This window comes from Aridibaculum aurantiacum (assembly GCF_017355875.1).
Taxonomy (GTDB): Bacteria; Bacteroidota; Bacteroidia; order Chitinophagales; family Chitinophagaceae; genus Segetibacter; species Segetibacter aurantiacus.
In genome coordinates this window covers 2709941-2767611 of sequence record NZ_JAFEWC010000001.1, presented here as the reverse complement: position 1 = coordinate 2767611, position 57671 = coordinate 2709941, and the positions used below count along the sequence as shown (strand labels likewise).

General features: G+C 40.4%; 45 protein-coding genes (2 of these 45 running past the window's edge). 31 read left to right on the top strand and 14 right to left on the bottom strand.

The genetic code is table 11. From position 1 onward, the window contains the following. Window positions 1-354, top strand: partial view of a MarC family protein gene (locus tag J4N22_RS11595; RefSeq protein ID WP_207494470.1) — the 3' end only. 426 nt of this gene lie to the left of the window's left edge; the window shows 354 of its 780 coding nt (coding positions 427-780); the start codon falls outside the window, past its left edge; the stop codon is at window positions 352-354. A 30-nt stretch (window positions 355-384) separates the two neighbouring features. Next, window positions 385-1722: a hypothetical protein gene (locus J4N22_RS11590; RefSeq protein ID WP_207494468.1), complete on the top strand. Its 1338-nt coding sequence runs from the start codon at window positions 385-387 to the stop codon at window positions 1720-1722. Between the two features lie 29 nt (window positions 1723-1751). On the opposite strand, the gene J4N22_RS11585 is transcribed toward J4N22_RS11590, so the two are convergent. Then, complete coding sequence (locus J4N22_RS11585; protein ID WP_207494466.1) at window positions 1752-3254, bottom strand: glycine betaine uptake BCCT transporter; 1503 nt, start codon at window positions 3252-3254, stop codon at window positions 1752-1754. A gap of 800 nt (window positions 3255-4054) precedes the next feature. Between J4N22_RS11585 and J4N22_RS11580 the strand changes: the two genes are divergently transcribed. The 5 genes from J4N22_RS11580 to J4N22_RS11560 all read left to right on the top strand — a co-directional run bounded on the left by J4N22_RS11580 (window position 4055) and on the right by J4N22_RS11560 (window position 10813). After that, window positions 4055-5515 (top strand): PKD domain-containing protein, encoded by a 1461-nt coding sequence (locus J4N22_RS11580; protein ID WP_207494464.1) that lies wholly within the window; start codon window positions 4055-4057, stop codon window positions 5513-5515. A gap of 404 nt (window positions 5516-5919) precedes the next feature. Further along, window positions 5920-7485, top strand: a complete 1566-nt coding sequence (lnt, locus tag J4N22_RS11575; RefSeq protein WP_207494462.1) for an apolipoprotein N-acyltransferase — start codon at window positions 5920-5922, stop codon at window positions 7483-7485. 5 nt (window positions 7486-7490) lie between these two features. Continuing rightward, the gene (locus J4N22_RS11570; RefSeq protein ID WP_207494460.1) at window positions 7491-9593 is read left to right on the top strand and encodes a T9SS type A sorting domain-containing protein; all 2103 of its coding nucleotides are present in this window, start codon (window positions 7491-7493) and stop codon (window positions 9591-9593) included. Between the two features lie 158 nt (window positions 9594-9751). Beyond that, the gene (locus J4N22_RS11565) at window positions 9752-10180 is read left to right on the top strand and encodes a hypothetical protein (RefSeq protein ID WP_207494452.1); all 429 of its coding nucleotides are present in this window, start codon (window positions 9752-9754) and stop codon (window positions 10178-10180) included. A gap of 189 nt (window positions 10181-10369) precedes the next feature. Next, a complete protein-coding gene (locus J4N22_RS11560) occupies window positions 10370-10813 on the top strand; it encodes a hypothetical protein (RefSeq protein ID WP_207494450.1) in 444 nt (147 codons plus the stop codon). A gap of 26 nt (window positions 10814-10839) precedes the next feature. Here the strand turns inward: J4N22_RS11560 and J4N22_RS11555 are convergent, their stop codons facing one another. From J4N22_RS11555 to J4N22_RS11545, 3 genes are all read right to left on the bottom strand, one after another. Further along, a complete protein-coding gene (locus J4N22_RS11555; protein ID WP_207494448.1) occupies window positions 10840-11691 on the bottom strand; it encodes a tetratricopeptide repeat protein in 852 nt (283 codons plus the stop codon). Between the two features lie 194 nt (window positions 11692-11885). Then, window positions 11886-13670 (bottom strand): WG repeat-containing protein, encoded by a 1785-nt coding sequence (locus J4N22_RS11550; RefSeq protein ID WP_207494446.1) that lies wholly within the window; start codon window positions 13668-13670, stop codon window positions 11886-11888. A gap of 96 nt (window positions 13671-13766) precedes the next feature. Further along, window positions 13767-15563, bottom strand: coding sequence for a T9SS type A sorting domain-containing protein (locus J4N22_RS11545; protein WP_207494444.1), 1797 nt, complete (start codon window positions 15561-15563; stop codon window positions 13767-13769). A 271-nt stretch (window positions 15564-15834) separates the two neighbouring features. On the opposite strand from J4N22_RS11545, the gene J4N22_RS11540 reads away from it, so the two are divergent. The 9 genes from J4N22_RS11540 to J4N22_RS11500 all read left to right on the top strand — a co-directional run bounded on the left by J4N22_RS11540 (window position 15835) and on the right by J4N22_RS11500 (window position 24957). Then, window positions 15835-16671 (top strand): alpha/beta fold hydrolase, encoded by an 837-nt coding sequence (locus J4N22_RS11540; RefSeq protein WP_207494442.1) that lies wholly within the window; start codon window positions 15835-15837, stop codon window positions 16669-16671. Further along, window positions 16668-17168, top strand: a complete 501-nt coding sequence (locus J4N22_RS11535) for an RNA polymerase sigma factor (protein WP_207494440.1) — start codon at window positions 16668-16670, stop codon at window positions 17166-17168. The genes J4N22_RS11540 and J4N22_RS11535 overlap by 4 nt, the downstream gene beginning before the upstream one ends. A gap of 3 nt (window positions 17169-17171) precedes the next feature. Beyond that, window positions 17172-17780: a hypothetical protein gene (locus J4N22_RS11530; RefSeq protein WP_207494438.1), complete on the top strand. Its 609-nt coding sequence runs from the start codon at window positions 17172-17174 to the stop codon at window positions 17778-17780. A 272-nt stretch (window positions 17781-18052) separates the two neighbouring features. After that, entirely contained in the window at window positions 18053-18310 is a 258-nt protein-coding gene (locus J4N22_RS11525) for a TFIIB-type zinc ribbon-containing protein (RefSeq protein WP_207494436.1), read from the top strand. 211 nt (window positions 18311-18521) lie between these two features. Beyond that, window positions 18522-19643: an MBL fold metallo-hydrolase gene (locus J4N22_RS11520; protein ID WP_207494434.1), complete on the top strand. Its 1122-nt coding sequence runs from the start codon at window positions 18522-18524 to the stop codon at window positions 19641-19643. A 223-nt stretch (window positions 19644-19866) separates the two neighbouring features. Beyond that, window positions 19867-21402: an alpha,alpha-trehalase TreF gene (gene treF, locus J4N22_RS11515; RefSeq protein ID WP_207494432.1), complete on the top strand. Its 1536-nt coding sequence runs from the start codon at window positions 19867-19869 to the stop codon at window positions 21400-21402. Window positions 21403-21551: 149 nt separating this feature from the next. Next, complete coding sequence (locus J4N22_RS11510) at window positions 21552-21788, top strand: hypothetical protein (protein ID WP_207494430.1); 237 nt, start codon at window positions 21552-21554, stop codon at window positions 21786-21788. A gap of 576 nt (window positions 21789-22364) precedes the next feature. Next, window positions 22365-23978 (top strand): serine hydrolase domain-containing protein, encoded by a 1614-nt coding sequence (locus tag J4N22_RS11505; RefSeq protein ID WP_207494428.1) that lies wholly within the window; start codon window positions 22365-22367, stop codon window positions 23976-23978. A 412-nt stretch (window positions 23979-24390) separates the two neighbouring features. Beyond that, complete coding sequence (locus J4N22_RS11500; RefSeq protein ID WP_207494426.1) at window positions 24391-24957, top strand: hypothetical protein; 567 nt, start codon at window positions 24391-24393, stop codon at window positions 24955-24957. Window positions 24958-25415: 458 nt separating this feature from the next. On the opposite strand, the gene J4N22_RS11495 is transcribed toward J4N22_RS11500, so the two are convergent. Next, a complete protein-coding gene (locus J4N22_RS11495; RefSeq protein ID WP_207494424.1) occupies window positions 25416-26708 on the bottom strand; it encodes an MgtC/SapB family protein in 1293 nt (430 codons plus the stop codon). 481 nt (window positions 26709-27189) lie between these two features. On the opposite strand from J4N22_RS11495, the gene J4N22_RS11490 reads away from it, so the two are divergent. The 3 genes from J4N22_RS11490 (at window position 27190) to J4N22_RS11480 (ending at window position 32551) form a co-directional block, all read left to right on the top strand. Continuing rightward, window positions 27190-27546, top strand: coding sequence for a hypothetical protein (locus J4N22_RS11490; protein ID WP_207494422.1), 357 nt, complete (start codon window positions 27190-27192; stop codon window positions 27544-27546). A 355-nt stretch (window positions 27547-27901) separates the two neighbouring features. After that, window positions 27902-28807 carry an AEC family transporter gene (locus tag J4N22_RS11485; RefSeq protein ID WP_207494420.1) on the top strand — a complete coding sequence of 302 codons (906 nt, stop codon included), beginning with the start codon at window positions 27902-27904 and terminating at the stop codon, window positions 28805-28807. Window positions 28808-29275: 468 nt separating this feature from the next. Further along, entirely contained in the window at window positions 29276-32551 is a 3276-nt protein-coding gene (locus J4N22_RS11480) for a right-handed parallel beta-helix repeat-containing protein (RefSeq protein ID WP_207494418.1), read from the top strand. A gap of 384 nt (window positions 32552-32935) precedes the next feature. On the opposite strand, the gene J4N22_RS11475 is transcribed toward J4N22_RS11480, so the two are convergent. The 4 genes from J4N22_RS11475 to J4N22_RS11460 all read right to left on the bottom strand — a co-directional run bounded on the left by J4N22_RS11475 (window position 32936) and on the right by J4N22_RS11460 (window position 37977). Beyond that, window positions 32936-33871: a hypothetical protein gene (locus tag J4N22_RS11475; RefSeq protein ID WP_207494416.1), complete on the bottom strand. Its 936-nt coding sequence runs from the start codon at window positions 33869-33871 to the stop codon at window positions 32936-32938. A gap of 291 nt (window positions 33872-34162) precedes the next feature. After that, window positions 34163-34456 carry a YdeI/OmpD-associated family protein gene (locus J4N22_RS11470; RefSeq protein WP_207494415.1) on the bottom strand — a complete coding sequence of 98 codons (294 nt, stop codon included), beginning with the start codon at window positions 34454-34456 and terminating at the stop codon, window positions 34163-34165. A 220-nt stretch (window positions 34457-34676) separates the two neighbouring features. Further along, window positions 34677-36608 (bottom strand): S9 family peptidase, encoded by a 1932-nt coding sequence (locus tag J4N22_RS11465; protein WP_207494413.1) that lies wholly within the window; start codon window positions 36606-36608, stop codon window positions 34677-34679. Window positions 36609-37290: 682 nt separating this feature from the next. Continuing rightward, a complete protein-coding gene (locus tag J4N22_RS11460; RefSeq protein WP_207494411.1) occupies window positions 37291-37977 on the bottom strand; it encodes a hypothetical protein in 687 nt (228 codons plus the stop codon). Between the two features lie 1020 nt (window positions 37978-38997). On the opposite strand from J4N22_RS11460, the gene J4N22_RS11455 reads away from it, so the two are divergent. The 7 genes from J4N22_RS11455 (at window position 38998) to J4N22_RS11425 (ending at window position 46259) form a co-directional block, all read left to right on the top strand. Continuing rightward, window positions 38998-40416 carry a hypothetical protein gene (locus tag J4N22_RS11455; RefSeq protein ID WP_207494409.1) on the top strand — a complete coding sequence of 473 codons (1419 nt, stop codon included), beginning with the start codon at window positions 38998-39000 and terminating at the stop codon, window positions 40414-40416. 128 nt (window positions 40417-40544) lie between these two features. Next, window positions 40545-40916: a hypothetical protein gene (locus tag J4N22_RS11450; RefSeq protein ID WP_207494408.1), complete on the top strand. Its 372-nt coding sequence runs from the start codon at window positions 40545-40547 to the stop codon at window positions 40914-40916. 10 nt (window positions 40917-40926) lie between these two features. Then, window positions 40927-42171 carry a hypothetical protein gene (locus J4N22_RS11445; RefSeq protein WP_207494406.1) on the top strand — a complete coding sequence of 415 codons (1245 nt, stop codon included), beginning with the start codon at window positions 40927-40929 and terminating at the stop codon, window positions 42169-42171. 581 nt (window positions 42172-42752) lie between these two features. After that, window positions 42753-43679, top strand: coding sequence for a hypothetical protein (locus tag J4N22_RS11440; RefSeq protein ID WP_207494404.1), 927 nt, complete (start codon window positions 42753-42755; stop codon window positions 43677-43679). Window positions 43680-44114: 435 nt separating this feature from the next. Then, entirely contained in the window at window positions 44115-45455 is a 1341-nt protein-coding gene (locus J4N22_RS11435) for a hypothetical protein (protein ID WP_207494403.1), read from the top strand. Between the two features lie 285 nt (window positions 45456-45740). After that, complete coding sequence (locus J4N22_RS11430; RefSeq protein ID WP_207494401.1) at window positions 45741-45920, top strand: hypothetical protein; 180 nt, start codon at window positions 45741-45743, stop codon at window positions 45918-45920. Between the two features lie 138 nt (window positions 45921-46058). Then, a complete protein-coding gene (locus J4N22_RS11425; protein WP_207494400.1) occupies window positions 46059-46259 on the top strand; it encodes a hypothetical protein in 201 nt (66 codons plus the stop codon). Window positions 46260-46386: 127 nt separating this feature from the next. Here the strand turns inward: J4N22_RS11425 and J4N22_RS11420 are convergent, their stop codons facing one another. Next, window positions 46387-47265 (bottom strand): hypothetical protein, encoded by an 879-nt coding sequence (locus J4N22_RS11420; RefSeq protein ID WP_207494399.1) that lies wholly within the window; start codon window positions 47263-47265, stop codon window positions 46387-46389. 283 nt (window positions 47266-47548) lie between these two features. On the opposite strand from J4N22_RS11420, the gene J4N22_RS11415 reads away from it, so the two are divergent. Further along, on the top strand, window positions 47549-48118 hold the full coding sequence (locus tag J4N22_RS11415) for an REP-associated tyrosine transposase (RefSeq protein ID WP_242692135.1): 570 nt from the start codon (window positions 47549-47551) through the stop codon (window positions 48116-48118). A 251-nt stretch (window positions 48119-48369) separates the two neighbouring features. Here the strand turns inward: J4N22_RS11415 and J4N22_RS11410 are convergent, their stop codons facing one another. Further along, entirely contained in the window at window positions 48370-48921 is a 552-nt protein-coding gene (locus J4N22_RS11410; RefSeq protein ID WP_207494398.1) for a hypothetical protein, read from the bottom strand. Then, complete coding sequence (locus J4N22_RS11405) at window positions 48918-49628, bottom strand: hypothetical protein (protein ID WP_207494397.1); 711 nt, start codon at window positions 49626-49628, stop codon at window positions 48918-48920. The genes J4N22_RS11410 and J4N22_RS11405 overlap by 4 nt, the downstream gene beginning before the upstream one ends. Before the next feature lie 785 nt (window positions 49629-50413). Here J4N22_RS11405 and J4N22_RS11400 point away from each other — a divergent pair. Then, the gene (locus J4N22_RS11400; protein WP_207494396.1) at window positions 50414-51406 is read left to right on the top strand and encodes a hypothetical protein; all 993 of its coding nucleotides are present in this window, start codon (window positions 50414-50416) and stop codon (window positions 51404-51406) included. Window positions 51407-52146: 740 nt separating this feature from the next. Then, window positions 52147-52533, top strand: a complete 387-nt coding sequence (locus J4N22_RS11395; RefSeq protein ID WP_207494395.1) for a hypothetical protein — start codon at window positions 52147-52149, stop codon at window positions 52531-52533. 275 nt (window positions 52534-52808) lie between these two features. Here the strand turns inward: J4N22_RS11395 and J4N22_RS11390 are convergent, their stop codons facing one another. Then, complete coding sequence (locus J4N22_RS11390; RefSeq protein WP_207494394.1) at window positions 52809-53036, bottom strand: hypothetical protein; 228 nt, start codon at window positions 53034-53036, stop codon at window positions 52809-52811. Between the two features lie 686 nt (window positions 53037-53722). Here J4N22_RS11390 and J4N22_RS11385 point away from each other — a divergent pair. Further along, window positions 53723-54064: a hypothetical protein gene (locus J4N22_RS11385; RefSeq protein WP_207494393.1), complete on the top strand. Its 342-nt coding sequence runs from the start codon at window positions 53723-53725 to the stop codon at window positions 54062-54064. Window positions 54065-54706: 642 nt separating this feature from the next. Then, window positions 54707-55585, top strand: coding sequence for a restriction endonuclease (locus J4N22_RS11380; RefSeq protein ID WP_207494392.1), 879 nt, complete (start codon window positions 54707-54709; stop codon window positions 55583-55585). Between the two features lie 580 nt (window positions 55586-56165). On the opposite strand, the gene J4N22_RS11375 is transcribed toward J4N22_RS11380, so the two are convergent. Next, window positions 56166-57671, bottom strand: partial view of an NACHT domain-containing protein gene (locus J4N22_RS11375; RefSeq protein WP_207494390.1) — the 3' portion only. It continues 1149 nt past the right edge of the window; the window shows 1506 of its 2655 coding nt (coding positions 1150-2655); its start codon lies beyond the right edge, outside the window; the stop codon is at window positions 56166-56168.

Here is a 57671-nt window from a genome sequence, read left to right as displayed (position 1 = left end):
TTTATTGTAAGAGGGGAGAAGGCTTTCATTCAAATGAAGGGTGACCTGCATGACCTTGCATCTGAGATCGCGCTTCCATTCATGGTGGGAGCCGGAACCATTTCGCTTACCGTATTGATGCGGGATCGCCTGGTGCTTTGGCAAGGTATTGTGGCGTTGGTGATTATCTTATTAATAACCTTTTTCGTGATCATTGGTATGAAAAAGATCAGGGATGGGATCAAGTCTGAAAAGTTCAGGTTAGCATTTGATAAGAATATGGAGGTCCTGTTACGTATCAATGGTTTTTTCCTGGGTGCTATTGGCGTAGATATGATTGTACACGGCATCAGATCATCGTTTTCGGGAATGTAAATTTTAGGTGCTAATAAAAAACTCCATTTAATGACAAAATTGAAAATGGTGTTGCTGTTAATTATCTACTGCTGCAGTGCGGCATTGGTTTTTGCACAGGTAAAACCACCATCTATCAGTCAAATGGGGACACCCGAGGATACAATTTCAAAGAATAGAAAGGAGATGTTGGAGTACACCAGTAGGATAGAGGAAAATAAAGTGAACAGGGATACTACCTATCTTCAAATCGGCGGTGCTTTGCGTTTCAACTACATCAATACAAATTATGAGCAAGGCCGTTCACCACTAGGTACTTCATTACGCAATGATTTTACTTTGGACACCTGGCGATTGAACGTCAATGCAGAATCTAAGGGCATCTTAATGTCTTTTGAATACCGTTTTTATCCAACGTTCAACACACACTTCATTCAGCATGGATGGTTTGGTTATAATCTTACCAACCATACACAAGTTCAACTAGGTGTTTCGCAAGTGCCTTTTGGAAATTTGAAGTATGCATCCCACTCATGGTGGTTCCAAACGCCATACTATGTAGGTTTAGAAGATGATTATGATATGGGAATTAAAATCAGGCATACGAGCGACCGGTGGGAAGGCGCTTTAGCCTATTACTTACTGGCTGAGCCAAGAGGAACATCAGATCCAACTTATGGTCCTTATTCAGCCGCACGTTATTCTTATGATGTAGTTCCGGTACCAGGAAACAATAACGTGGAAAGAAACCAGTTCAATGCAAGAGGAGCATATAACTTTTCAGGCACCAAGGTTGGAGCTTCATTACAGTACGGCCAGATCTTTAACCTTGTAAACAATAATGTTGGACATCAAACGGCCAGTGCTATTCACCTTGAGGGAAATTACGGGCGTTTCAACTTAAAAGCCCAGTACTTACACTACAACTATAACAATGTTCGTAACGATGCGGGCGAACTGCTGAACGTGGTGCAGATGGGCGCTTATGGTTTTGGAACATACGATGTAGCTGCTAATGCTTCTATGTATGTTGCTGGTCTTAGTTATTCTTTGCCTTTAAACTTCGGCCCTGTGTCAGATATCACATTCTATAATGATTACACTTATACCAGGAAGAATGGCCAGGGACAGCATAACAGTGGAACATACAGTTTTGCAAATACCCAACAGAATGTAATAGGTGCATTGGTGTCCGCGGGTAAGATCTATACCTACATTGATTGGGCGGCTGGTAAAAACCATCCATGGTTAACAGAGTACTTCGGTGGATCGGCTCTTGGCGCAGGTATTGGTATAGACCCATCTAAACCAGTTAGTAGTACAAATCTGCCAAATCAGAACTCTCGGTGGAATAGCAGGTTCAATATTAATATTGGCTATTATTTTTAATACAACATTTCAATAACCTGCTTATGGAATCACGTTCCAGTGTTAGGAGGCTTTTCACTGGGCACTTTTTCTTCTAATTCCTCCTGCAGCGAGCAGTATAGTGAATAACACATCAAACACATGATGATGGCAAAAGGTGCGGCTGCAACAATAGAAGCCGTCTGCAAACCTTGTAATCCACCACTGAGCAGTAGCACAGCTGCAATAGTGGATTGCATAAGACCCCAAACCACTTTTACTTTTACGGTTGGATTTTGTACACCTTTCGAGGACAACATGCCCAATACGAATGTGGCCGAGTCTGCTGAGGTAATAAAAAAGGTAATAATGAGTAGTGTGGCAATACCTGATAGTATTGCACCAATAGGCAGTTGTTGTAGTGTGGTAAATAGTGCAGAGGTAACATCGGTCTGCACAGCTTCGGTTATGTTTCCATTCCTGAATAATTCAAGATGTAAACCCGTACCACCAAAAACAGCAAACCACACAAAGCCAAACAGGCTGGGAACAAGCAGCACTCCAAGAACAAATTCTTTTATGGTTCTGCCCCTCGATACTCTTGCTATGAACATCCCAACAAATGGCGCCCAGGCAATCCACCATGCCCAGTAAAACAAAGTCCAGTCTTTGATCCAGCTTCCTGCGCTAAAGGGTGAAAGCGTTAAACTCATCTGGACAAGGTTTTGGATATAACTGCCAAGTGTTGTTGTAAATACATCGAAAAGAAATGCGGTGGGGCCGGCAAACAATACAAACACAAGCAGCGACACGGCCATCAGCAGGTTTACATTGCTCAGGATCTTTATGCCTTTATCCAGTCCTGTTGTAGCAGATAGTAGGTAGAGAATTGTTACTATAACGATGATGGTTAACTGGCTGCTGAAGTTATTTGGGAGGTTAGTAAGATGGTTAAGCCCTCCATTGATCTGTAGGGTGCCAAGACCAAGTGATGTAGCAACACCAAAAATGGTAGCAATGATAGCAAGGATATCTATTGTCTTTCCAATCGGTCCTTCTACTTTATCACCAAGCAAAGGATAAAACGTACTGCTGATAAGACCTGATTTGCCTTTTCTAAAAGTAAAGTAAGCAATAGCAAGACCAATAACGGTATAAATGGCCCATGCATGTAGCCCCCAATGGAAAAACGAGTAGCGCATGGCTAGTCGTGCAGCGTGCGGCGTTTGAGGTATAGCATCCTGCGGAGGTGCTATATAATGATTGATGGGTTCTGCCACGCCCCAGAAAACCAAACCTATACCCATGCCAGCACTAAACAACATCGCAAACCATGACCGGTTGGTGTACTGCGGCCTGTCGGTATCTGCACCCAGCCTTATAGATCCATATTTACTAAATGCAAGTACAATGGAGAAAACCAAAAATGAGAAAGTTGATAACAGGTAGAACCATCCAAACTTTTCGGTGATAATACTTAACAGGTTGCCCGACGATTCTGCCAATCCGGAAGGCGAAACTAAGCCCCATAAAACAAATAGTAGAACAATAGAGATGGCAACTTTAAATACCATGAAAACAGTTTTAGCATTTCAACTCCTGCAATAACAAGACCATCAGCCTTTTAGTTAATTGAATGATTGTATAAGGTTTAGAATTAAAACGTGGTTCATGCAGGTTGTTTATAGGTAAGAAGCAGGTATAATAGAACTGAGGCTCGAGGAACTGCGCAAACAGCAAATGGTTGATCTTGATTGACCAAGTTGGCTAACTCATTTATGACCCAGGTACAAACTGCCTGGCGTTAGCTGGTTCCACATGCTCTCAGGCTTTTTAAGCTCTGCAATTGATTATAAAAAACGGCATTTGCAAGCCTTGAAATAACTGTGAAATCCAGTAATGACGGGCATTGTATGTCTGCAAAAGCTATCGCCTTAGCTGTATCGGACGCTTTGTTGATAGAGCAGGAAATTTTCATCTAAAATACTTCTGCAATATCAAAATTGCCTCTACTTTTAGCTCGTCAACCAACCCAAACCAAAGTCTATGATGAAACTAATTCCAGTGATATTGCCAGTGCCATAACAGGTAATGCAAGCTAGCAATGGCAAGTATTTAAAATTCTATTCCGGGTGCTTATTATCATTACCTTTTTCTGCAGTTGCAGGTTATTGCATCCTTCATGGTGCAGCTAGCGTAAAGTAATACAGCATTCCACGTTATACCCTTATAGGGTTTTATAAAATTTTACTGTTCAAAACAATTACCAGCAGGTATTGCCATAGCTGTTAGCGGAGCAATGCGAGCTGCCTGGCAATACTATGTCTTGCAGGAAAATAAACAAGTAAGTAATCAACCTTAAAAAACCATAATTATGAAAAACAAATTTCTACTCTACCTGGCATTTCTATTTCTATTTACTGCAGTTAAAGCCAAAGCGCAGCAGGGTTGTGGAGGAGATGCAATAGACTATGCTTACAAGAAAAGCGTGCTATTAGGTAAAGACAGCCTTTTCTATTTTGAAATGTGGCCAAATGAAAAAACCTCGACAGCTTATTTCAATTCTGCACCGCTTACTATCAGCAACGTTTATGTATTTGGAAAAGTAAAGACAGGCGATCCAGGACCTGCAACCATGCAGGCTTCTATATGGAATGTGAACAGTACAGGTGTACCAACTACCATGATACCAGGTGCATCTGTAACAATGGATATAGCCCAGGCAGCAGGGCCGGTTTATCATCAATTCACCTTTACAACACCGGTATCAGTAACGGGTAATTTTGCGGTGGTTGTAAGAAACAATGACACTGGTGGCGATGATTTTTGGGCAGTAGGCACAAGTGGTTACCCTGCAACCGGGCCATGGCTGGAAGGTTTAACCTATTATGACTGGCAAGGCATGTGGGAAAAAATGTCTGATGTATATGCCCATGTAGGTGAGGCATTATTATTACCAGTGGTTGATTACAATTTGACTGCAGGTTTTACAGCACCTACCACTACAGTTAATGCAGGCACATCCATTACTTTTACCAATACATCTTCCTCTATTTTTCGCGATAAAGTATTTAACCAGCATGCCTTAGAAAAGCATTATGCCAACGAACTGGATTCTACTTTTGTTTGGAATTTTGGCGATGGCTCGGCAAATGTTTATGCTAATAATGCAACACATACTTACACTACTCCCGGCACTTATACAGTTACACTTACAGGCAGAATGAAAGGATACGTGCAGAGCTGTAGCAGTACGTATACAATGCAGATAACAGTTCCGGGTGCATTGCCTGTAACACTGGTGAACTTCAATGCAGCTGAAAAGAACAGCAATGTAGAAGTGAAGTGGGAGACAACTGCAGAACAGAACGTGGCGAAATATGAAGTAGAAACAAGCCAGGCAGGAAGTGTGTTTACCAAGCTTCGAGAGGTTACAGCCAACAGCAACAACACATCAAACGTTTATAGCTATTTGCATATTACTCCATCAGCAGGAGATCATTACTACAGGCTAAAAGCTATAGACAAAGACGGCTCTTTCACCTATAGCAATGTTGTAAAAGTGAAAATCGGTGCAAAGGCTGCAGCAATAAAGGTGATGCCTAACCCAATTGTTGGTGGTAAGGTTAACCTTCAGTTGACGAAGCAAGCAGCTGGTAAATATGAGGTGTCTCTTAAAAATGCATCAGGGCAGGAGGTGTACAAACAAAGCTTGCAGCATAATGGAACCAATAATCCTATTCAGCTACAGCTTCCATCTATTGTGCCTGGCGTATATACACTGCAGGTATCAAACAAGATTAATTTACTTAATACAACAGTGATCATACAATAAACTGTTAGTCGTTGTTTTTTAAAAAAAGCCGTACGTTATTTGTTACGGCTCTTTTTATTTTTAAATGTTTATCCCACCGAACTAGTTTCCATATATTTTTTAATTCCATTCATTCTAAAGATTTAAAAATATTCTATTTATAAAATAATGGATGCTTATCATTTTAATAGCACTTAAAACCATTGCTATCCCGCTATCACGTAAACATAGAAGGTAAAAGACTATCCATAAAAGACAGTGTAATTTCTACATTATAATAAGCTGGCTCAACACTCGTTATTGTTCAAGTATCCTGTAACACTTTAACAGGATGCATACAATAATTATCCAGATAAAGAATAATCCGAACAAAAACCTCGATTCAATCAATTGAGTTACTACATGAGCCACTTGCATTATCACCTATGAAGCGCTTAATATTTACTAAAACATTTTTACACATACTGGTTGCAGCAATATTGAACAGCCTTGCAATGATGTATGTACAATTTGTCTTCTGCCTGCCTGCTATTGCACTTATACTTTATGTTTTACTAAAGTCATCCTCTCATAAAAATGCTTTCACAACAGGATTATTATTCGGTGGTTTATCTTCTTTAATACTGAACTATTGGATGGTTCCCGTAGTTGCTAATTATGCAAACGGAAGTAATGGTCTGGCGCTGGCTTGTTATATCGCGTCGGGCGTAGCATTGGCCGTCTTTTTTGGTGCACAATTTTACCTGGCAAGTCTGTTACTGTTAAAACAAGAAAGGCCATCCATGGTTTGGATAAATGCCTTCATCATTGCTTCTGTTTGGGTATCGTTTGAGCTGCTACGCGCCACCATCTTTAGTGCATTACCATGGTTAAGTTATACTGCCGGTATTTCCCAGGCACGAAGTATTTATTTACTTCAGCCAGCTGCTTTTGGAGGTGTATTTCTGCTTTCTTTTATCATAGTAATTACAGCTTATTTTCTAGCTGTTGATTTAATTAATCGTAAAGTCAGATTTTTAGTTTTCGCAGTTGGTATTCTTGCCATTCAATATGCTACAGGAGCTTTGTTGTTCAATAAATTTTCAGCTGAAATAGAAGAAGATAATCCTGCTCATTTTTCTGTTGCGTTGGTTATGCCGGCTCTTTCACCTGAGACTGTTTGGAATGATGAATCTGCAAATGCTGTTGTCTCGCATTTACTTGCATTGAATGAAAAGGCAGTAGCAACCAAGCCAGACATGGCGGTGTGGACAGAAACGGTAGTGCCATGGGCTTATTCGCCTGACGATGATTTCTTGAAGGAGATATCAAATACTACAGCCAATACAAATACACTTTCCCTTTTAGGTATGAACTCCTCGCTTGATCAAAGCGAAACGAATTTGTCAAACTCAGTGTACTTGTTGAGCAACACAGGGAAAGAGCTTGGCAAGTATGATAAGCAGGATCTATTATCCATGGCCGAAAAACCGCTTTTAGCCTCGCCAGCACTTATTCTTCCTTTCATAAAAAAGCTTGACCTAAAGATGGAAGCAGGAAGCAATAGTGAACCTGTAAATACACCTTGGGGTAAAGCAGGTATAATGATTTGTAATGAATCTACGAATTCCTTTCATGCTGCTGGCTTAGCAAAAAGCGGTGCTGAATTCCTGGTGAATATGGGCAACGACAGTTGGTTTTCTGATTACTTCATCACAACACAACATTTTTATAATGCTCGATGTCGTGCAGTAGAAAACAGGAAGGATCTAATTATAAATAACAACAGGGGAATATGTGGAGTAGTAAAAAGTACCGGCGAAATAAAAATAGAGGAAGACGGGAGAAACAGCAATGTAATTTCTGCTGAAATACATCCAAACAAATTGCAAACTTTCAAATTAAATAACCTAGTATATCCAGCCATTACAATACTGCTTTTAGTACTAGGTAATTATCTACAGCGTGTAAAATTCAATCCAAATAAAAACAAAACCCAAACCCAAAAATGAGCATTATGAAAAAAATTTTATTGCTACTTGTTCTTGTCATTACCAGCCACCTGGCATTTTCCAATGCCACAGTATCGCAAAAGAATTGGCGGTGGCGAAAAGACAATGGAAACCAGGCTACGGCTACCTGGTCTGCCAATGAGAACCAGGCTGGAGCTCAATCAACTTGTGGAGTCAATGAAAATGTCAGGTTAAGAATTGGTTTCGATGTACATCCTGATCCAAGTACCACCAATCCTGCAAGCCGATCTGTAGATTTTAGGATCAGTTATTCCACCACACCTTCGGGTCCATGGACACTGATCCCACCCACAGCTGCTGACCAACATTTTGAGTTGGCATTGAGTCAACATGTAACAAGTGGAACAGCAACAACCCAACAAATTTCGAATAGTGGAGGTAATTATGCAGCCGGAAGTATTTTAACTAAAAGCAGCTCTGGATATATTACCTTTTCCACTCCTTCTGGCGTTACTACTGTTACAGAATACGAATGGGTAATAAAACCAACTGGTAATGCTCAAATCGGCACTACTTATTATTTTTACCTTCAAGGGTTAAATAATTATCCTGTCACTCTTCCTTCGTTGACTGTTACCGGATCAACTGTTACCGGTAGTACTGTAGTAACTAATGCTGCATGCTTTGGAGGTTCCAATGGAAGCATCAACCTGACACCTTCTGGTGGTACAGCTCCATATACTTACAATTGGGGCAGTGGTATAACTACTGAAGACAGAACAGGACTTTCTGCAGGAACTTATACTGTAGTGATCACTGATGCCGTTGGTTGTACAGGAACTGTAACTGCAACTGTTACGCAGCCTGCAGCCCCAGTTTCAGGAAGTACGGTTGTAACGAATGTTTCTTGCTTTGGAGGTTCCAATGGAAGCATCAACCTGACACCTGCAGGTGGCACAGGTCCATATACTTACCTATGGAACACTGGCGCTACTACAGAAGACAGAACAGGTCTTGCTGCCGGCACTTATTCTGTTACTATTACTGATGCAAATGGTTGTACTCATTCAATTAATAACATCACTATCACACAACCTGCAGCATTGGTTGCTACTGCAGCATCCCAGACTAATGCAAGCTGTAGTAACCAAAACAATGGTTCTGCAACAGTAAGTGCTAGCGGTGGCGCAGGTTCATATACTTATAGCTGGTCTCCTTCAGGTGGTACTGCTGCAACTGCAACAGGATTATCTGCCGGAACTTATACAGTTGTGGTAACGGATGCTAATGGATGTACAGCCAGCCGAGTATTCAACATCACAGCAGGCGTAGCTCCTGCACCAGGCACATTCACTACATCAACTTCCACAGTAACTGCAGGACAGACAGGTATTGCTTATAGTATAGCACCTGATGCATCAGCCACTAATTGTACCTGGACATATACCGGTACAGGTGCAACCATTCATAACAATGGCACCAATGACATTACTATAGATTTTAATGGACAAGCAACCAGTGGCGATCTGCAGGTTGTTGTTTCTAACCAGTGTGGAAGCGCAGCGATGCGTTCAATAGCTATCACTGTAACAGGCGTGTTACCTGTGAAATTGGTAAGCTTCAGCGCTGCTGAAAAGAACAGCAATGTAGAAGTGAAGTGGGCAACATCTGCAGAACAGAATGTGGCTAAATATGAAGTAGAAACAAGCCAGTCAGGTAGTGCATTCAACAAAGTTGGCGAGGTAACAGCAAACAGCAACAGCACATCAAACGTGTATAGCTACCTGCATGCTAAACCAGCGGCCGGAGATAATTACTACAGGATAAAAGCAATTGATAAGGATGGCTCTTTCACTTATAGCAGCATTGCAAAAGTGAAAGTAGGAGCTAAGGCTGCATCAGTAAAAGTGATGACTAACCCTATTGTTAATCGCACCCTGAACCTGCAGTTAACAAACTTTGTTGCAGACAAATACCAGGTGTCTCTTTCTGGTGCAAACGGGCAAGTTGTTTACAGACAAACTGTTCAGCATACAGGAACATCTAATAATCTACAACTACAATTGCCAGCCGTTGCCCCAGGTGTTTATACACTACAGGTTATGAACAATCAAAGCGCGATCAGTACCAAAGTGATCATGCAATAATCGGTAAAGCATATACTTAAAAGAGGCTGTCAATAGGCAGCCTCTTTTTTTTATAGAAGAACATGTAAGTTTAAACTTTGAGATCATTTTTCCAGCTATCTTGTTTGTCTATTCTATTATCAGTGCACTTATTCAATAATCTATCGAAACCACAACCAATGAAGAACTCACTCAGCAAAATATACTTTGCCTTATTTGTATGTTTTACCAGCACGTTATTAAGCTGCCTTTCAACCAATGCAGGTGCCCAGCAACTTAGTGATCACATAGGAAGCTGGAAAGCAGAAGCTACTCCAAATGCTTTAATGGAAATAACGCTAACATTTGAGGTGAACGCAGACGGCAGATGGGCTGACTATACTTTTGCCCCTGCACTCAGCGCCAGTCATTACAAGTACAAATTTGAAAGTCGCTCAAACGAACTGGTACTACTTGATGGTAAGGGAAAAGAGAAATATAGATTTAAATTTGAAGCCGGGAATGGAAATGAAAAATCCAGGCTGGTAGAAATAGCTGGTGAAAACAACAAACGCCGGAATATATATACTTGCTATAGTTATACTATTCCAGGCTATATGAGGAAGTAAAGAGCAACCTCCTATTGCATTTTTAAAATTGCTGCGCCATTTCTACATCATATTGATTTTACTTTTCCTATCAGCAGTTTTTATATTAAGTATTAAAATGAATTTTATATATATTTTTTTGGGAAAAGCTGGATGAAATGAAGTTGGCTGGTGTGCCCAGCTGGCTTATTTTGCGTACAAACAATGATTATGAAGTTCAATATCCTACTATGCCTGGCGCTTTGCTTTTTTACCGCCACTACTGCTCAAACAAATGCAGAAAATTTTACCAAGCTGGAGGGCTACCTTAACAAGGTTAAGGGGAAATATATCCAGGGGCTTGCGATCGTAGAACAGCGTGTGAACGAAAACAAGATCACATTTACATCCGGTTCTATTGGTGTAAATAGTAGCGCTGTACATACCAATCTAAAGTGGAACGATTTCTATTTTTTTATTAAGGCCGATGAAGACAGTAAACAGGTAGCAACCCTACAGCTTAATTTTGAAGAACCAACCGACCTTGTTTACTACGAGGGAGGTAAGAAAACTTCTTCCGAAACCAGTAAGCAGGTGCTCCTGTATGTTCTTACTTCTGATAAAAAGGCTGTAGAGCGTTTATTGGAAAAAGTGCAGAAGCAGAACGCACGGTAGTAAAGTTTTTCAGTTCGCTGCTTCCTCTAATTCGACTTCACAAGCACACAAAAATCTTCGTCCTTACCTAAGTTTGCAAATGTATAAGACAATGTGATCATTGGCTTGTTGTCACCAGTTCTATAACCAAGTTTAGCTGTAGGGTTACCGCCACTATATGGGCCGGTAACGAAAGTTATTGTCCCGGTTTTTGAATCATAAGTGTAGCGCCCCCTGGATGTTTTACCTGATTTGTATTCATAGGTGCTGCCGTCAACGATGGTGAGGATTTCTTTGTAGCTGGTACGCGATGGATTGTTTGCCTCGGTGTACATATCGTAGCACTGGTACATACCTTTGGGGATGAAGGCTGGTAACTTGGTATTAGCAGTATTCGTTTGAGGCGCATTTTCATTCTTTACTTCCGAAGCAGTAGGATTGTTTTTATTCACTTTCGATCCCGGAAGCAAAGCCAAGGCTGGCCATTCAGAAACAGGCGGAGCCTGGTCACCTTTTTCAAGGCGTGCTAGTGCAGTGGTAGAAAGTTTATATGCAGGAGTATTTTTATAATTAAACGTATTCCGGAACCAGTATTTTGCATCATTGGTTTTGCCTTCACGCCATTCAGCCATACCCTTCAGGTACATGGAAGTCGTCATAGCGTTTGTTTCAGCTGGCATTCTCAGCCATGTATTATAAGCCATACTTTTCTCGCCCGATGCGACGTAAGCTATACCTATCCAGAGGTAAGTTGGCTTGTAAGCAGGGTCTTGTGTTTGGGCTTTATTAAATTCATTAATTGCCGCTGAATAATTTCCATCATAGAAAGCAGCAACGCCATCAGTAAATGCTTTAGGTGTAGCCTGGCTTGCAGTGTTACTTTTATTTTGAGCTGCCACAGGTTCCAAATAGCAAAAGGACCCGGCGAATAAAAAGAGATAAATAATTCGTTTGATTAATAGTGTCTTCCTCATTCTCTTTACAAATTGAAATTGCTTTTAAGTTAGCGGTTTCAAATATAATGATGTCTAGCACTGGAAAAAGATGGCTGATTTTTATTTTATCTAAAGAAGCGACATTAAAAAACCTGCTATCACTCATCTGCAAAATATTCCTCCAGTTCAAGGCTCATATAGCCTTTTCTGCCGTTTTTATATACCTGTAGTAACTGCAGGTTGTCATCTATTGTGATGCTATCATATGCATAGCCTGTCAGCTGTTTACCCTTCTTGTCAAACAAAGCATATTTGCTATTCTGCCGCACTGCAATAAACTTGCTGAAGACCGGTGAGATCATATCCGATCGCACCAGTATGGTAGAGTCTGCACTAATGATTGCGTAGCGGTCATTTCCACCAGTCAGGAATTGGATGATCTTTTTGCCGTCCTCTAACTGATGGCTAACAATCCACTCGTCGGAAGTTGGTTCTATTGTCATCCCAGATGTATCTATCAGTACAGCTTTTTTATTGTACATGATCCATGTATGCTCTTTCCATGGGATAAACGATACATATTTATCGAGCAATCCAGCATATGTACGTACAGATTTATCCCGGTCAAATATGGGTGGAATCACTTGTGTTCCTGAAAAGTCTACAAAACCTACATGATTATCTTTTAGAAACGCCTGCCTATTTTTCACGGGTAATCCATAGGCTGTACCAGGCATGATGATATTATGAAATCGACCGTCGCGATATACGATCTTAACCGTGTCCCACTGCTTTTCAATAAAACGGTACACCGATCTCTCTTTATGAAATCCAATGACAGCATGATCTTCAAAGATTGCATCATATTCATTTTTTACCATTGGATAAATAAGCTTACCTGTTGAGTCTATCACGCCCCATCGGTTTCCTTTCCGCACCCTGTACCATTTGGTGCCTGGCGTACGTCGGTCATGGTACACCCAATAGTCGCCAGTGTAATGTGGTTCTGCTACCAGGTGCACTTCATCGTATGGTACAGTAAGGATGTGCCTAAACGCATGAGAATAAAAAGATGCTTTTCTATTGAACTGAATGATATAATGATCCTTTTGTCGTACATAGTGTTTTACATTCTCTGCCACCAGTTTTGCATCCAGGTCAAATAGGTCTTCATTTTTGTTTGGTCGCTTTCCCGCAATTACATCCTCTCTTACAATAATGTCTGAATAACGAGGCGGGATCAATACGTTGCAGCTAGAATCTTTCAACCCAACAAAGCCGTCTTTGCTGTATGGCAGGTAGCCGTGGTTTTTAACTGACCATATATGATCGGCTGAAACATCGCAAGAAAGTTTTTGCCAGTTGCCCCGGCGAAGGATCACTGGTTTAGTTAAGGGTGCTCGTGCAACTAAAAAATGACGGTCATAATCAAAGTCGGCATATTTGGTTGCAAGCACTGGTTGCAAAGTGCTGTCAAGCAAGCCGTATCTTCCATTCAATTTTACAATAACGGCATTATCAATTATCTCCAGGTCATCATATTTATCATTTAGTTGTACAGGCTTTCCATTCTCATCTACCAGCTGTTTACCTGACTTATTCCACAAAAGGATATGAAGCTTGCCTTTTATCACTAGTGTCGAAAGTCGCTCCCAGGACCGTGTTAGCTGTAGCTTTCTCCTTGCTGTATCAAAATTATGAGGGATAACAAGGATTGTTCTGCCTGTAGTATCTGCAATTGTTAGCAGCGGCCCCTTATATCCAAGCAGCACTTTCGCACCACCTTTGCCGAATAGTTCTGTTTCGTCGTATTGAAATGGCAATACCGTTTGCTTTTGTTCATTTACAATTCCCCAAACACCTTTCTTATGGTATGGAATGAATTGACATATGCCAGTAGAGGAAATTAAAAGAAATAAAATAAGCAAACAGTACAGTTTCATAATAACAGGATGTCATTTTTTTAGAAAATACATATTCGTAGTAAGGATAAATTTTATTGCCGTTATTTCATCCGTATAGATCCTGTTAGTTTTTGATTATTTCGCCACCACCATTTTCCAGGTAACCATGGTTTCTGTTCCGCGAAGTGTGGCCACGTATATACCTGCTGGCAATTCTCCATTGAGTGGAATAGTATATTGCCCTGCTACATGCTTTTTGTTTTGAAACAATGTTTTTATCACCTGCCCGCTTACATTGTAAATTTCCAGCGATACAGCGTCGGGATAAGTAAGTGAATATTCAATAGTAGTGTTGGTTGCAAAAGGATTGGGATAATTGCGCAGCTTCCATGGACCCGGAGAGAGTATGCAGGACAGCACAGGTTCGTCTTTCTTTTGTTTTACAATGGAAGAAGATATGGTGTTTTTAAAACGGGAAATAAAAGGTGCAGGACCATATATTTTCCCTTTTACGAATGCTTTATCAAACATGGAAAGTTGTGCTGAAAATGTAAACCACAACGTGCCCGATACATACATGTTGCCGCAGTGGTCCATGTTGAAGTGCAGCGATTCATTGGAAGTAGTTATAGGAATATCAGCTTCTTTTATCCACTCGTATTTACCATTAGGATCGAACTTAGCTATATACACTACCGCAAACTTCGACTGCACTGTATCGGTACCAATCACTCCCGGGCTATTATTCCATTTTCCTGTTTCACGGTGTGTGCCCAATACATATAAATGGTTTTCCCTGTCGAACCGTACCTGGTGAGCCCTGTCGGTGCTCGATGTTGTTTTCCATTTTGTGTTACCGGCTCTATCCAGAATAGCAAGTACCCACCATTTGCCGCCGGTAGTATCTACTTTCTCGCCTAGAAAAATATTATTGCTCATGGTCTTAAAAGCAATGACAACACCATTGTTGGTAGCAGCCACGCTTTGGCACTGCCATCGTGCCTTTGTTGTACGCACCCAGTTAAGCTTTCCCTGCGGTGAATAAGAGGCGATATATGCTTCGTAAGGTTCGTTGTACATATTGTCGTTCGGCGACGTGGGTGCCATTATCTTTTTTGCACCGCCAAATGTTGCACCTGTAAGGAAATTTCCTCCAAGGTAAACTGTACCATTAGGTGCTACCGATGCCTTCACTGATTCGGATGTTTGAGTACAGCATGTAGTGCGCGCAAATGATATCACATCGCCCCATGCAGGCTGTCCTTCTTTATCGAGCACCAACACAAAGTCGCCGCCTGCAGGACCTGCCGAAAGCTTCAGCGTTTCGCTCAACACTCCCGGATGCAAAAAGCCACTCAAGACAAATCCTCCATTAGGATAAGGTATAAATCCGCTGATATCTATTCGTTCGGGTTCTTTATCAAAAACCTTCACCTTCTTTATTAGTCGTCCTTCTTTATTCAGGTAAATAAGATAGAACCCTGCGGGAATGATAGCATGCCGCTCCAACTCAGGGAAGTACCCGTATTCTTCTCCGTTCTCGCTTGCCACCGCTAATATTTCCACCAGCAGAACGGTTGTTCCATTTTCGTCGTGCGCTATGCCAGATAGTTCAGTATTACGTTGGTCGGTTTGTAAATGCCACAGTACAGCGCCATCGGGAGAATAACAAGCGATCACATCTGTTCGTTCTTGCTGCGACAGTTTTATTTGCTCACCCGTAGCCGTATATAACTCAGGTTGACGGCCCATATGGCTCCAGTTGACACCACCTCCTCCGCCTACTACTATATTGTTCTCGGGATCAACAGAAGAGTAATTGTATCGTATATCAATATTGCCTGCACTCGCAGCCCATTCAAAATGCTGCGCAGAAATTGTATGGCTGAATGCAATTAACAAGAGTAGGAGAAAGGGGTAGAGGTGTTTCATGGTTTGGTAGAAAGAATTCGGGAAGTTAAGTGATTTGATAATGAAGTCGAAGTAATCAGGTGAGCTTGTGTTTCAGGGAGGTGTCATTTACAAAAGTGTGTGCAGGAAGTTTTATTTTGATAGAACTAGTATAACCTGCGGGAATTTGTGCCTGCACTAAAAAATAATGATGAAAGACCTTACCACGAAGCAGCTAAGGCAACAAGAAAAAAACAATGAAGTTTTTGTAACAATTTTCTCCAACCTGTATCCAAGTGAGAAATAATTAAAAATGAAAAAAGCTTTATCACTCTGTCTCTTTTTGTTCTTCGCTTTTTTTGGTTTTGCACAGCCGCCTGCATTTATAGTTGAAAAGCGTGGAACGGGAAAGCCAATAATTTTCTTACCTGGTTTTACTACACCCGGTTCTGTATGGTACGAGACGGTTAAGAACCTTGAAGGAAATTATGAAAGTCATCTTATTACTTACGCAGGCTTTGGTGGGGTTGCGCCTATTGATACGCCATGGTATCCTTCTATCCAGCAGCAGTTGATTGCTTACATCCACAAGGAAAAGCTTTCCCAGGTTACCATTATTGGTCATAGTATGGGTGGCACCCTTGCAATGGATATTGCTGCTGCGCTCCCTGGCAAGATTGATAAACTTGTATTAGTGGATGCTTTACCCAACATGCGTGCTTTGATGATGCCGGGCGTTTCTGCGGAACAGGTACAATACAATTCCCCATACAACAAACAAATGTTGGAAATGAAAGACGATGCCTTCAGACAGGTAGCTACTTTGATGGCGGGTAATATGACGAATAACAAGGAGAAGAATGATACCATCTTAAAATGGAGTTTGACTGCTGACCGTAAAACCTATGTGTATGGTTTTACTGATCTTTTAAAAGTGGACCTTGAGGAAAAACTCCCGTTGATTAAAGCAAAGACATTGATTTTGGGAGCAACCTTTCCTACCATGGAGGTGGCCAAAGCCACCATGGAAAAGCAATATGCTACATTGAATGAAAAACAGATTGAATTTGCAATAGGCAGTAAACACTTTATCATGTTTGATCAGCCAGGATGGTTTTGTGCACAGGTAAATGCATTTTTACAAAAATGAGCAAACTCAACGAGCGGCAGGTAATTTTCCATTCTTTGCACCAGCAGTACTTACCCATGGTAAAACAGCTTTGCCTGGGTTATGTACGCGGAGATATGCAGCTAGCAGAAGATCTAACACAGGAGGTGTTCATAAATACCTGGCACGGCCTGGAGAAGTTTAGAAATGATGCTTCCTATAAAACATGGATATACAGGATAACCGTAAATACGTGCTTACTCTACTTGCGATCCAGCAAGAAATTGCATGATACATTTGAGCTCGATGATCTGCATACCGAAGCGCCTGAAAGAGTGGAACAGGTTGAGGACCACTACCAATCTCTGTATAAAGCCATTGGCGCACTCCCCCACATAGAGCGACTGATAATGATGATGATACTGGAGGAATTGACCTATGAAGAAATTGGTGCTATTACCGGGATAAATGCCATTCACCTGAGAGTGAAAATTCACAGGATAAAGAAAAAAATGCGTCAACTAGTAAAACAAGATTAAAAAATGCAGGACCTGATAGAAACATGGAAAAGAGGGAAGGATTCAATAGTAGCGGGCAGCTCTTCTAAAGAACTGGTTGCTATTGCTAAGGAGAAGAAAAGAAATGTGCTTTATGCGCATTATGGTACAGTCTTCATACTTACAATAACCCTCATTGGATTAGCATTGTTTTTTTATTATGTAGCACCTTTTAAAAATGCGCTTAGCAAGGTAGGTGTATATATGATGCTCGGTGGACTTATGGTACGCATACTAATAGAAATCATAAGTATGGTAAAATCGGGGGCAGTGCAATTTTCGCAAAATGCAGAAAAAGCTACCAGCGCAGCCTTATCCTTTTACAACTTTCGCAAGCAGGTACACGGCCCTGTAACCATTGGTATCATTGGCATCTACGTACTAGGCTTTTATTTCCTCACCCCCGAGTTTAGCCAGTATATCACCTTGTATTGGATGATCGCCATGCATGTATCTTTTATAGTAATAGGCATAATACTTACAGTGGTTATAAGAAACGGAATAAAAAGAGAAATGGCAAACCTGCTGCACCTATCCAATCTAAGAAAAGAGATAACGAGTGAACAGGCAGAAAGAGGTTCTAATGTAGAATAAGCAGCAACCAGGGATTGATCATTAATGAAGGATGAGAGAACTTCATCCTGTAAAAGCTTTCTACCGTGTTTATAGTAGCCAGCAAGTATGTGTGGGTTTTGCAAACAAGGTAATCAAATCGTTTTTAAGACGACTGAAACCAACAAAGGTGCAACATTCTTCTGACGATGGAGTGCAACAAATGAACACCATAAGATTTCAGCAAACAGGGGAACCAGTTGCCTAGCACGGACTTTGGCTTTAACCAGTAACTTTATAAAAAATATTGCACTATGAAATGTCCAAACTGTGACACTACACTAAGTATGAGCGAGAAACATGGTGTCGAAATTGACTACTGCCCTAATTGCAGGGGCATCTGGCTTGATAAAGGCGAGATGGAGAAGATAATGGAAAGGGCTGCGGATCATTATGCCAGCAGGGATAACTATGAAAGAGATTTCAAAAAATACGAGTACGACAACTATAACAAGGGTCATAAGTATTCGCACAAAAAGAAGTCATTTCTAAGTGATTTCTTCGACTTCTAAGGAGATTAACGGGTAAAGCAAAAAGCTTTGCCCTTTTTGTTTCACTTGTTGGTGTTCCCTGTAGCTTCGCCGTTGCATGGTCTTGTGACCTGCAACAAAGGTATGCCTGGACATCCAATGCTGTTGGTGACAACACCAACAGTGGTGGAAATGTGAAGTTGGCGATTATTATGTACAGAGGTGTAAAAGCGTTTTCAGATAGTAAAAGAATATGAGATCAAGGTTAAAGAAGATATCATTTGTGGTATTGGGAGTTGTGATACTACTGCTTCTTGTAGTAGTGGTTTATGTAAATGACCAAATAGGAGACAGGTATTCAGAAGATGTTAGCACAGAGAAATTTGCAGATATTCCTTACTATGATAAATCATCACATGAATTCATCAGTCCAGAGAAACTGATCATGTCAAAAGAAAAAACCACTGGTGGCGATCCTGGTTTTTTGCGGTTTTTTACACGGTCTCCATATGCTCCCAAGAATCCACTACCAATTGATAATCTTACAAAGTCCGATTTCTCCACGACCCCTGGTGATTTTGCTGTTTATTGGTTTGGTCACTCCACAGCATTGATAGAGCTTGAGGGACAGCGTATATTGATAGATCCCGTTTTCGAGAATGCAGGCCCGCTTCCTGGCATTACCAAACGATTTGGTAATCCACCAATCAAACGCGAAGAGTTGCCAAAGATTGATGTTGTCATAATCACGCATGATCACTATGATCACCTGGAGGCAAATACTATCAAGCATTTTGCTCCTATGGATATGAAGTTTATTGTGCCGTTAGGCGTTGGAGCAAGATTAATAGGTTGGGGTGTGTCAGAAGATAAGATAGTTGAGCTGGGTTGGCATCAAAACTATAAGTTGGCTACTACCGAGATCACTGCATGTCCCGGCGTTCATTATTCAGGAAGAAGCAACAAAGACAGAAACAAAACGCTCTGGGCCTCCTATGCAGTAAAGGGTAGAAATAAATCGTTCTTCTGGAGTGGGGATACTGGCTACGGTGACCACTTCAAAGAGATCGGGGATAAGTACGGTCCATTTGATGTTGCTTTTGTAGAGATAGATGCGTGGAATAATGGATGGCCAAACACACACCTGTTTCCTGATCAAGCTGTGAAGGTTGTTAGCGATGTAAAAGCAAAACTTCTGTTTCCAATCCACCTGGCTACATTCGATTTAGCGCTTCATCCATGGGAAGAATCTATTCAAACTGTATCAGAACTTGCTGACAAAGCCCAGGTAGAAATCGTTACCCCGATCATGGGCCAGAAAGTTATACCGGGCACTACACCCACAACCCGATGGTGGCAGCAGGTACAGGATTGATCAAATGGAGTGGAAGCTAGTGCCAGGATTAAACAGTGAAGCCTATTGCTTCAGTTATAACTTAAGGCAGAACAAATAACCACTAAACACTTCAAGTAATTTCCCTTTTATAGTTTCTCTATTCGTGTTACACATTGTTTCATCTATAGGTATAACGGCCCTCCACGCACGCCTTTGGAGGATGACTTAACTTAGCAGGCAACCATGTAAAACCAACAGGAGAATGAAGCCGATAGAAACGCCGCCGATATATAATGTGGTACCAGCCATATTGCCGCCCGACCAGTTGTTTGGACCATTATTCCACGATGTTCAGATGAAACCGGTTTTTCCTGATTCCATCACATTTGCAGATTGTTTTCCAAAGCGTTCCCCGGAGGAGATACTCAGCTTATACGAGATCGAAAAACACAAGCAGAACTTTGACCTCGCTGATTTTGTTGCAGAGTATTTTCATATCCCGGAGCCGATAAAAACAGATTATGAAAGTAACCAGCAACTACCGGTTACGGAACATATACAGCAGCTTTGGCCATTGCTCACCCGCACCTCGCAACAGAATTGCTCTATGCTGCCTGTTCCAAAGCCATATATCGTTCCCGGCGGTCGTTTCAGGGGTTTGTATTATTGGGATAGCTATTTCACCATGCTGGGTCTAAAAATCGCAGGTCAGCATGAACTAATTAGAGAGATGGTTCACAACTTTGCTTACCTGATTGATGCGTATGGCCATATTCCAAATGCCAATCGTAGTTATTACCTCACCCGTTCTCAGCCTCCTTTTTTCGCATTGATGGTAAGTCTTCTTGCCGAGATAGATGTACCGGAAGTATTGACAAATTACCTTCCGCACATGCAAAAAGAATACAACTATTGGATGGATGGATATTTCCGTCTTTGTGATAAGGAAACTTCTTTTCGACGGGTAGCCATATTGCCTTGTGGAAGCATACTGAACCGTTATTGGGATGATCTGCCTGCCCCTCGTCCGGAGTCTTATCATGAAGATGTTGAACTGGCGCATAATTGTGCCCCTGGTGGTGTGGCTCCCGGCAAACTCTACAGTCATATACGTGCAGCCTGTGAGTCTGGTTGGGACTTTTCGTGCCGATGGTTCAAGGATGCAGATCGTATGGAGACCATTCATACAACTGATATCATACCTGTTGATTTAAATTGTTTGCTATACGATCTTGAACTGACCTTAGCTAAAGCCTATGATCAAAGTTCATTTTCAGAACCATGTACCTATTTCCTTCAAAAGGCGGAGAAGCGAAAAAAAGCCATCATCAAATACTGCTGGAACGAGGATGAACAGTTTTTTATGGATTATGATCTGGCATTAGATAAATCAACAAAAGTGATGTCGCTGGCTGGATTGTTTCCGTTGTTTTTTAAATTAGCCACCAATGAACAGGCACATCATGTTCATGAGCATATTACCAAAAGCTTTTTAAAACACGGAGGTGTAGTTTCATCGCTTTACGAGAGTGGACAACAATGGGACAGTCCCAACGGCTGGGCTCCGCTGCAATACATCACTTATGTAGCACTCCGCAATTATGATTTTCATGATACTGCTGAAGAACTGAAAAGTAGATGGTTAGTGCTGAATGATAAAGTATTTAAAGAAACGGGTAAGATGATGGAGAAGTACAATGTTGTAGATATTGATCTTCCCGCCGGTGGGGGAGAGTATCCAAACCAGGATGGCTTTGGCTGGACCAACGGCATATACCTGTGGATGAAGGAGAATTGATGAAAGGTTCATAGTAGTCAGGTCATACATATTGTTATTAGTCGACCTTTGATAAGCTGAAATCAACAATCAGTTGGGAAAGTATTGAGGAGAATGAAAAGCTCAATCCATGCTTCCCGCGGGCTAGTAAACCCGATCAAAATTTAAGTATGAATAAAATAGAACGACTGATACAATACCTGCGGGATCGAAGATCAAGGCGAGCAGCCGACAGCGTTGCAGGTAGCACAAGTGCGGATTGGGTTGGTGGCTATCCCGATATGACTACCAGTGCAGAGGAAGACACTTCTACTGTATATGGCGGCGGAGACTTTGGCGGCGCCGGTGCTGGTGATAGTTGGTGCGACGCAGGTGATGGCGGAGATGGTGGAGGAGATGGCGACTAGCTTTGAAAATTATCCACCTGTTTATTGTCGTGTTTTGAATAGCACATTCACTTCACATAACGGAAGAACACTCTGCAGCATGATTGAACAAACAGCACAAGTGTGCGACCCGAAATGATCGGGGCAGGCAGCAATGATGCTCATTAGCATTATTTCAGCCGGTACCATACCAGGTCATTAGCTGGATGCATTAACGATGATCTAAGCAGCTACAAGCAATGATCATCCTTCATCAAGTTTGTGCGTACAAAGCAGCAAACTCTATTTCTACTTCTTGCAGCAACACACCAGTTTGCTAATATTCAACAACCTGTTTTTGCCTTCTTGTAAATTCTCCTGCAATAATCCATCTTACGAGGAACAATTTCGCATTTCTAATATCTTTTTACTTCTCGCTTGCTTTATTCTAGGTATGAGTCTACTTTAGATGATAGCAGTAATTTTTCTCTCTTTTCTCAGTGTTTAACCTATGTAATCCGCCTGGTATTCTGGCTCTATTTTCTTAGTATAAACGACACGCGCTAACCTCTTGATTGCACCCATTCATTATCATTTTTTTCACCTTAAAAACTGTTTATGAAAAAGCAATTGTACACAACAATCAAGAAGTTCTTTGTAAGTGGATTATTCGTCATCCTGTTTTACCAATCGTCTGCACAAGGATTTTCTACTCAAACTGATCAGCAATTAAAGGCCGTGCTACAGCAATTTTATGATCCGTCTATGGTTGGAGGAATCTCTGTTGCTATAAAAGTTGACGGGGTTGCTATGTGGCAGGGCGTAGTAGGCTATGCTTCACAAAACACTGATGTAGGATTTCCTCAGCCACCCGTAGAAGTTTTAGAGGCTGGTGATGCGTTCAGGATGTATAGCGTCACTAAAACCTTTACTGCTTCACTTGTCCTGGAACTTGCTCGCCAAAAGGTTTTTAACCTGGATGATCAAATAACCAAATGGGTACCTGTGAGTGCGTTGCAGGCACAGGGCCTGAACACCAATGTTACCATCAGGCAATTGCTGGCGCATGAATCAGGTTATAGCGACTATGTTACGAACCCGGCCATTCTTGCTGCCGTAGGTTTAGATTTGAGTAGGGTATGGCAGCCACTTGAGATACTGCCATTCGTTAGCCAGAACACGATCACTGCCCGGCAGTACTCTAGTACGAATTACATTTTGCTGGGTCATATTATTGAGCAGGCAACAGGGCAAACTGTTCAGCAGCTTTTCAGGACCAGGTTTATTCAGCCACTCCAACTGCAGTCTGTTTATCTTGATGTAAGAGAGCAAAAGCCGGCAGGTCTAACGCTTGCAAGTCCTCATGAAAATCTTCAACTGTTTGGAGTTCCACTTCCTGTACCTGTAGTTGCCAATGTAGGAGTATTTCCATTTACAGCCATTGGTTCATTGGCTTTTACCGGTGGCGGAATGATAGGAAATGCTGCAGACATGGCAGAGTGGGGTAATAGCCTGTATGGCGGCAGGGTTATTCACAAGAAATCGCTGGACGCCATGATCAGTTCTATCAGCAACACGCCCGATGCAGATGATGATTACCTGGGCTATGGCATATTCTCCAACAACAAAGTAAGCACCACCGAACGGTTCTATGGCCACAATGGAAGCGGTCCCGGCTACAGGGCATTAATGTGGTACCAACCCGACAGGAAGATGACCATCGCCATCTTAAGCAATACATCGCAGGTAGATGTGTGGCCTCTTGCCAAAGCCCTGTTTGAAGCGCTGCCTGTATTCATGTGTGGAAACAAAGATGATAAGCTGGTGGTATGTCAAAACGGAATAGAGCGTTGCATAGCAAGGGCTGCTGCAGGCAATGCAGTTCGCAATGGCGCTGTGCTTGGTGGTTGTGACGCATCAGGAAGAGATGCCTTTACGCAGGTTTCACCTGCAAACCATCAGCTAGCTATGCAAGCAAACTTGAAGCTATATCCAAACCCTGCAAAAGATGTGGCTATGTTGCAGATAAATGCAGTGAGCGCTGGTGATGCATTGGTTAACATCTACGACCTGAGCGGAAGGCATATAACAACGGTCTTCAATGGACGGCTTGTACAGGGAGAGACGAAACAACTAAGGCTAGACACAAGAAAAATGAGCAATGGTGTCTACCTGGTAAATATTGTAACTGCTGCCGGAACAAGCCAGCATAAGCTAATTGTAAACAGGTAATAGCAATCAAGTAAACTTTTAAAGGGGGTGCAGTCAATGCACCTCTTTTTTATTTAATTCTGTATATTATTCTTCTATTAAATTGGATTTGCTGACGGTAAATAAAATTACTATTTCTGAATTAAAGGGCTGGTGTGGAATAACTGCTTTTCTCGTTGTACCACAATAATTAATTAACTACATTATTATGTGGTAAATGAATTATTCAATCTACCATTGAACGGTACAAGGCGGTTGTGGCGCTATGTTTCATGCAGAAATGAAAGCTAGTTTTTATTGAGAATTTCCTTTCTTAGATGCCGGCTCTTATTTCATCCGTATTTTATGCCGTTCATCTGGCCATACACATTTATGCGATTGGTATCGGGCGTGGTTACCTGTTTTTTTGCAGCCGTAATCAAACCAAAACAAAATGAAAACGGTAACAATTCTTAAAAGTAAATTATTATTTGCATGTTTAATGATGATTGCAGCATCTACCATCGGTTGTAAAAAATCAACCGTAGAGCCACCCGCACCACCGCCAGTGCAACATAATATAGATCCTCGGCTGGTAGGCAGCTGGATGTGGACACAAGGCAGTACAGGCGCTTACTACGACCACAACGGCGTATACCAGGGACCTGCATCAGGACTTGCATCCAAGTACATAGTGAAAGCGGATGGCACAGGCACTTGTTATAACCATCTTTATTCTACCATTGGTGCAGGCACTGGATTAGAAGTGAACATCTCTTATGTTGGCTTCTTTGAAACAGACGACCATGGACATATGGGTTTCTTTCCAACCAGCGGAACCTATAAATCAAGCAGTGGAGAGAACAGGGCGTTGAGAGCAGATGAACTATGGAACACACAAACAAATACTGGTCGTTGCTTCCTTTATCAACAGCTTGTGTTTACTACGCAGGGCGGCCGTGAGTGTTTCCAGGTTACTTCCAGCAATGGGGTTGTGGATACCTATTTCAAAGTGCCTTAAAGCATGGCGCAACAAAAAGATTTTAAAGAACCTGTTTATTAATATAGAACAACTAGCTCACAAGGATCGAAGTGCCGTTGAATCACTTCGATCCTTCAGTTATATTGATCAACTGCATTCCCTGTATGCAATGCTGCAGTTGATATCCTACTTCTTCATGTTTTCTTCAATTAAGTTTTCTTTCTTGTATTGTAATTTGTTCCTTTCTCTTATAAAATAGATTTCCTGCTGTTTCTAATCCAGTATTGGGATGAAATTCATTTACTGAATAACTGAACATTTACCTCCCTATTTTTTACAAGCATCAGTATACCATTAGCCAATAATTATCTATTTGTTTTTTGTCGCAGTAAATGCTGGAATGATTTTGATGATTTTCTTGAAAATAATTATGCACCACAATGCAATACTACCTGCACCGCAAGGCGCAGAGCATTTGAAATGGCTTGGGCCCGCATTTACAACAAGAATAGATTAATGAGAAAATAGGCACCTCCAACCACAAAGATGGAAATAAAACCAATAGCAGCTATCTTAACCAATGGTTTACTTCCTACAATCATTACAATGCCAAATTTGACTAATGAATTTGAGAGTGCCGCAATTAAAATGGTATTAATAGCAATTTGATTGTTATCGCCTCCCTTTGCCATTTTGGCCATCGATAAAGTGATTGCGTCTACATCTGTAATGCCTGAAATAGCACCTGCGATGTAAGTACCGCTATTGCCAAAATTTTCGCTGGTGTATTTCACCAGTAGCATGATGCCTGCAAAAAATAATGCGAATTTAATAGCAGTACCCAAGTTGAGCGGATTGCTTAATGGTACTGATTCTGCTTCCTGTTTACCTTTTTTACCCCTGAAAATAAGGAAGGCTGCTCCAAAACCAGTAGCAGTAAGTATGGTCATAGGAATCCATAACTCTGCAGCCAGTTGACGATTAACAACGTACACCTCGAAAAGTATGCGCGCAAACATGATGGTACATGCACAAATAATTGCCAGCGCAAAATAAAAAGCGGCTTGTTCTGATGCTTGTTTACTTCGCCGCGAAAATGTAAGTGTAACAGCGGTACTTGAAACCAGGCCACCCACTACACCGGCAACCACTGTGCCTTTGTTGCCAATAACTTTTGCTATAAGGTAACCAACAAGGCTCGTTCCCGAAACCAATATTACCATCTTCCAAATGTCCTTCAGGTTCCAGACACTATAAGGTCCAAAGTTGGTATCCGGTAGAAACGGAATGACTAGTGCCGACATGATGACGAACTTGATGATGGCAAGCAGTTCCTCACGTGACAGCTTTTTTACAAATACATGCAGTGTAGGCTTGTATGCCAATAGTAGCAGTGTAATAACTGTAATGATAAGTGCGAGCAGTACATGATTTAGAAATACAAGCGCTCCAAGAAGAAAGGTAAGTATGGTGGCCACTTCAGAAGTGCCACCCATGTTGTGTGTCGTAGTAGATGTTTTGAAATATGAAACAATGACAAGCGCAACCATTGATGCAAATGCAACTGCATACAACCATGTACCAAGCTGCGCAGAAAGAAAGGCGGAGATATAGCCAAAAACAGCTACCAGCGTGAACGTACGCAAACCCGCAAATTCTTCTTCGCCTTCTTGTACTTGTTTTGAAAAGGTGCGTTCGAGGCCAATAAGAAAACCTATTCCTATACAGATAGAAAGTTGAATAAGATGATTGGCAGTAGGTGCCGTTAAATCCATTGATTGTTCATCCATACATCAACTATTTTAAATTTCTATGCCTCGTATGCTTGATTCCGTCCCTGTAGAGAAAGACAACCTTTTTAATATTTAGAAAATGATGTTAGATATATTGCGCGGTCAGCAAAGCTAACTTGTAGAATGAATGTTGCTTTTCCTGTTCCCTGTAATGACTTGTCCAGGAAAGTGTTCATAATCTAATGCACCGTCAAAATGGATCATGGAAATACCTAGAGGATTTACAAGGAATGAAACAGTTGAAAGTGACAACGCCAAATAATGAATGATATTGGATCGCTGAAATTGTATAACAAATCGAAAGAGGTTGTATAGCCTATAGCACCTGGCTTATATAGGTTGCTGAATTAACTCCCCCAAGCACCCGTGCTGGGGTGAAACAGGCTGTTGCAAAACATGTAGATCAATCATGCATGTTCGGCATTGTTTTTTATGCTATTTCAGCACGTAAACTATTACATCATTCAAAAACGAAAATATGAACTCAGAAATGACAGGCTACTCAAATTACAATTACGCAAGTAGCGACAACACAAGTACTAATAGCGACTTAAAGAAGGTATTGATTGGGGCTTTAGCTGGCGCCGCTGTGGGGGCATTGGTGGGCAGTGCATTTACTGAAAAGGGTAAACAGAAAACCAGCCGTCTTGCAGAAAGCACCAAACATCTTGCTGAAACAATCAAAGAAAAAGCTGAGGCAAGTGGTGTTTCAGACACCCTTGCTCGAACCATTGACGCAGCAAAAGAAAGCGTGGTTGACACTATTGGTAAAGAAGCACAAAATTTTACCGCGGGTTTGAAGGCAAAGAGTAGCTCAACTACTGGCAACCAGTAAAGTGTTGTGCAAACAAATAGAATAGGCTAAGAGCGATTGCTTTTAGCCTATTTTGTTTAGTTGAGGTTAGATGCCTTGTTAATGGATTGAGTTAATAGCCGACACAGAAAACTTTTGTAGTTGTTAAGCGAAGTTGCTTTTGTTCAAAACAACTTTTTTCCAGAATACAAGTTTCCCTTTGGAAGAGCTTGCACAGATTGTAAGGGGAACACCTGGAACATCAGCAAACGAACAACACGCATCGGCAGCACTGCAGCCAATACAACCAAAATTCAAAATTACTGGGTATATCACCGTAAGGAATAATTTTACGGTACCACTGCTATATTGCTGGTGTTACCGTTAATCTATTTCATTGAGCAACTTCATCCTGATCTTCATTTGTTTGTTTTCCGGTATGCTGATGAAGCGCTGGGGTAAGTTGCCGCCTCTCTCTCATAGATCCATCAATGCCTGGATCATCTACATAGGATTGCCTGCTATAGCTTTCAGGTATCTACCCTACATACAGTGGAGCAGGAACATGTTGATACCAGCCATCAGCCCTGTTGTTATATGGATATGTGCATGGGTCTACATCAGGATGTATGCAAAGCTTACAGCCTTAGATAGAAAAACAGAAGGTGGACTGAAGCTTGGCGCAGGCTTAAGTAACACATCCTTTGTTGGCTTCCCATTGATCATCGCTTATTTCGGGGAAGAATATTTGTCAATAGGTGTGATCTGCGACCAGGTAACTTATTGTTTACTGTCTACAGCCGGTATCATAGTAGCCATTTATTCTTCTAAAAGAGACGCTTTATCAGTCAAAAGTTTGCTTAGGAGACTGCTGGTATTTCCTCCATTTATTGCTACCGTATTGGCATTGTCAGTTTGCAGGTTGATCGATATGGATCCGCTACTTCCATTACTCAATTCATTGGGCAGTATTGTTGCTCCGTTGGCATTATTTTCCATCGGACTTCAACTTCAGTTTAGTGGTTGGAAAAAAGAAATAAGACATATTGGAACGGTACTGCTATATAAACTGGCCATTGCGCCAGCCATCGTTCTTACACTGCTGGTATTGCTGCAAGCAAAAGGACCGGTGCCACAGGTGACCGCTTTTGAAGCAGCCATGCCGAGCTTTGTTTCTTCAGCAATTGTTGCAGAGCAGTATGATCTTAATCCAAGGCTGCTCAACCAGGTGATTGGTGTGAGCATCTTAATTGGATTAGTAACTACTGGAGTGTGGTATGTTGTAATCCGGCATTTTCTATGACCTGGAACTAATGTGTAGGGGAAGCCGTTCTTGTTGCACGCTGTGCAGTGCACGTACAGTTTGCCTTGTTCAACATTAAGCTGTTTTTGGGACCCGGTTGTTTTGAGAGCAACCACTCATAAAAGTGCAAGGTCTCCCTCCGGAGGACCTTGCACATCCTGCTGTCGAACACCTAGAGCTGCTAGGGGTGCTTGCATGAGCTAGCAAAGGAGCAACTGGAACAGCAGGAACTAAATATTATGGTTTTTTAAAAAATATTTATTTTTTTTATTTTATCTACCTACTTTAGTACTCCCCTCCAAACTGTTTCTTTTTATTCTCACTGAAAAGCCTGCAATTTAATACTGCACTGAGCAGCCGTTATTCCTTACCCAAAACTGTAACCTAATGTGCCATTCTCCACCTTTTGTACCTTATTCTCCTGGTCACTGTTCTCTCTTTTAATCACGTACAATCAAAACTAATTACATGCAAAAAACTTTTCTCAACAGGCACTATTGTGCCGCATTCAGTTTATTTCTATTCTTTTCCACGTTAGTAACCGCAGTTCATGCTACAGACAGACACGTTCCTACAATAGATTATCCAACAATCCAGGCTGCAATAAATGCATCGGTTGCAGGTGATGTAATTATGGTCGCTGCAGGTTTTTATAATGAAAAAGTAATCATCAATAAATCTTTGACTCTTCAAGGAGAGAATGAGGCGACAACAATCATAGATGGTACTAGTCTTCTCACCGGATCTGGTGTTCGCATTGGCAATGGGATTACTAATGTAACGATTAGGAATTTCACCATCCAGAATCATCTTGGAAATGGTGCTAATCAATTTGCAGGTATCTATGCTGCTTCACAAAACCACAATCTTGTAATTGAACATTGCACTATAAAAAATAATGAAAAATCATCAGGAATCTATGCAGGAGGCCCAGTTAACAATGTAGACATTGATTATGTTACTGTTCATGGACATCTTAACAGTGCTAGAGGCATTGTAATATGGAACGGGTTAAAAAGTAACATCACCATTACAAATTGCGAAGTATTTAATAATGCTTGTTGTGGAGTTGAATTATCTGACGGTACAGCCTCAGCAGTCAATATTTCTAATAATAAGATTTATAACAATGCGGATAATGGTTTGGGCCTTGTTGGTTTGAGCGGAAGTGTTGGATCAAATTTAATTTCCAATAACATTATTACCAACAATGGACGTTTCGGTATGGAGATAAAGCTGCCAAATGGCGGAACTACTATTTCTGGAAATACAATCACTCGTACAGTAGCAATAAGTACAGTAGCAACAGGTACAGAACCAGCAAAAGGCGAATTTCGTGATATTGCCGGAATCGCAGTCTATCGCAGAGGTTGGGTTGCTGGCAATAATAATGTGGACATACCTACTGGAGTTAAAGTTTTGAATAATACAGTATCAGGCTATCAACAGCCTTCATCAAGTGAAGGCTTTGGTATCGTGATAGAAGGTACAAATCACATAGTACAGGGAAATAATATTTCTGGTTGCGATGTAGGTATACAACAGCAAGCAGGTCATCTTCCCTACGCGAACTCCACTAATGTGGATGGAGATCAAAACAATTTGGCTGACGCCTATTTTGGTCGAGGTAATTCACCAATGACATGTGGCAATACCACTGATGGAAATGTATTATCAGGTAATGGCACCGATACAAGAAATGTAGGTTCAGTAGGTGGATTGGGTTTTGTCACAAATACTAATACCGGTGAAACATTTTGTTCAATACAAGCAGCTGTAAATGACGCGCAAACTGCAAACGGACATACCATTCAAGCAACGTCAGGAACATATAATGAGCAGGTTTCAATAAATAAATCATTAACAGTTAAAGGAATTGGTGCAACTAAACCTGTTGTTGATTTCACAGGAACTCCTTCTTTAGCCAGGTTAACATTATTTCAAGTAACAGTACCTAATGTTACAATTGACAACTTTGAATTTAAAGTAGATTTATCGAGAGTCGGTAGTGCAGTAGTAGCTAGTTCTGCTAATGTCAACAACATTGTAATTAGCAACAACCAAGTAAAACCTTACAGAAGTTCTGCCTCGTATACTTCATATGGATTAAGAAACGCTTTTAATATTAACCACGGCACTTATAGGAATGCAGGAACATCAGTAACTGGTATCATGGTGACAAATAATGAGGTAAGCTTTTCTGATGCAGGAAACCCTATAATTCCTGCAACTTCCCCTGCAAACGAAACAGCCGGCTTCCGTGCAGCAGTCGCTGTTGATCAGGGTTCAGGGATATTTGAAAATAACAACTTTAAGTCGATCAATCACGATGTTCAGGTTAGATTTACCAGCATTGGAGATGTTTTAGTTGCTAATAATAGATGTAATGGAGGTGGAGTAGAAATAGCTGAATATAATGCAGGAGCAGGCTTAACTACTATTTCTGGTAACACTTTCAACTCTGCTTTTGCCAATACTTCAGCTCCTAACACAGCAGTACTTAGGTTTAAAAATAATCAAAGCAATCGTCCCGTTGTAGTGACTGGAAACACGATCAATGGAGCTGAGTGGGGTGTAAGTATGGAGAACTTCAGGAACATCTTACTTCAAAATAATGAGTTCACTCCATTGCCTAATTCTACATCATTCCACCATCTAACAATTAATACAAAAACTATCAGTACCAATTCAGCTTCTATTGATCAGACGCAGATTTCTGCTGATATTAAAAACAATGTGTTCAAAGGTTCAGGAGTTCCAGGCGGAACAGCTATAGGTTTTTATAATCATAATACTGATAATGCCAGCTTTGGAGCATTCAATATCAATAACAACAGCTATGATAATAATTTGAATAAGTACATTTTTACTGATGAACAAACAGGATCAAGTACTGGTTCAACTTTTCCCAATTACAATGCTGTAATTGCTCCAACAGCGACTAACCCAACCGGACCACTTACTACAATGGCGCCTTGGTCAGCGTCAGTGAATGCAGAATGTAACTGGTATGGAACAACAGATGCTACCTCGATTGATGCAAAAGTTTCTGATGTCGTTGATCATGAGCCTTGGTTAACCAGCGGTACTGATAACTCTTCTAATATCGGCTTCCAACCTGCAGCTAATACCTGCAATGGAACAACAACTGATAATGATGGTGATGGAGTTCCTGCTGGTACAGATTGTGATGACCAGGATCCAAATGTGGGAGGACCTTCTTATCCTTATTATGTAGATGCTGATGGTGACGGTTACGGTGCCGGTGATGCAGTGATGCATTGTTCTTCAACTGCACCAGCAGGTTACTCTGACAATAATTTGGACGCAAATGACACTGATGGCAAGCAAATGGTTTACGTATGTCACAATGGAAAAACTATGGTGGTGAACGCAAATTCTTTGCAAGCGCACCTGGCTCATGACGATCAGGCTGGTGAGTGCTCTGCTTCGCGAGTTGCACCAGGCCAACTGAATCTTGTTCTAGCCGAAGAAGCAAAAACTGTTTCAGTTTATCCATCTCCAACACGTGGACAAGTGAATATTCAACTTCCAACACTTAAATCATCCAAAGCAGAAATTGTTATAATGAACTCCAGTGGAATTATTGTTGAGAGGAGAGCTGTGAAAGCAATTGGCCAAGTAGAGAGGTTTGATTTAAGCAGAAACGGAGCGGGTATGTACTTTATCAAAGTTGTTTCTGAAGAAGGTGTAAAAAACTTAAAAGTGATCGTACAACGATAACAAATAATGACTCTTAATAAATACGGCTCACCATTAGGTGAGCCTTTTTTATTCATAAAACTTTTTCCTGGTTGAGTAGTCAGAAATAAGATGGTTTTGATTCTAGTGGAAATAGATATGGGAAATATCACACTCTTACAATTCTCATATCATTTCCTAATGGTTTTACTGTTCTCCTACTCTCCATGATATTTATATTCAATGCACCTTTTCCTGTTATCAAGATAGTACTATTAGATCCTGAATAAAGTACATACAGTTGATCTTTCCCTGACTTTTTTATCTAATTTCTTAGGCCGGTTGTTTGAGAACAAATTATCAAAAAAACAAGGTCTCCCTTCGAAGACCTTGTACAAGTACGGAACACCGTAACAACATTATTACTTATAAGCCCGCTGCTTTAGCCAGCTTTTCAAAATCCTTTTCTTTTACTTTCATAGACATCGTCACATCATCCTGGTAAAGCAGCTCTTTCGTTTTGAGGTCGTACACCAATATATATTTATGATGATCGATGGCAGGTAAAAACAATGCGTATTTATCAGCATCCTCACTCTGCTCCAGTTTTACAATTTCTTCGGTAGACATGATCTTATACTTCCCGCTATAGGTAATCGCTGAAGCCTCCAGTATTGCGGCATTGATTGGTTTTATTGGTTTCTTGCCTGCTTCCAAATTGCCTTTCATAAGGGCCGTGGTGTTTGGATTTACATTCCACTCCTTTAGCAGGTCAGCAGGTATGATCAAAGTCTTACTTGCAAGTTTTGATGTTCGTTGAGCAACTGTTTTCAGATAATCTTTTTCGCTTCCGTTGTTTTTTAGGTGGGTGATCATTTCATTGAGGTTTGCAACCATATAAGGCAGGCGTAGAAACGAGTGATTATACATCTGCTCCGATGTAACGTCGAACTCATAATGGAAGCCGTTGATAGGGAAAGCCACTACAATACCTTCACCATTCACTCGTCCGGAAGTGCCTTGTTCGGCATAAACGAAGAAAGGGTGGTTCATAGATGTCTCATTACCCCTTACAGTAAGACCAACCACCACCGGTCTGAAAACCGTTGTTTCAGCACTGGTTTCTCCTGGTCCTTTCGTATCATCCAAGAATTGAAAAGGTGAAACCTTCCACCAGGCATTGAAAGCCTCCTTTAGGCGCGCAACATAGTTTTGGTCGCCGGCAGTATGCACCATTACCGGCCGCGTCAAAATCGCTTGGACATTTTTACCCTTTGTTTTGTCATAGATCTGTGAGAAGGAAGATGCATTGAACAGCATCATTGCAAGAAGCAGGTAGGTTAGTTTTTTGGTCGTGTTCATTCTTAGCAGTTTTTGATTGAAGATAATTTGCAAATAAATATGTTGCAATGAGAAGAGAAAATGTTTAGTCCCTAACCTAATGGGATATCAAAAATCTTACGCAACAAGTTTGCGAAAACGGGATATTCAGTTAAGGCAGAAGAATATGCAGTAGTGCAGCAGGTTATTCATTGTACACAAACTGCTCGAGGTTGATTGCATGTAGCTGGGTAACGCTCCAGTTGCAGGTCGCTAACAATGCAGTGGCGCGACCGCATAGAACACCAGCAACGGCGAACAAACAAAAGGTTATTAATCTTTAGGATTAGCGCTCTTAAACCACTTCTGCGCCGAAGGTCTGCGATGAGGACAGCCGGGCCAGCAACAAGGTTTGCGTTTACCTTCTTTTAGTTCTTCCACCATACGCTTAATATGCTCCTGTCTTGTTTCTGATTTTTTGACAATAGTAACCCAACATATCCACTCGTTTCGTTGAATAGGAGTAAGCTTGTTCCATTGATTGATCAATTCAGCATCAGCTTTCAAAGAGCTTTCCATATCCTCCGGTACTTCGTGCAAAACTCCAGGTGAAAGTAGTGTATCCATGACGGTGCAAGTTGATGATGAAATCAATGAATCGATAGGATGTATCTACGGTGACGTACTAGTCAATTTGAAACAAGATCTAACTTGGGAAGACCTTGCACAACCCAAAGCGGAACACAACAGAAATCACTTGTAAACTGGATGAACACCTGTAACAACCGGAAATATAAAAATGCCGGCCATCACTGCCGGCATTTCTTTTGAATTTCGGGTATACGTTTTACTTAAGCAAGTATTGCTTCATAAACATGATCGTTGCATATCGCTGGAAGTCTGCGTTGTTCTTTTTGGCGAAGCCATGTCCTTCATCCTTCGCTTCAAGGTACCATACTACGTTGCCATTTTGCTTTAACTTCTCCACCATTTGCGTGGCTTCTGTACGTGGCACCCGGGGGTCGTTGCCTCCCTGCACGATGAACAAAGGCTTTTTGATCTTTTGAATGTTATTGAGCGGTGCAGTACGTTCGAAGAAGGCCGCCATTTCAGGATCGCGTTCATCGCCATATTCTGCCCGGCGCAGGTCGCGGCGGTAGCTTTCGGTGTTCTTCAAAAACGTGTTGAAATTAGAAATGCCCACTACGTCTATCGCGCATCTTATCTTCTCTGGGTAGTGTGTAGACACGGCAAGCGTCATGTAGCCGCCATAGCTGCCGCCTGTTACCATCACCCTGTCGGCATCCAATTCTGGTTGTTTTTCCACCCAGTCAAGCAATGCCCCAATATCCTGTACCGACTCCTCCCGCTTATTACCATTATCTGCTGCTACAAATGATTTACCATAGCCAGTGGATCCGCGAACATTTGAATATATGATAGCTACGCCCAGCTCGTTCAGGTAATAGTTGCTTGCACCCTGGAACACCGGCCGCGACTGCGACTCCGGGCCACCATGTATGTTGATGATAACTGGTCTCTTGCCGTTAAATTTTGCTGCCGGTTTATAATAAATGCCTGTGATCTCCTGGCCGTCAAAGCTCTTCCAGCTAATCATCGATGGCATACGCAGTTGCTCACGCATAATGCCGCCCATTTCACTTTCTGTCCATCTTTCCGCTTTTCCTGTGGCAGTGTTCAGGACGTATACATCTGTTGCCGATTGTGCGGAGTTTACAGAGAGGGCAAGGTCTGTGCTGTTGTGGTGAAAAGTTAAGCGTGTATACATGCCCACCGGCAGCGTCGTCACCTTCTTGTAAGTGTTGTTAGACGTGTTCAGAAGGTAAAGCTCTGAGCTTCCCGCATTGTTCACTATGAAGGCTAAGTGCTTCCCGTCTTTCGATAAGTCGTAACTCTCGACATTCCATTTGATAGGTGTGGTTATGAAACTAACTTTTTTTGACGCAAGATCCATGTAAGCCAACCGTGAAAACTCGTTGTCCTGGTCGGTTACAAAGTTTAGTCCTTTGCCAGTTTTGTCAAACAAGCCACCACCCAATGCTACACCTTTTCTTGTGCGATCGGTAAGCGCTGTTTTGTTGCCTGTAGCTACATCTATCAGCCAGAGATGGCTTTCGTTGACGGATACATATTCCAGCACCAATAGCTTGTCGTCATTCGGTGACCAGTCTACCGCGGCCCAGCCACCACCTTGCATTTGTGTGAGCAGTTTGTCGCTTGCTTTGTTTGCAGGAACCATCAAATAGATGTCGCGGTCTGTGCCATTTCGGCGGGTAGAGCCGTATGCGATGCGGTCACCTTTATTGCTCCACACGATGCCGCTATTTTGCGACCTGCCGCCATCTGTAAGTAGCGTCACATTACCGCTGGCGAGGTCGTATCGGTACAGTTGCGAAAATTCATTGCCGCCAATGTCTTTGTTGAAAATAAAATAGTCGCCTTTTACCGGCTGGTATATTGCAGTGGTGATGGGTTCGTCAAAAATAGTAAGCTGCCTGCGTGAACCCATCGGCATACGCACTTGGTGCAACTGTGGTACGTTGCCAAACCGCGTAGAGATCAGCATTTCTTTTCGCACAGGATGCCAGCTACACATCGTAGCGGTGCGCGACTCTGAGTATTGTTTTACCTCTTCAGCAATAGATGCGGGGATAACAGGAATACCTTCAACAATTAAATTGTCGCCGGGATAGATGGTTTTTTGTTGTGCAATCCCCATGTTGCACAACAATGTGAGTAGCAGTAGCCAATTTTTCATGATCGTAGTTTTTGGTGATGAAATTAAACTACATCTTTTCCCAGGTAAATCATAATAGTGCAGCAGTACTTCACCTGTTCGCAATCCACTTGGTCTTCTAGGGCAGGATCATTTGATATTTCAGATTAGATGCGGAAAATCCATGCTCTTAGGGTACAGTAGAGTCTGGCCGATACTGGTTCTCTATTGTTTAGTTGGCAGCCTAATAGGAACAATAGGTGAGACAGATGCCGGAAATAAAGAACGTGCGAGGAGTGTTTGTAACCAGCCTAAGAGTTACTATGAAACATTGTTGTGTCACTCACTTGTACACTAGTGCAGGTGGCGAGGGCAGATTATGTGTTGGGTAAGCAGGTTGAATACCGTGAAGGTGGTTTCGTTTGGACAATATGCAGACGAAGTACAGCTAAGTGTAGTTCGCTTTTTTATCCGCTTTATTAAAGCAGGTTTTAAGACGAACAACCTTTCTGCCGACAGGCAGACTTTTATCCGTAAGTACAAGATGTCCTGTTGGGATTTTATGGCTTGTTCTCTAGTCATGCCTTTTGTATGGTACTACTTGAGGGCGGATATATATAACTGGTCACGCAGCTTATAAGGCATTTGCGTAGGCCAGGAGCTGCCTTGCATACAGCGGCATAAAATATCAGAAAAAATACGAGATTGGTTGCTCGACCATTTTCTATACCTGGTGTACCAAGTGAACAACTGTACAGACCGCATACTTTACCCTTTCGATTTGCCGCACGGCTGAGTAATACTTACATGAAGCAACCAGCAAGGTAAGCGTATGTGGTTGCGATGAAATTGGTAGAGCTAAATACTGTTCTTTAGTTGGTTCATCCGCATAATTGATGTTGAATACTTCATGAGCCTTGGAGACAGGCAAGGCTAGATCTGTTGTGCATGTTGCTGCAGTAAATAGCATTTCAATCCGTATAGTGCCAGCTGGAGCTGATACTTGCTCGATTGGTACAAAAGATGGTATATGCACTAACAAATTATCAGCGGTAGATGAAACATCCATTGGTACACGGAACAGTTGCCCCAGGTTAGCTGTAGGATTGAAAGCGAAATTCTCCAGGTCTTCACCATACTCAAGGGTAGGAGCATTAATATACCGCCTGCGCAAAGCTTGCCTTAGTCGCGTATGCATAGCCACGTCTTTGGGATCGGGTAGCACATCCTGCAACAGGGATCTGATTGACGCACCCATGCGTGTAGTTTTACCTATGAGTTTTTGATGATCCAACATAGATGTGCTCATGAATACTCTCTTAGCATTACTCCTGGCGCACTCTATGCCATTCCAGGAGTAGAAGTTTACGCCAGGCCTGCCAGGGAAATATTTTCCTTTCATCTTTATCATGATAACAGCATTTGTTCAAAAAAATAAAAACTTGTTTTTGCTTCTCAAAGTGGTTAATAAAAATTGCTTTTGCTCTATTCTAATTCTGCTTTTGTTTTACTCTACGCTGGCATTTTCCAGAGTAGAGTTGGAAAAGAGTAAAGCAAGAGGTGGAGGAGAGCCTTTGATGTGTCTGCATGTTCTGCCCTAACACAGTGGAATAGCTTTTCTTCCACCAAAACAAGGTTCCAGTTCAGCGGTTTGGACTCTGCAAAGCGCTATTACGTGCGTGTAGCTGCACTGGGGGTAAACGACCAGCTGGTGTACAGCGACATGGCGAGCTTCGTCACGCAGTAGACTCAATTAATTAACTTCATCAACTCAGCCCCTTCATGGGGCTGTTTCGTTTTGTATCATCTGTATATAGAATTTCTAAACCTTCGCAAGTGCTATATACCCATTAATGGGTATTTTAATATTATTTTTTACCAGCTATTGCAAATATGAAATATGGCGTCTATTTTTATTGCACCCCCGCTGATAAATGTTAACCTACATGAATGGAAGGCGCTCTGCCTGTGAATAGATTAGGTTTCCATTTTTCTCCAGTTCGTTTGTTGATAAATTTTTTCATTGTTCATGATGAGCAGGGGAGTGGTTTGTACTGCATTTAATGGTGAGGGTGAAAATACGGCAGGAGAATGGGTGGTTTGGCGGGTGACAAAGGTGAATGAAAGATTAGTTTTTTAACAGAAGTAAATGAAAGTATAGAAATGAAATAAGTTAACTGCTGCAACAAGTCCTGGTAGTGCTATTGTTCCGCTGCATTCAGTTCAATTATTTTCTCTAATTATCAATCAATACGCATATGATGATGTGCTTTGCTGTGCCTGGTGGTAGGTGAGGGGTAAAAACACTGTTAAAGGTTGGGTGGTTTGCGAGGTGGTATCAAGTACTATAGGAAATAGTTCTACTTCCATATTCTATGTTTATTCCAAATTAATTATCAACTAGGTAATCCATATTATGTCAACCTTACAGATGTTAGATTTAGCAATAGGAATGGTGTTTATTTTTCTTTTGCTTAGCCTAATTTGCACAGCTTTAGTCGAAATTCTAGAAAAGTTTCTTAAATACCGGTCAACAGATCTGGAAAGGGGCATACGAGAACTACTACATGATACTTTGGATGGAAAAATTTCTGCTAAATCAGCCTTAGCTACAGCAAAAAAGGAGTTAAAGGAAGCAAAAGAAAATGAAAAGGAGGAAAAGCAAAAGGCTGTAATAGAAAAAGAAGCAGAATTAGCAAAGCGAATGAATGGAATAGCATCTAAGGTGTATCAACATTCACTTATATCAGGTCTATATAGGGGGCCATATAAATCTAAAGGAAGAGAACTTCCTGCTTATATACCTGCATCCAACTTTGCCTTGGCTTTACTGGATTGCGTTTTACCTGCAGGAAAGGATAACTTGTCCGGTTCAGTTGGTGGAGGGCCTATTTCACCCGATCCGGCTGCTGCTAAATCTTTAGTACCTCTTAGGGATGCTATATATTCCAATACTTCAGGATTGCTATCTGATCCCAAACTGCAAAACGGTTTACTAACCTTAGTAGACTCTGCAGGAAATGATATTGATAAAGCGAGGGAAAATATAGAAAATTGGTATAATTCCTCAATGGATCGAGTATCTGGTTGGTTCAAACGTAGAACTCAAGGAATTTTGATTTTGATTGGATTATTATTAGCAAGTGCTTTGAATGTAGATTCTATAGCAGTTTTTAAAAGCTTAATGAATGATGCACCGTTAAGAAATTCTTTGGTAGCAGCGGCACAGGAATATGCTAAGACCCCAACTTCCGCCGCTAGTGATAGTATCAGACCTGAAGAAAGAGTAGAAAGTAATGCAATAAAACTTTATAATCTAAGGCTTCCTATAGGATGGGATTGGGACACTTCTATTTATAGCAAGAACAACTTTAAGAAAGCAGCAGCTAAGTCTAGAAATTATTCTTTCAAAATGCTAATAGATTCGTTAAAAACATCATCAGACTCGATTAGAAAAGCATCACTAAAAAGTGATAGTACTAACCTACGTAAAGCTGACTCATTAAGTATAGTAGCTGACTCATTATCGAAAGTCTTTGCAAAAGGAGACACGGCATCTGCTCCACGTAAAATAACTAAAGAAGAATATTTAAGTAATAGGAAACTTGCTCTACCATGGTATTATGAGTCGAAATTAGGAGATGAGGCAAAAATTTTAGATGTTTTGAATACAAAAGGTTTTTGGTTTAAACTAATTGGGTGGTTGATAACGGCATTAGCAGTATCACTTGGCGCACCTTTTTGGTTTGACACGCTAAATAAAATAATGGTGATAAGATCAACTGTAAAGCCGCATGAAAAAAGTCCGGAGGAGGCATCTGAGGATAGGCAGAAGAAGACAAAAACATAAACTTATATAACTTATCAGTCCTCCTGCTAATTAATTTTCATTTGCAAGGAGTTAAGCCAAAAATCCATTAAGAGAGTAGGCACCGGTAAGCTGAAAACGGTTATTAGAGTAAGCATAAATTATTATATATGGCAGATAATACAACATTGGACACACTTTACATCGTAGATGGATCAGACACTAATGTTCGCTTGGCAGTATCCATACAAGGAGATGGACAAACGAGTGATATGACAATCAAATTGGATGACAATCCTATAGTTGAAAACCTAGCAGGAAATTTTTTTCAAACTGTTATTGGTAGTAATGCTAGTTTAGACCGAAAGAAATTATCGATTGTTGCATTAGTGGCAGATACTTCAAAAACAACAAATTTCACTGGTTTGACTATACATTTGAAGGGAGGTACAATATCAAATGATTTTGTTCTATCTAAAACTGTTGATGAAGAGGGTAAATCTGCAGATTACCTATGTCTAATAGAGTTTTTTAAACCCTAAAATAATACTGATGAGAATAATTTCCTACTTATTATTAGTTTTTATAACCACAAATGCGTTCGCACAAACAGATGCTGAAATCAAATTAGACCTTCTTAAGGCGCCCGTATCTCCAGCTTCCAACCTACTAGGGATTTCTCCTAGTGATATAGACAAGCCGACCGATGTTTCTGCATTTATGTTAAACCTCCAATCAGCGACAAGTGGGTTTACAAGTCTTCCTAAAAATTATTCAGTTGATATTGCGCCCTATTGGTTATTTGTGAAGCCAGGGAGAAGAGAGGATTATACAACAGAAGGATTAAGAAAATCTTCTGGTAAAGGTGTCTTTAAACAGACCTTTATATTATCTGCCGCAATTAGAAACCCTGATTCCTCGGATACCTATTTAAATCGCGAAAGCAGTTACGCAGGCTTTGGCTTAAAGTTCTCAATATTTCGAGGTCGTTATGATGAAACGACAAGTAAAGGATTAGCTGCAATAAAAGCAATTCAGGATACCAAACTTGAATATTTAGGAACGTTAATGTCCAAATGGCTTAAAGAAAGAGCTAGAGATGTAGAATTTAAGCGGCTTGATGACGAACAAAAAAAACTGTTCCCTTCTAATCCTACACCGGAGGAAGTTCGAACTGTACAAACAAGTAAAAAGTATATTGAGCTTGAGATTCAGAAGACAAAGAGGATGAATGATTTTATTTATAATGAAGCCGACAAAGAAAGACTTGATGCACTTGATAAGAGAATAGAAAAAGTAGCAGCAACATTCCAAACCGCCAGAATAGGATGGACATGGGATGTTTCGGCTGGTATCAGTTCAGAATTTATGAACAAAAAATTTGACAGCTCCAGAGTGAATAATGCAGGAATCTGGACAACTTTTGGTTATACAGACTCATCGTTCGGTTCCTTATTAGGTCTTGTTCGATATCTCCATAATCCTGACAAAATTTTTGCTAAAGATAATATTGCAAATATGATGGGAGATATTTCAACTTTGGATGCAGGTGTAAGATATATATGGTCTAAGCCACAGTCTAAGTTTAATTTGAGCCTAGAGGCAATATATAGAAGTGTGCTGTCTTCAAACACAATTGATCCTTCGTGGAGAGTGGTGCTTAATGCAGATTATTCAATTTGGCAAAATCAAAAATTGACTTTCTCATTTGGAAGAAACTTTGATGGAGTTATTAGCAAAGGAGGTAATCTTATTGCTGGGTTGAGTTTTTTAACTGGATTTGGAAACAAAAGGTAGCATCGGCTTAGTCAATTTTGAAACTGGTAAGGTGTCCTGTAGGTTTTTGGAAACGTGACAATTAACTTAAGCTGTGTTATAAAGAACTTCTCATGTGGCAGAAGTTAAACTACCTACACAATAATCCTTTGCGTGCTGGTATAGTGCAGAAGGCTTAAGAATACATTGATAGCAATGCGGAAGATTATATTTATGGTAAGCAGGTTTTTAGGGTGAAGGTCGTTTTATTGGACAGTGTGCATACGACCTGTAGTTGAGCTTTGTACGGCTTATATCTGATTTTTCAAAGCAGGCTGTTCAGAGAATAGGTTCTATCCTTAAATACAGGATGTCCCGCTGGAATATCTTGTACTTTCCAGCGGTGGAACACCTGGAACAACAGGGGGACCTTGCACAACCCAGCACCGGAACACCTGGAACAACAGGGGGCAAAATCATCAGTTGAACTCTCGGAACAACAAGGGAACAAAGAGGAGTGGAATACCTGGAACAACAGAATTCGCGTGGAACTTTCTGACACACAAGTTTGGCTTGGCAGAATGCAACAATGCTGAAAAGCTAAATTTCTTAAATGATGAAAGATGAGTAAAAGGGAAAAGTGGATTTCATATGACAAAGAAACCATCAAAAATGCAGATGGGAGCATAGAGAAGACTATTCTCAAAGAGAAAATAGATACTGAAAACCAAAGGCTGCAAAAATTAGATTTGTTGCTAAAGACAGTTGGGATTCTTGCAATATTTTTACCTTTATTGTCTCTTTATATACAACATAGAAACTCGTTAGTCATGGATAAAAACAAACAACTCTCTGAGTGTTTTATGTCGTACAGCCGGCTAAATAACATTTTAGTATATAATGAGAAAAAGTCGGATTATCAAGCTATAGCAAAGTTACTCGACTCGTTGGAACTTAACGGCAAAACCAAATTTCGTCTATATGGTACTGAAGAAATATCCAATACATTTTATGAATTAACAGCTACACAGCGTTTATTATTAAATTTCAGGAAAATAAATACATTCGAAATTATAGGTGATAGTATTTTTTTTTATGCTGATAAATTATTTTCTAAATCTACTGAAAAGGGCTCTGAAGGATTTCAAAAGGATTCCGCCAAATTGATGCAAAAGATAGCCGATACTGAAAAGCTAATACAAATAGCCTATAACGATACGACGTTAGGATCCCTAATCTTCTTGAATACTATATATGGAGAAATATCAGAAAGCATGAGCACATTAAATAAATCTCACAATACCTGGTATAAGGAAAATATAGATATTATGATTCGGGGGCAGCAGATTATAGACAACATGACCTTGCTGGCTACGACACAGGTTTTAAGTGTCATTAGGCATTTTAGAGTTGACAACAGTAATTATAAAAGATCTATTCTAGAAAACAGGTTTTTTATCAGAGATAGTGTTCTCAAAACACTAAGGGAAATAAAACTTAACATTGAAGATAATTTTGAAAGGGAGGTTTTAAGGCAAATCGGGCATTAGACAACTGCTACAAAAGCATTTGCAAAAGAAGGGTTACGAATACAAGTTCTTTATATACCTGCGAAAGGTGTCTCTGCTAGGCACTGATCAGTCGGAATGCGGTACATCGTCAACGGAATTCTTTACCTCTTCGGAAAGTCGATTGTTCAGAGAACAACATTTATCCTTAAGTACAAGGTCTCCCTTCGGAAGACCTTGCACAACCCAGCACCGGAACACCTGGAACAACAAGGGAACAACAGGGGGAGAGGGAGCACCTGGAACAACCCGAGCACAACGTGCTTTGAAATACATCTTATTTATATTATCTTGGTTTATGATATATTTATTATGAAAAAGTTTTCAGTTTTTCTCCTCCTAGTTAGCATATCATTTCTCAATTGTACATCCATATTTGGTCAACTATCTTCGTCCCTTAAAGGAATAAAAAAACCGTTGAAAGATCATTACCTCAAAAAAAAATTTAAGAAACCTTTTAGCCAAGAATTCACCAGGGACTCTTTCGAAACTCGGACTTATTTTTACGAAGGAAACATTTTGAATGAGTTAAATAATAAAAATCAGTTGTACAGAAGTATATATTCTCCTAAAGACACAATTCTTCAAGACCTTTTTATTCCTGTAAATTTTGATCTTAATGTATCTCCTCCATCTTCAAACCCACCTACATCTCCACCTCAATTGTCTCTACAATATCCAGATTTGCATGTTAAACCTAATCTGCCAATTAGATTTATAAAAGTTAATCAGGATGATAATAAAACAAGCCTCAAGGAACGAAGAAAAAAAAGTGGGAGGGTGGCAGTTGCAAAAAATAATTCCTCAAATCAGCTCGGCATGATAAGGAAGCAGCTTATCATGTATTATGATGATTTAGTCACCACAGAACGAAATAATTTGATAGAATTTTCGCTCAAGAACTATGCTTCGAACAAGTATCTGATTAAAGAATTGAAAGTGGAGCCATTTGAAATTGTTGCGACTAATTCTGAACGTCATCATGCCATAGTTTCAGGAAGGAAGATACAACTTCGTTTAGAAATGGACTCTTTAATGGTCTTAAAAAAGGTTTCAGATGCTGTGCTATCTGTAGTCCTACCGTCTAAGCCGCTTTTTGCAGATTCGGTGGAACCAACACCCATAGTTAGAGTTGAGCGAATCAATGAAGAAGTATCTTTTCATTTGTCAACGTTACCCAGTAAAATCGCTGAACTGGGAAATTCCGGAAAAATAAGGATCTTGCTGAAATGTGACTCAGCTTCAACTTGTCAATGGAAGATGATGCCGCAGGAGGAAGGTGAAGGTGTCCTCCATATATCAGGAACTCTTAAGGTATTTTTCTCAGTTGATATCGAGAAGCTACTGCCTTTATCACGAAACAAATTTTTTCGTCTTTATTGGGAAGAATACCTTTTGTTACACGCGAAAAGAAACAATAATTCTGCTGATACATTGATGAAATACGACAGTTTTGAGAAACTTCCTAAGGCTTTGAAAGCTGAGTTTATGCTCGTGTATGACAATAAATTTAATCAGTTTCTTGAGCACCAGAAAAAGAGATATGAGGATGAGGTTAAGCAACCTTATGAACAAAATATTGAGGTGGTGTCAGTAAAATTCAGGGTTGAGGACACCATGTCCAATAAGCTTTTTGGATTCTTTAAAAACAACTGGCAATGGCTTTGGACTTTCTTACTGGTTCCGCTTGTGCCATGGTTCATCGGTAAAATTAGAAAGCCCAAAGTTAAACGTGTGGGTTTTCGACCAAGTAAATAATCCTCCTCTAGAAGTAGCAGTTTTTTGTATTCTTATTTTGATTAAGTCATTTTTTGGTAGATTATTATCGGTGCACCGAATCAAGTCCATAGCATCAGGGTAGATCATATTTTTATAATCAATAGGTAACCACTGTTCAGCTTCTCTCGGCTCTTTTGGAGCCGGTTGTTCCGAGAACAACATCTATCCTTAAGTACAATGTCACCGTTCGGAAGACCATGCACAACCCAGCAGGGAAACACTTGGAACAACTGGGGACCTTGCACAACCTAGCACAGGAACACCTTGAACAACAAGGGGGACCTTGCACAGCCCAACAGCGGAACACCTGGAACATCAGTGACTGAAACCAACGACAGCGGAACACTTGCGCCAACGGGGGAAACCAACAGCAACGGAACACTTGCGCCAACAGGGGAAACCAACAAACAGCGGAACACTTGCGCCAACGGGGGAGAATTTTAAGGGGAAAGTATTAGAGGCATTTATCAATATCAGCCATCATATATTGAGTGGTTGATTATGTGTACAAATCACTTCTATATTGATTGTAATCTATTTCAAGATCTACCTTGTCCGACTCCATACCATAGTAACCTTTAAATGCCAGTTGGTAGATCAAGGATCAAAGCAGTTGATCCTAATGAAAACGTAGTGTTCTTGGCAAAAAAGTTCATCGCTGAAGGCAACATAATTGAAGAAAGGCAATTTCTTTTTTCAGAAGATACTAAAGAGGTGTTGAAGCGTAAATTCCAAGGTAAGCATATTATAAAATGCAATGAAAGGGAAGATGATTGGCTTTAATCTCAAAGCAGGCTGTTCAGAGAGCAGCTTTTATCCTTAACTACAAAAACACCCTTTGAAAGACCTTGCACAACCCAGCAGTGGAACACCTGGAACAACAGGGGATTTAAACTAAGAGTTCCTAAACCTAAAGTGCGTCAGCTAATTTTTCAATTACATGGCCTATCTTATTAAATAAAGGATTGATAAGAAACAATAATAAAGTTCCTCCTAAAATTCCAGTTAAAGACATGGCAAAAAATATTTTTGTTTTAGTTAAACCATGAGTGTACGAAAACCATTTTAAGGTCACAATAAGCGACAAGATTGAAAGAGAATAATTACTTATGTGAAAGTATATCCGAAATCCCATGCTGTTGTTCAGCATTTCTCCGGCTTCTATTGAATCCTGCAAGCTACCAAATAACCCGGCAGGGCCGACTTTAATCAGGAATGGATAAAGTGCTATTATATAAAAAGGCATAAAGGTAGATGTTAAGTAACTATAAATTGATAAAGTATAGTTTATCGGGTATTCTCTAGCTCCAAATATCTTCAATGCGAAATGAAACAAAGCACCCAATAAAGCGATTTGGGACAGAAGCCGAATAAAGAACACAAGTTTTCCTACTTTTTCATCATGTATTAGGTAAACAGGAAAAACTAGTAGAAACAAAATTATTATTGAATAGGTAGCATAATCAACTGCCTTCCAAAACTGCTGATCTTCATTTAAATTGATTGTTCTGGGATAGACATATGGATGATTGAGTATCAACTTAAGAGTTTTAAAATAATTTGGAAAACCTTTTATCAGGCGGTCGAAAGAAATCATTTTTATTTCTACATTCTGTAATTTGTCTTCCTCACTTATTCTTTCTATGACAGTTGCAATCAGTTCTCCATTCAAGTACTCATATTTATTTCCACATTTAGGACAAGGAAATGAAATGTCTTTATTACTTGGAAGCTTAATTTTCTGATTGCATTTATCATTAATACAGCTGATAATTGAAGGGGTGCTCATCGAGGATATTTATTTGTGATGATAGAAACATAAGAAGAGATGTTGCAATGAAAAATAATTGAGTTTACTTGTATTTGCAAGACTTCAACAAAAATTTATTCTGCTCTTTCCCCGTTCTGGCGGGATGTTCAGAAAAGGTTGAAGGTTGTTCAAGGTGTTAATCGCAGTGTCACCTTGAACTAAGGGATAAATGGAGGTCTAAGACCTCCTGCCTTTGCCAAAAGGCATCGACCAGAGTTGCATATGCTAATTGCTACTACTATCTTACCACAAAGTTCTCCAGATGGGTTATGCCTACAAAATATCTGACGCTGGTGCAGTATACTTTATTACTTGTACAGTGAACAAGTGGGTAGACGTTTTCACCAGGAAAGATTACTGTGACATTATTATTGACAGTCTTAACTTTTGTGTTGAGAACAAAGGTTTGATCATTTATGGCTATGTCATCATGAGCAATCATCTCCACCTTCTTGTGCAAGCAAAAGAAGAAGGTTTGTCAGATGTTTTACGTGATTTCAAGAAGTTCACATCAGGAACAATAGTTAGAGCGATTGAAATTAACATGCAGGAGAGTAGACGCGACTGGATGCTTTGGCTCTTTAAAGAAACAGATGCTGAAGGTAAAGTAGCCTACCAGTTTTGGAAGCCAGACAACAACCCCGAACTGTGTTACCATTTACCATTCATGTGGCAGAAGCTAAACTATATTCACTACAATCCTGTTCGTGCTGGAATAGTTCAGAAAGCTGAAGAGTATGTATATAATAGTGCAGCAGATTATGTGTTTGGTAAGCAGGTACGTAGGGTGAAAGTAGCTTTATTGGACGTTGTGCAAACCACGTACTGTTGATCACTATTGGGCTTTCCTCCGCTTTTGCAAAGCGGGTTGTTCAGAGAACAACGTTTATCCTTAAGTACAAGGTCACCCTTCGGAAGACCTTGCACAACCATCACCGGAACACCTGGAACAACAGGGGGCTGTTCAGAGAACAGCTTTTATTCTTAAGTACAAGGTCACCCTTCGGAAGACTGAAACCAACAGCAGCGGAACCCTTGTGCTAACAGGGGGAACACTTACGCCAACGGGGGAACAAGAGGGAACTACTTGCTGCTTCTAAACAAGTCGATAAATTTATTGAGATCCTGTTCTTTTGGAGTTTCCAAATTTATTTTTTCCTTATATAAGTTCGTCAAAAGCTTTTCAAATGACTTCTGTTCATCATTATCTAAGTTTTTTGACAGATGGATTGAATCGCTACATGCTGTGTAGAAATCTGCAATCATAATGTTATATCTATACAATTTAATGATCACATGACCAATGTAGAACGTTATAACAAGTAAGACTAGTCGTGCAGATAAATGGAGGAGATCAAACGTTGAAACAGTTCTACTATCTTTTTGAATTTCATCCATTTTTTTATCAAAATGCACTTGAAAGGTAGCGATATGTTCTCCCCGTTCTCCTTTTAGGCTATCTAGTATCTCTTTTTTGAAATTATACAGCTGTATTTCCCGAGAATTTCCTATAGCCTCCAACTGCCATATAATAAGGATAAGGCTGGTGATAAGAATTAAGATTGCAAAAGCTAACAAGCTGTAGGCAATTTGCCTCCTTTTTTTACAGCGCTTTTGAAAAAAATACTTGTTCATTTTTTTATTGGATGACAATCTCCTTTACAGATAACTTTGTATCTTATACCGTTTAAAACGACTTTTTCAGCTTCAAACATTTTAATTTGACCTGGAGGACAATTTGCTTTTTCGTTACATTCCTTATTTTTCTCGTACTGATCCCAAAGAACGATAGACAATAAAAGAAACGTTTTCGGAAGTTCAAATTCCGGGTCATTGAAAACGACAAATTCAAAGGTGGTTCCAGAAGGAGTAACAATTTTTCCAGTCCAGACGTCTAACCGGTCGTTAAAAAAAGAATAGTTTTTACTGGTTGTAATATGAAAGTCTAAAGTGGCTTTCTTATCATTAAAGCTGCTTTTAATTACATAAGTTGATGCATTAAGCTTTTGAATGTTGTCAATCGTAATGTTCTCAATAGGAACATTAAATATGAAGGTTGAGAGTTCCTGATTTTGATTTTGGAAATCAATCTTAACTTGTCCCTTCACTTGTTCGTCTACATCCCTCCATTGAATAAAATGTCCCCTAGATCTGTCGTAAAAATACCCAGTATAACTAGAGATTGCTTTATTAGGTCTGCTCGTTATTTTATTAAAGTCAACTTCCTGATAAAGGAACGGTTCAGGATCATTAGGTATTGAATTAGTAACTAAAACACCTTGCTTAACTTTAACCTTGTTCACACTTCGCACATTCAAACAACCTAAGGAAGTAAAAGACATAATAAACCACAGCTTAACCTGAAAATGATTGTCAAAGGATCGTATCATGCTTATGCTTGAGTTTTAGCAAGAGTAAGATATGATTCTTCTATTTTAGTTGCAATAGTCAAATGTTTTTATAATGTGTACCATAGGCGAGAACTAATAGTGTGAAAAGGTAAGATACTGAAGAACATCAAAACATCAGGAGGAGTCGCTGAGCCAGTTGTTTGGAGAACAACATTTATCCTTAAGTACAAGATTTCCTTTCATAACATCTTGCACAACCCAGCTCTGGAACACCTGGAACAACAGTAGTGCTGCAGATTATGTGTTTGGCAAGCAGGTTGGAAAGGTGAAGGTGGCTCTGCTGGACAAGTTTAGACAACTTACAGTTGATCGTTATTCAGTTTATATCTGCTTTTTTAAAGCAGGCTGTTCAGAAAACAACTTTATCCTTAAGTACAAGGTCACCCTTCGGAAGACCTTGCACAACACAGCACACGAACACCTGGAACAACAGGGGAGGTGAAGATGGCTCTGCTGGACGCTGTTCAGACAACTTACAGTTGATCGTTGATAGGCTTTATCTGCTTTTTCAAAACTTGTCCCGCTCTGCGGGAGCAGGCTGTTCAGAAAACAACTTTTAGCCTTAAGTACAAGGTGTCCTCCGGAGGATCTTGCACAACCCAGCGGAAAAATCAAGCACCGGAACACCTGAAACAACAGCGGGTTTACCGTAAGGGTATAGTTTATTCTTTGACTTTCACCCAATAACAATTATTTTTTACCATCAAACTACTCGTATGTTCAGAATAAAATCGATTATCAAAGCCTGTACAGAATCCCCCAAGTTTGACTACAGGATGATTGCCTGTTTGGCAATGTCGGCTGTTGCTTTTATTGGGTTGTTTTATTTAATCTTCCCAAAGTTCTACTATCGGTATGACTTTGAAAGCCAGCTTATTCTCATCATCTCAATTTCTCTTATTCTTGGTGTACTTCCCAACCTTATTTTCAGCTGGATTGACAACAAAGGGAATTTATATGAACCAGAGAATCACTTTGTTCTTATTATTTTTGCATTGTTAACCTCCATCATTTTTGGTATGATGAGTTATGGCTTGCAAGGCATCATTCCATCTACCTATCTTATTGATACCAACCTAATAAATGAGGAGCAAAAAGCCTTTCAGCAGAGAAACTATCAAAACATGGCGGAGGCAAAAAGGAAGTTGCGGGCAATCGAGACACTTTATGACAAAGCATTCAAGAATAGTCATATGCCGGTTCAGCTCAAAGAAACTGGTTATTCGTTTTTAAATAGCGAGGATGAGACTGTTTACAGTTTTGCCGGAATAGAAATCTTGTTCAAAAAAAAAACGGTGCGCATTGACAGAGGTAACTATCAAACGTTCTACGAGATGGAACTTTCTGAAGGTCCTACAAAAGTGGAAGTTTCAGCAGTGCACCAGATACTAAAGGGGTATCCTTTACCCACAACCAATACTGCTCAAACTATTCTGTCTATTCTTCAACAACGAAAGGCCTGGGAAATTGACGTCCCCATAAAGCAAATTGCGAATGACAGCATAAAAATAGCCAATAAAGTTTTTACCCCTTCTTTGAGCAAGTATATTTATGATGCATTAATGGGTGTTTTGGGAAACAATACTGGTTACTTTAAACCTTTTTCCGTTCATGGAAGAATTGTTGAAATACTCAAAACATTGTTCAAATTCTTTTATGTCGGCTACTTTGTTTCCTTCCTTGTAAAAAGGGTTTCGTTCAAAGATTAGAATCTATCAGAACTCGAACTTGCTCCGCTAATTACATTATAACAGCTTAAAAATTTAATCGATTGGAAGCTTTAATTTGTTTGCACGAAGGCGAAATCGAACGCATGCGCCTTCAATACATGTTAGGCAAGGAGCTCAATAATATAGATGACTGGATAATTAGCATGTAACTGTCACTCCGACGTAGGAAGAGTTCCATGAAGGTAATTAACTCGGATGAGGACACAAGCAAGCATAGTAGTATGACACTTTGTTATGCCGTAATCTTGTGCAGTTGTGCATGCTTTGGTAATGACAGCTCTTATGGAGCCGGTTGTTCAGAGAACAACCTTTATCCTTAAGTACAAGGTCACCCTTCGGAAGCCCTTGCACAACCCAGCAGTGGAACACCTGGAACAACAGGAGATTTAAAGCGAGTATTTTATGGAATACCTGTTTTCGTTTTTTTCTGTGCAAAGCAGAAGGGAAAGGTTAAGGTGCTTTATTAAACATGTATATACAACGTACAGTTGAGTTTGCCTCAGCATTTCCTCGGCTGTTAGCAGAGCTTCTCCCGCTCGGCGGGAACCAGTAAAAAACAACATTTATCCTTAAGTACAAGGTCCTTTCAGATAATCTTGTACAAGCCCAATGCTGAACATCTGGAACAATAGGGAGGAACACCTGGCACAACAGGGCAATTCAGCAGCGGATACTAGTAACAGAACTAGAGCTACCTTTGTTAGCTATAATTATTTTATATGATAATTGAAAAAAAAGAAGAAATACTCACTGAGTTATATAAGAACCGTGAAATAAAATCGATGAGGAAGGACGGTCTTAGTTTGAAGGCAGGTGGAAAGTTTCAGTATTATATGGTTATTGAAAATGAGGTACTCGTCGTTGAGGTCACAGTCGGCGATAGGTATGTGGAGACCTACAAGAAAATTTTTATCCCTAACGTTTCCGACTTCTTCAACTTCTTTGAGCTCTATAAAAAGTTTGCAAATACCAGTTCAAAAGTTTTTAAGTTCAAATCCAATTTACGATTGAATTCTATTGATATCACTATGCTAATTTCCCAAGTAAATCAATTCATTGCTAAGAATGAAGAATATGCCGGCACACATGAGATCAGATACTTTTAGCTGTTCCTTTGTGCTGCCTGGAAGTTGCAGAAATGTTAAAGCCAAGTTGGCAGCTTTAAGGTGGTGGTATTGGACGCTGTGCAAACAACGTACAGCTGATCTTGTTCAGCCTTTCTCGGCTCTTAGCAGAGCCGGTTGTTCAGAGAACAACGTTTATCCTTAAGTACAAGGTCTCGCTGCGCTAAGACCTTGCACAACCCACCACCTCAACACCTGGAACAACAGGGGGACCTTGCACAACCCAGCACCGGAACACCTGGAACAAAATGTTCCTTCTATTTGGTGGTCAACTTTCTTACTAAAGCTTTTTGCAGCTTAGGAATAGCATTGTTGAAGTCATCAGAAGTGTTTATGGGTAAAACATATGAAGACTGAAAATAACTGCCGTCGGAATGTTCTAAACTTAGAGATCCAGTACCAATAAATTCCCCTCCTTTGAATTCCGCATACTTCTCTTTCAGCGTATATTCAAAATCATAGCCATCAATATTAAGTGTTGCCATATCAATTAACTTGAATTTCTAAGGTAATGAATAATACCAGTATTCCTTGAACAACAGCGAACAACATCTATCCTTAATTACAACGTCTCCCTTGGGAAGACCTTGCACAACCCAACACCGGAACACCTGGAACACCTGGAACAACAGGGGTTTGAACGTGCAGGAAAAAGAAATAGCAACAATAAGAACTTTCAGTTCTGGCATCAGGATAATCAAACTTTTGAACTACACGGCTATGAGATGTTGAAGCAGAAGCTATACTACTTGCATGATAATCCAGTAAGAGCTGGTTTAGTTTATGAGCCTTGGCATTACAAGTACAGCAGCGCAGTCGACTATCGTACAGACATGAAAGGTTTACTAGAACTTCAGCTTGTGTAATGCTATTGCCGGACGCAGTCCTGCCATCATGGTAGATTTCAGTCGCCCTTCGGAAGACTGAAACCAACGACAGCGGAACACTTGCGCCAACAGGGAGTACAAGGTCACCCTTCGCAAGACCTTGCAGAACCCAGCAGTGGAACACCTGGAACAACAGGGGAAAACATCTTGCACAACCCAGCAGCGGAACACCTTGAACAACAGGAGATGTTCTTTAAGTGGGTAAATTTGAAGGGGAAATTATTAGAGACTTATTAATTTGGGGTAAAATATCTATTTACATTTAATCAATAAAATTAGAGCCAGTGAGAGACTTCGATGACATATTTGAACTTTTATGTGATGTTACTCAACTTTTGGATAGGCAAGAGGACAGAAGATCAATCAGAATCTTGTCATCTGATGGCTCTTTAAACTGTGTTATAGGAAATGAATACATGCGTAAGGACTGGAAAAAAGGTGAATTACTCGATTTTCCATTGTTTGACCATAGAACCGGTGCGGATTTAAGGCAGGTAAAGAACAATACCGCGTACTTAGCAGGCAAGCTTTTATTGATTAAAGATATAAAGCACGAGTTCAGCTTCAGTGGTGAATTTTACTCTGACACTAAAACATTCATCGTTGACATAGTTCGTAGCTCTTAATGCATTAATGTAGTTTAACTTTGGCAGTCTCTTATGGAAGTTGTCAAAACAGGTGAGTAAAATGTAGATGAGGAAAGAATTTTTTTTAGCTCTCACACCTGAAGGTTTATTAGCTGGACCAAGAGAAGGACATTTAGGGAACAATGATGAGTAGGTGCGTAGGTTAAATGTTCTCTCACTTGTCTTTGTGCAAATAACCTATAGTTGACCTCTGGCTAGCTTTCCTCAGTTCTTGGCAAAGCGGGTTGTTAAAAGAACAGCTTTATCCTTAAGTACAAGGTCACCCTTCGGAAGACCTTGCACAATCCAGCAGCGGAACACCTGGACCAACAGGGGGAACAACATACAGTTGATCGTTGTTTAGCTTATATCTGCTTTTTCAAAGCAGGCTGTTCAGCGACCAGCTTGTCTGCCGACAGGCAGGCTTTTATCCTTAAGTACAAGGTCTCCCTTCATAAGACCTTGCACAACCCCGGCACCGGAACACCTGGAACAACAGGGGATTTCAGTCGCCCTTCGGAAGACTGAAACCAACGACAGCGGAACACCTGCGCCAACGGAAGACTGAAACCAACGACAGCGGAACACTTGCGCCAACAAGTGAACACATGGAAAAACAGGGGAAATAATTTGAATGTTAATATGAGCAACAAGAAGTGGGTTGATTATGAAGAGATGATTTACAAGATTTATCAAGAACTCGAGCCGATTGCTGAGGTAAAAAAGAATGATAGGATCATGGGATATGAGACTATGACAGAAAGAGAGATAGACATCACAGTTAAAACAAAAATTGCTGGTCATGAATTATTAATAATAATTCAGGCGAAGGATTATAGGAGAAAAGCCGACGTGAATGTTGTAGGTACCTTTGCAGCAGTAATTAAAGATGTACGTGCGTCCAAGGGCGTTCTGATTTGTAATAGAGGCTTCAGTAACCATGCAAGAGCATATGCGAAAAATATCGGTGTTAGTTTATGCTCTGCTCATGATGCGACCTATAAAGATTGGCAGACAGAAGTGCAAATTCCAGTCTTGAAAAGAACCATTACAGTTACCTTAACGCTGCAGATCGAAGTCAGAGCTAAAGATACATCTAATCCAATGTTTAAAATGGAGTTGACGAGGGATCAGGTTCAGGCATTCATTGAACAATGGGAAAAAGGGCAAATAGAGACAAAAGTTGGCAAACACTTAATCAGCCTTGATCTAACACATTTGCGAAAAATGTACCGGAATTTCGAGTTTAGAGAGTACTATTTGTTATATGAGGTTCGAGAACGATACCATTCAAAATTTATAGTTCCTGATGTTTACAGAGGTTTGCGCGATTATGTTGATTCGAAATTTACAGCTAGTTTTATAGAAATTAAGGACCCAATAAACTTTTTGAACAACAAAGATTGGAATTATGTCCCTAATCCAGCCGAACTTTCGTTCACCTCAAGCTTCTTAAACGTAGAACTTATAACAATTGATGGTCTAAACTTATCTTTTGGGAAAATAAGCCTCGACAACTAAGCCTTTCTTTTTTCTCTTTTGAGCGAACTAATTTCAGCTTAAGAGCCGGTTACTCAGAGAACCACATCTATTCTTAAGTACAAGGTCTCCCTTCGGAAGACCTTGCTCAACCCAGCACCGGAAAACCTGGAACAACAGGGGACGCAGTCCTGCCATCATGGTTTATTTCAGTCGCCCTTCGGAAGACTGAAACCAACGACAGCGGAACACTTGCGCCAACGGGCAGAACCCACCACCGGAACACCTGGAACAACAGGAAGACCTTGCACAACCCAACACCGGAACACCTGGAACAAAAGGGGGAATACCTTGCACAACCCAGCACCGGAACACCTGGAACAACAGGGGAAAAGGCAGGGAAACAACTCGCCCAACACAGAAGAGGGGAGCAAAGTAATAACTGGTTTTGTCGGCTCTTGCAGAGCCGGCTGTTCGGAGAACAGCGTTTATCCTTAGGTACAAGGTCACCCTTCGGAAGACCTTGCACAACCCGGCACCGGAACACCTGGAAAAACAGGGGGCTATCAAACAGAGGTAGAACACCTGGAACAACATGGGAACACCTGGAGCAACATGGGGCCTATAAATCTATTTCACGCTTCGGTAAACTGCTATCTGATATTTTCAAAATCTGGGATGTACTTGGCTTTTTCCCCCCAAATTCGTGCTTCGCTAAGCCTAATTTGACTAAATATTTGATGTCCTTAAGCTCCTGTTCACCAGCAAAATCAAATCTATACTTTGTTCTAAGAGAATTTACAATACTGAAAAGATAGAATGAGTTTTTATTGATGGAAATGATATACTCTTCAATCTTTTGTTTCCAGCCATTGGGTCTTTTGAAAATCAGCATTAAGGCTTGTTGATGTTTCAGGAGATCGTTCTTCTCATTAGAAAAGTTCTCAAACAGTAAGGGAGCTATCTTCGGGGAGTAAAGTTCATTTTGAAAGTAGCCAACAACGTTTGCTGGCAGAACCTGAATAATTCTGTTTAACCTTTCTTCAAAGGTTTCTCCAAAGTCGCCTTCTAATTCAAATGACGCCCCCTCGAAAGCAGCTCTACCCTTGGTAGCCATTATAGGAGAAAGGGCAAATAACACTTTCGATAGTTGTTCCCAAGATTGATAGATGATTTCTAGTAGTGTCTTTTTAAGAGTGGGACTACAATAGTCGCTGTTACGTAATGCTGTCGAGGATGCCTTGATTTGCTGCATTAAGTTATGTAATGAATATTCTTCAAAGATCTTTTGAATAGATTGGTTGTATGGACGAATTTGATTATAAGATTTATCTAGAAATTGGTCTTTAACAACGTTTGGCAGGTTCGATGTGAGCACATTTTCACCTATTTCTTCCTGAATACCCTCAATTTCCTTTTCGGATGGATTCCATTTTGCATTAGCCAACGGATTTATTGATCCTTTTATGCCCAACTTTTGTTCCACAAGCACTTTTGTATTTGAGATGTCAGCTAACAAAATGTTCAATGCATCGTCTCTATTTCTATCAATGCCTGTATAAAATTCAATTATCTCAGGGTAAGCTGAATACTTTTTCGATTCAAAAATGTAGGTTCTGAATTCTTCGCTGTTGTGCATTCTTTTCGCTCCGAAGTAATAGATCCAAAAAGATGATTTGAATCTGTGAATACCATCATAGAAAATAATGATGTTATTGTTGTTTAAAACCTCAAAAACTATATCTACATCTAGTTCAATAAACTTTTCTTTACAAAATGATTTTAATTCATTGATAAATTCTGTTTTTGTGAATTGATATGTTTCAGATCTGAGTAAGTATTCGCAAAATCTACCCAGAACATACTCGCAGTCTTTTAAATCCGGTCTTGTTTGGTACCTAGGTAATTCCCCAAGGTCAAACAATACAAACAGGATCATTTCTATCATCTTAGTCCGATTTACAGGACTATCCTCAAAATATTTCTCGCAAACCTTCAAAATTGTCATTATGTTGTAAGGTGTACGATGAAGGTTTAATGACTCTAGTTCTGTAGTGACCTTATTTAAAAGAGTGTTTTCTTCTCCCAGCTTCTTCTCTAAATTGTATTGTTTCACTAGGTTCCTTAT

Coding starts and splice junctions, on each gene's coding strand:
- J4N22_RS11590 (WP_207494468.1), top strand. CDS start 385: ATGACAAAATTGAAAATGGTGTTGCTGTTAATTATCTACTGCTGCAGT.
- J4N22_RS11585 (WP_207494466.1), bottom strand. CDS start 3,254: ATGGTATTTAAAGTTGCCATCTCTATTGTTCTACTATTTGTTTTATGG.
- J4N22_RS11580 (WP_207494464.1), top strand. CDS start 4,055: ATGAAAAACAAATTTCTACTCTACCTGGCATTTCTATTTCTATTTACT.
- lnt (WP_207494462.1), top strand. CDS start 5,920: ATGAAGCGCTTAATATTTACTAAAACATTTTTACACATACTGGTTGCA.
- J4N22_RS11570 (WP_207494460.1), top strand. CDS start 7,491: ATGAAAAAAATTTTATTGCTACTTGTTCTTGTCATTACCAGCCACCTG.
- J4N22_RS11565 (WP_207494452.1), top strand. CDS start 9,752: ATGAAGAACTCACTCAGCAAAATATACTTTGCCTTATTTGTATGTTTT.
- J4N22_RS11560 (WP_207494450.1), top strand. CDS start 10,370: ATGAAGTTCAATATCCTACTATGCCTGGCGCTTTGCTTTTTTACCGCC.
- J4N22_RS11550 (WP_207494446.1), bottom strand. CDS start 13,670: ATGAAACTGTACTGTTTGCTTATTTTATTTCTTTTAATTTCCTCTACT.
- J4N22_RS11545 (WP_207494444.1), bottom strand. CDS start 15,563: ATGAAACACCTCTACCCCTTTCTCCTACTCTTGTTAATTGCATTCAGC.
- J4N22_RS11540 (WP_207494442.1), top strand. CDS start 15,835: ATGAAAAAAGCTTTATCACTCTGTCTCTTTTTGTTCTTCGCTTTTTTT.
- J4N22_RS11535 (WP_207494440.1), top strand. CDS start 16,668: ATGAGCAAACTCAACGAGCGGCAGGTAATTTTCCATTCTTTGCACCAG.
- J4N22_RS11530 (WP_207494438.1), top strand. CDS start 17,172: ATGCAGGACCTGATAGAAACATGGAAAAGAGGGAAGGATTCAATAGTA.
- J4N22_RS11525 (WP_207494436.1), top strand. CDS start 18,053: ATGAAATGTCCAAACTGTGACACTACACTAAGTATGAGCGAGAAACAT.
- J4N22_RS11520 (WP_207494434.1), top strand. CDS start 18,522: ATGAGATCAAGGTTAAAGAAGATATCATTTGTGGTATTGGGAGTTGTG.
- treF (WP_207494432.1), top strand. CDS start 19,867: ATGAAGCCGATAGAAACGCCGCCGATATATAATGTGGTACCAGCCATA.
- J4N22_RS11510 (WP_207494430.1), top strand. CDS start 21,552: ATGAATAAAATAGAACGACTGATACAATACCTGCGGGATCGAAGATCA.
- J4N22_RS11505 (WP_207494428.1), top strand. CDS start 22,365: ATGAAAAAGCAATTGTACACAACAATCAAGAAGTTCTTTGTAAGTGGA.
- J4N22_RS11500 (WP_207494426.1), top strand. CDS start 24,391: ATGAAAACGGTAACAATTCTTAAAAGTAAATTATTATTTGCATGTTTA.
- J4N22_RS11495 (WP_207494424.1), bottom strand. CDS start 26,708: ATGGATGAACAATCAATGGATTTAACGGCACCTACTGCCAATCATCTT.
- J4N22_RS11490 (WP_207494422.1), top strand. CDS start 27,190: ATGAACTCAGAAATGACAGGCTACTCAAATTACAATTACGCAAGTAGC.
- J4N22_RS11480 (WP_207494418.1), top strand. CDS start 29,276: ATGCAAAAAACTTTTCTCAACAGGCACTATTGTGCCGCATTCAGTTTA.
- J4N22_RS11475 (WP_207494416.1), bottom strand. CDS start 33,871: ATGAACACGACCAAAAAACTAACCTACCTGCTTCTTGCAATGATGCTG.
- J4N22_RS11470 (WP_207494415.1), bottom strand. CDS start 34,456: ATGGATACACTACTTTCACCTGGAGTTTTGCACGAAGTACCGGAGGAT.
- J4N22_RS11465 (WP_207494413.1), bottom strand. CDS start 36,608: ATGAAAAATTGGCTACTGCTACTCACATTGTTGTGCAACATGGGGATT.
- J4N22_RS11460 (WP_207494411.1), bottom strand. CDS start 37,977: ATGATAAAGATGAAAGGAAAATATTTCCCTGGCAGGCCTGGCGTAAAC.
- J4N22_RS11455 (WP_207494409.1), top strand. CDS start 38,998: ATGTTAGATTTAGCAATAGGAATGGTGTTTATTTTTCTTTTGCTTAGC.
- J4N22_RS11450 (WP_207494408.1), top strand. CDS start 40,545: ATGGCAGATAATACAACATTGGACACACTTTACATCGTAGATGGATCA.
- J4N22_RS11445 (WP_207494406.1), top strand. CDS start 40,927: ATGAGAATAATTTCCTACTTATTATTAGTTTTTATAACCACAAATGCG.
- J4N22_RS11440 (WP_207494404.1), top strand. CDS start 42,753: ATGAGTAAAAGGGAAAAGTGGATTTCATATGACAAAGAAACCATCAAA.
- J4N22_RS11425 (WP_207494400.1), top strand. CDS start 46,059: ATGCCAGTTGGTAGATCAAGGATCAAAGCAGTTGATCCTAATGAAAAC.
- J4N22_RS11420 (WP_207494399.1), bottom strand. CDS start 47,265: ATGAGCACCCCTTCAATTATCAGCTGTATTAATGATAAATGCAATCAG.
- J4N22_RS11415 (WP_242692135.1), top strand. CDS start 47,549: ATGGGTTATGCCTACAAAATATCTGACGCTGGTGCAGTATACTTTATT.
- J4N22_RS11410 (WP_207494398.1), bottom strand. CDS start 48,921: ATGAACAAGTATTTTTTTCAAAAGCGCTGTAAAAAAAGGAGGCAAATT.
- J4N22_RS11405 (WP_207494397.1), bottom strand. CDS start 49,628: ATGTCTTTTACTTCCTTAGGTTGTTTGAATGTGCGAAGTGTGAACAAG.
- J4N22_RS11400 (WP_207494396.1), top strand. CDS start 50,414: ATGTTCAGAATAAAATCGATTATCAAAGCCTGTACAGAATCCCCCAAG.
- J4N22_RS11395 (WP_207494395.1), top strand. CDS start 52,147: ATGATAATTGAAAAAAAAGAAGAAATACTCACTGAGTTATATAAGAAC.
- J4N22_RS11390 (WP_207494394.1), bottom strand. CDS start 53,036: ATGGCAACACTTAATATTGATGGCTATGATTTTGAATATACGCTGAAA.
- J4N22_RS11380 (WP_207494392.1), top strand. CDS start 54,707: ATGAGCAACAAGAAGTGGGTTGATTATGAAGAGATGATTTACAAGATT.